The organism is Phormidesmis sp. 146-12 (genome assembly GCF_052939495.1).
This window is the reverse complement of record NZ_JBJPHS010000036.1, coordinates 1-53,690: the sequence shown is the minus strand read 5'-3', so window position 1 is coordinate 53,690 and position 53,690 is coordinate 1. Positions and strand designations below refer to the sequence as shown.

General features: G+C 48.4%; 71 protein-coding genes and 2 pseudogenes (1 of these 73 running past the window's edge). 33 read left to right on the top strand and 40 right to left on the bottom strand.

Features of this window, described 5'->3' with window-relative positions; genetic code table 11:
- From ACKFKF_RS16565 to ACKFKF_RS16455, 23 genes are all read right to left on the bottom strand, one after another.
- Positions 1-202, bottom strand: the 5' portion of a protein-coding gene (locus tag ACKFKF_RS16565; RefSeq protein ID WP_446868686.1) for a CPBP family intramembrane glutamic endopeptidase. It extends 590 nt beyond the left edge of the window; 202 of the gene's 792 nt are visible here — the first part of the coding sequence; the start codon lies at positions 200-202; its stop codon lies off the left edge, out of view.
- A complete protein-coding gene (locus ACKFKF_RS16560; protein WP_446868685.1) occupies positions 202-399 on the bottom strand; it encodes a hypothetical protein in 198 nt (65 codons plus the stop codon). The genes ACKFKF_RS16565 and ACKFKF_RS16560 overlap by 1 nt, the downstream gene beginning before the upstream one ends.
- Positions 400-455: 56 nt before the next feature.
- The gene (locus tag ACKFKF_RS16555) at positions 456-1,319 is read right to left on the bottom strand and encodes an SDR family oxidoreductase (protein WP_446868684.1); all 864 of its coding nucleotides are present in this window, start codon (positions 1,317-1,319) and stop codon (positions 456-458) included.
- A gap of 83 nt (positions 1,320-1,402) precedes the next feature.
- A complete protein-coding gene (locus tag ACKFKF_RS16550) occupies positions 1,403-2,083 on the bottom strand; it encodes a GOLPH3/VPS74 family protein (RefSeq protein ID WP_446868683.1) in 681 nt (226 codons plus the stop codon).
- A 35-nt stretch (positions 2,084-2,118) separates the two neighbouring features.
- The gene (locus ACKFKF_RS16545) at positions 2,119-2,856 is read right to left on the bottom strand and encodes a CPBP family intramembrane glutamic endopeptidase (protein WP_446868682.1); all 738 of its coding nucleotides are present in this window, start codon (positions 2,854-2,856) and stop codon (positions 2,119-2,121) included.
- 64 nt (positions 2,857-2,920) lie between these two features.
- Positions 2,921-3,877, bottom strand: a complete 957-nt coding sequence (locus tag ACKFKF_RS16540; protein ID WP_446868680.1) for a CPBP family intramembrane glutamic endopeptidase — start codon at positions 3,875-3,877, stop codon at positions 2,921-2,923.
- A 256-nt stretch (positions 3,878-4,133) separates the two neighbouring features.
- Entirely contained in the window at positions 4,134-4,520 is a 387-nt protein-coding gene (locus tag ACKFKF_RS16535) for a hypothetical protein (protein WP_446868679.1), read from the bottom strand.
- Positions 4,521-4,726: 206 nt separating this feature from the next.
- Positions 4,727-5,284 carry a DsbA family protein gene (locus tag ACKFKF_RS16530; RefSeq protein WP_446868678.1) on the bottom strand — a complete coding sequence of 186 codons (558 nt, stop codon included), beginning with the start codon at positions 5,282-5,284 and terminating at the stop codon, positions 4,727-4,729.
- A gap of 199 nt (positions 5,285-5,483) precedes the next feature.
- Complete coding sequence (locus ACKFKF_RS16525; protein WP_446868677.1) at positions 5,484-5,921, bottom strand: RDD family protein; 438 nt, start codon at positions 5,919-5,921, stop codon at positions 5,484-5,486.
- Between the two features lie 124 nt (positions 5,922-6,045).
- Positions 6,046-6,420 (bottom strand): peptidoglycan-binding domain-containing protein, encoded by a 375-nt coding sequence (locus tag ACKFKF_RS16520; protein WP_446868676.1) that lies wholly within the window; start codon positions 6,418-6,420, stop codon positions 6,046-6,048.
- A 240-nt stretch (positions 6,421-6,660) separates the two neighbouring features.
- Positions 6,661-7,290, bottom strand: coding sequence for a response regulator (locus ACKFKF_RS16515; protein ID WP_446868675.1), 630 nt, complete (start codon positions 7,288-7,290; stop codon positions 6,661-6,663).
- A gap of 7 nt (positions 7,291-7,297) precedes the next feature.
- Positions 7,298-9,583 (bottom strand): PAS domain S-box protein, encoded by a 2,286-nt coding sequence (locus ACKFKF_RS16510; RefSeq protein ID WP_446868674.1) that lies wholly within the window; start codon positions 9,581-9,583, stop codon positions 7,298-7,300.
- 620 nt (positions 9,584-10,203) lie between these two features.
- A complete protein-coding gene (locus ACKFKF_RS16505) occupies positions 10,204-10,944 on the bottom strand; it encodes a MerR family transcriptional regulator (RefSeq protein WP_446868673.1) in 741 nt (246 codons plus the stop codon).
- A 60-nt stretch (positions 10,945-11,004) separates the two neighbouring features.
- On the bottom strand, positions 11,005-11,559 hold the full coding sequence (locus ACKFKF_RS16500; RefSeq protein WP_446868672.1) for a nucleotidyltransferase domain-containing protein: 555 nt from the start codon (positions 11,557-11,559) through the stop codon (positions 11,005-11,007).
- A gap of 12 nt (positions 11,560-11,571) precedes the next feature.
- On the bottom strand, positions 11,572-12,426 hold the full coding sequence (locus tag ACKFKF_RS16495; RefSeq protein ID WP_446868671.1) for an alpha/beta fold hydrolase: 855 nt from the start codon (positions 12,424-12,426) through the stop codon (positions 11,572-11,574).
- Positions 12,427-12,490: 64 nt separating this feature from the next.
- Positions 12,491-12,877: a VOC family protein gene (locus ACKFKF_RS16490; protein WP_446868670.1), complete on the bottom strand. Its 387-nt coding sequence runs from the start codon at positions 12,875-12,877 to the stop codon at positions 12,491-12,493.
- 303 nt (positions 12,878-13,180) lie between these two features.
- The gene (locus ACKFKF_RS16485; protein WP_446868669.1) at positions 13,181-13,405 is read right to left on the bottom strand and encodes a hypothetical protein; all 225 of its coding nucleotides are present in this window, start codon (positions 13,403-13,405) and stop codon (positions 13,181-13,183) included.
- The gene (locus ACKFKF_RS16480; protein ID WP_446868667.1) at positions 13,405-14,952 is read right to left on the bottom strand and encodes an FAD-dependent monooxygenase; all 1,548 of its coding nucleotides are present in this window, start codon (positions 14,950-14,952) and stop codon (positions 13,405-13,407) included. The genes ACKFKF_RS16485 and ACKFKF_RS16480 overlap by 1 nt, the downstream gene beginning before the upstream one ends.
- Positions 14,953-15,067: 115 nt before the next feature.
- Positions 15,068-15,709 carry a class I SAM-dependent methyltransferase gene (locus ACKFKF_RS16475; RefSeq protein ID WP_446868666.1) on the bottom strand — a complete coding sequence of 214 codons (642 nt, stop codon included), beginning with the start codon at positions 15,707-15,709 and terminating at the stop codon, positions 15,068-15,070.
- Between the two features lie 108 nt (positions 15,710-15,817).
- Positions 15,818-16,426, bottom strand: coding sequence for an adenosine deaminase family protein (locus ACKFKF_RS16470; RefSeq protein WP_446868696.1), 609 nt, complete (start codon positions 16,424-16,426; stop codon positions 15,818-15,820).
- A gap of 4 nt (positions 16,427-16,430) precedes the next feature.
- Positions 16,431-16,913, bottom strand: a complete 483-nt coding sequence (locus tag ACKFKF_RS16465) for a hypothetical protein (RefSeq protein WP_446868665.1) — start codon at positions 16,911-16,913, stop codon at positions 16,431-16,433.
- 92 nt (positions 16,914-17,005) lie between these two features.
- Complete coding sequence (locus ACKFKF_RS16460; protein WP_446868664.1) at positions 17,006-17,518, bottom strand: hypothetical protein; 513 nt, start codon at positions 17,516-17,518, stop codon at positions 17,006-17,008.
- Positions 17,519-17,686: 168 nt separating this feature from the next.
- Positions 17,687-18,079 (bottom strand): DUF6463 family protein, encoded by a 393-nt coding sequence (locus ACKFKF_RS16455; protein WP_446868663.1) that lies wholly within the window; start codon positions 18,077-18,079, stop codon positions 17,687-17,689.
- A gap of 109 nt (positions 18,080-18,188) precedes the next feature.
- On the opposite strand from ACKFKF_RS16455, the gene ACKFKF_RS16450 reads away from it, so the two are divergent.
- Positions 18,189-18,749, top strand: a complete 561-nt coding sequence (locus ACKFKF_RS16450) for a TetR/AcrR family transcriptional regulator (RefSeq protein WP_446868662.1) — start codon at positions 18,189-18,191, stop codon at positions 18,747-18,749.
- Positions 18,750-18,874: 125 nt separating this feature from the next.
- Here ACKFKF_RS16450 and ACKFKF_RS16445 read toward each other — a convergent pair whose 3' ends face one another.
- From ACKFKF_RS16445 to ACKFKF_RS16435, 3 genes are all read right to left on the bottom strand, one after another.
- A complete protein-coding gene (locus ACKFKF_RS16445) occupies positions 18,875-19,369 on the bottom strand; it encodes a helix-turn-helix domain-containing protein (protein ID WP_446868661.1) in 495 nt (164 codons plus the stop codon).
- Positions 19,366-19,935: a dihydrofolate reductase family protein gene (locus ACKFKF_RS16440; RefSeq protein WP_446868660.1), complete on the bottom strand. Its 570-nt coding sequence runs from the start codon at positions 19,933-19,935 to the stop codon at positions 19,366-19,368. Before ACKFKF_RS16440 ends, ACKFKF_RS16445 begins: the two co-directional genes overlap by 4 nt.
- Before the next feature lie 97 nt (positions 19,936-20,032).
- Positions 20,033-20,212, bottom strand: coding sequence for a hypothetical protein (locus ACKFKF_RS16435; RefSeq protein WP_446868659.1), 180 nt, complete (start codon positions 20,210-20,212; stop codon positions 20,033-20,035).
- Positions 20,213-20,467: 255 nt separating this feature from the next.
- On the opposite strand from ACKFKF_RS16435, the gene ACKFKF_RS16430 reads away from it, so the two are divergent.
- Positions 20,468-20,647, top strand: coding sequence for a helix-turn-helix domain-containing protein (locus ACKFKF_RS16430; RefSeq protein ID WP_446868658.1), 180 nt, complete (start codon positions 20,468-20,470; stop codon positions 20,645-20,647).
- A gap of 7 nt (positions 20,648-20,654) precedes the next feature.
- Positions 20,655-21,173, top strand: a complete 519-nt coding sequence (locus tag ACKFKF_RS16425) for a GrpB family protein (protein WP_446868657.1) — start codon at positions 20,655-20,657, stop codon at positions 21,171-21,173.
- 121 nt (positions 21,174-21,294) lie between these two features.
- Here the strand turns inward: ACKFKF_RS16425 and ACKFKF_RS16420 are convergent, their stop codons facing one another.
- The 5 genes from ACKFKF_RS16420 to ACKFKF_RS16400 form a co-directional block, all read right to left on the bottom strand.
- Positions 21,295-21,780, bottom strand: a complete 486-nt coding sequence (locus tag ACKFKF_RS16420; RefSeq protein ID WP_446868656.1) for a GNAT family N-acetyltransferase — start codon at positions 21,778-21,780, stop codon at positions 21,295-21,297.
- Between the two features lie 24 nt (positions 21,781-21,804).
- Entirely contained in the window at positions 21,805-22,287 is a 483-nt protein-coding gene (locus ACKFKF_RS16415) for a cupin domain-containing protein (RefSeq protein WP_446868655.1), read from the bottom strand.
- A gap of 30 nt (positions 22,288-22,317) precedes the next feature.
- Positions 22,318-22,482, bottom strand: coding sequence for a hypothetical protein (locus ACKFKF_RS16410; protein WP_446868654.1), 165 nt, complete (start codon positions 22,480-22,482; stop codon positions 22,318-22,320).
- A gap of 64 nt (positions 22,483-22,546) precedes the next feature.
- Complete coding sequence (locus tag ACKFKF_RS16405; protein ID WP_446868653.1) at positions 22,547-23,677, bottom strand: transposase; 1,131 nt, start codon at positions 23,675-23,677, stop codon at positions 22,547-22,549.
- Positions 23,678-23,770: 93 nt separating this feature from the next.
- Positions 23,771-24,292, bottom strand: a complete 522-nt coding sequence (locus tag ACKFKF_RS16400; RefSeq protein WP_446868652.1) for a glutathione S-transferase family protein — start codon at positions 24,290-24,292, stop codon at positions 23,771-23,773.
- A gap of 624 nt (positions 24,293-24,916) precedes the next feature.
- Here ACKFKF_RS16400 and ACKFKF_RS16395 point away from each other — a divergent pair.
- Positions 24,917-25,600 (top strand): hypothetical protein, encoded by a 684-nt coding sequence (locus ACKFKF_RS16395; protein ID WP_446868651.1) that lies wholly within the window; start codon positions 24,917-24,919, stop codon positions 25,598-25,600.
- A 21-nt stretch (positions 25,601-25,621) separates the two neighbouring features.
- On the opposite strand, the gene ACKFKF_RS16390 is transcribed toward ACKFKF_RS16395, so the two are convergent.
- From ACKFKF_RS16390 to ACKFKF_RS16375, 4 genes are read right to left on the bottom strand one after another with little or no spacing between them, the layout of a single operon-like run.
- Positions 25,622-26,083 carry an N-acetyltransferase family protein gene (locus ACKFKF_RS16390; RefSeq protein ID WP_446868650.1) on the bottom strand — a complete coding sequence of 154 codons (462 nt, stop codon included), beginning with the start codon at positions 26,081-26,083 and terminating at the stop codon, positions 25,622-25,624.
- 11 nt (positions 26,084-26,094) lie between these two features.
- Positions 26,095-26,484 carry a VOC family protein gene (locus tag ACKFKF_RS16385; protein ID WP_446868649.1) on the bottom strand — a complete coding sequence of 130 codons (390 nt, stop codon included), beginning with the start codon at positions 26,482-26,484 and terminating at the stop codon, positions 26,095-26,097.
- Positions 26,485-26,522: 38 nt separating this feature from the next.
- A complete protein-coding gene (locus tag ACKFKF_RS16380; protein ID WP_446868648.1) occupies positions 26,523-26,987 on the bottom strand; it encodes a MarR family winged helix-turn-helix transcriptional regulator in 465 nt (154 codons plus the stop codon).
- A 59-nt stretch (positions 26,988-27,046) separates the two neighbouring features.
- The gene (locus ACKFKF_RS16375) at positions 27,047-27,484 is read right to left on the bottom strand and encodes a GFA family protein (protein WP_446868647.1); all 438 of its coding nucleotides are present in this window, start codon (positions 27,482-27,484) and stop codon (positions 27,047-27,049) included.
- A gap of 356 nt (positions 27,485-27,840) precedes the next feature.
- On the opposite strand from ACKFKF_RS16375, the gene ACKFKF_RS16370 reads away from it, so the two are divergent.
- The 6 genes and pseudogenes from ACKFKF_RS16370 to ACKFKF_RS16345 form a co-directional block, all read left to right on the top strand.
- Positions 27,841-28,413, top strand: coding sequence for a dihydrofolate reductase family protein (locus tag ACKFKF_RS16370; protein WP_446868646.1), 573 nt, complete (start codon positions 27,841-27,843; stop codon positions 28,411-28,413).
- Positions 28,414-28,673: 260 nt separating this feature from the next.
- A complete protein-coding gene (locus tag ACKFKF_RS16365; protein ID WP_446868645.1) occupies positions 28,674-29,981 on the top strand; it encodes an MFS transporter in 1,308 nt (435 codons plus the stop codon).
- Positions 29,978-30,496, top strand: coding sequence for a GNAT family N-acetyltransferase (locus ACKFKF_RS16360; RefSeq protein WP_446868644.1), 519 nt, complete (start codon positions 29,978-29,980; stop codon positions 30,494-30,496). Before ACKFKF_RS16365 ends, ACKFKF_RS16360 begins: the two co-directional genes overlap by 4 nt.
- Entirely contained in the window at positions 30,493-30,660 is a 168-nt protein-coding gene (locus ACKFKF_RS16355; RefSeq protein ID WP_446868643.1) for a PEP/pyruvate-binding domain-containing protein, read from the top strand. Before ACKFKF_RS16360 ends, ACKFKF_RS16355 begins: the two co-directional genes overlap by 4 nt.
- 163 nt (positions 30,661-30,823) lie before the next feature.
- A complete protein-coding gene (ppsA, locus tag ACKFKF_RS16350; RefSeq protein ID WP_446868695.1) occupies positions 30,824-33,283 on the top strand; it encodes a phosphoenolpyruvate synthase in 2,460 nt (819 codons plus the stop codon).
- Positions 33,284-33,369: 86 nt separating this feature from the next.
- Positions 33,370-33,495: pseudogene (locus ACKFKF_RS16345) on the top strand (helix-turn-helix domain-containing protein); the annotation flags it as partial.
- 10 nt (positions 33,496-33,505) lie between these two features.
- Here the strand turns inward: ACKFKF_RS16345 and ACKFKF_RS16340 are convergent.
- A pseudogene (locus ACKFKF_RS16340) lies at positions 33,506-34,318 on the bottom strand (IS1/IS1595 family N-terminal zinc-binding domain-containing protein); the annotation flags it as partial.
- Positions 34,319-34,370: 52 nt separating this feature from the next.
- Between ACKFKF_RS16340 and ACKFKF_RS16335 the strand changes: the two are divergent.
- Entirely contained in the window at positions 34,371-34,898 is a 528-nt protein-coding gene (locus ACKFKF_RS16335; protein ID WP_446868642.1) for a DUF6596 domain-containing protein, read from the top strand.
- A 132-nt stretch (positions 34,899-35,030) separates the two neighbouring features.
- A complete protein-coding gene (locus ACKFKF_RS16330; RefSeq protein ID WP_446868641.1) occupies positions 35,031-35,330 on the top strand; it encodes a hypothetical protein in 300 nt (99 codons plus the stop codon).
- A gap of 26 nt (positions 35,331-35,356) precedes the next feature.
- Here the strand turns inward: ACKFKF_RS16330 and ACKFKF_RS16325 are convergent, their stop codons facing one another.
- Positions 35,357-35,941 (bottom strand): AAA family ATPase, encoded by a 585-nt coding sequence (locus ACKFKF_RS16325; protein ID WP_446868640.1) that lies wholly within the window; start codon positions 35,939-35,941, stop codon positions 35,357-35,359.
- Between the two features lie 194 nt (positions 35,942-36,135).
- Here ACKFKF_RS16325 and ACKFKF_RS16320 point away from each other — a divergent pair, with 194 nt between their 5' ends.
- The 4 genes from ACKFKF_RS16320 (at position 36,136) to ACKFKF_RS16305 (ending at position 39,547) form a co-directional block, all read left to right on the top strand.
- Positions 36,136-36,282, top strand: a complete 147-nt coding sequence (locus ACKFKF_RS16320) for a hypothetical protein (protein WP_446868639.1) — start codon at positions 36,136-36,138, stop codon at positions 36,280-36,282.
- Between the two features lie 290 nt (positions 36,283-36,572).
- Positions 36,573-36,989, top strand: a complete 417-nt coding sequence (locus ACKFKF_RS16315) for a hypothetical protein (protein ID WP_446868638.1) — start codon at positions 36,573-36,575, stop codon at positions 36,987-36,989.
- Positions 36,990-36,991: 2 nt separating this feature from the next.
- The gene (locus ACKFKF_RS16310) at positions 36,992-38,668 is read left to right on the top strand and encodes an NB-ARC domain-containing protein (RefSeq protein WP_446868637.1); all 1,677 of its coding nucleotides are present in this window, start codon (positions 36,992-36,994) and stop codon (positions 38,666-38,668) included.
- 15 nt (positions 38,669-38,683) lie between these two features.
- Positions 38,684-39,547 (top strand): tetratricopeptide repeat protein, encoded by an 864-nt coding sequence (locus ACKFKF_RS16305; RefSeq protein ID WP_446868636.1) that lies wholly within the window; start codon positions 38,684-38,686, stop codon positions 39,545-39,547.
- 238 nt (positions 39,548-39,785) lie between these two features.
- On the opposite strand, the gene ACKFKF_RS16300 is transcribed toward ACKFKF_RS16305, so the two are convergent.
- Positions 39,786-40,331: a class I SAM-dependent methyltransferase gene (locus tag ACKFKF_RS16300; RefSeq protein WP_446868635.1), complete on the bottom strand. Its 546-nt coding sequence runs from the start codon at positions 40,329-40,331 to the stop codon at positions 39,786-39,788.
- Between the two features lie 54 nt (positions 40,332-40,385).
- Entirely contained in the window at positions 40,386-41,225 is an 840-nt protein-coding gene (locus ACKFKF_RS16295) for an aminoglycoside phosphotransferase family protein (protein ID WP_446868634.1), read from the bottom strand.
- Positions 41,226-41,479: 254 nt separating this feature from the next.
- On the opposite strand from ACKFKF_RS16295, the gene ACKFKF_RS16290 reads away from it, so the two are divergent.
- From ACKFKF_RS16290 to ACKFKF_RS16220, 15 genes are all read left to right on the top strand, one after another.
- Positions 41,480-41,788, top strand: a complete 309-nt coding sequence (locus ACKFKF_RS16290) for a hypothetical protein (protein ID WP_446868633.1) — start codon at positions 41,480-41,482, stop codon at positions 41,786-41,788.
- Entirely contained in the window at positions 41,701-42,027 is a 327-nt protein-coding gene (locus tag ACKFKF_RS16285; RefSeq protein ID WP_446868632.1) for a GNAT family N-acetyltransferase, read from the top strand. Before ACKFKF_RS16290 ends, ACKFKF_RS16285 begins: the two co-directional genes overlap by 88 nt.
- Positions 42,028-42,137: 110 nt before the next feature.
- Complete coding sequence (locus ACKFKF_RS16280; protein WP_446868631.1) at positions 42,138-43,418, top strand: AAA family ATPase; 1,281 nt, start codon at positions 42,138-42,140, stop codon at positions 43,416-43,418.
- Entirely contained in the window at positions 43,419-44,024 is a 606-nt protein-coding gene (locus tag ACKFKF_RS16275; RefSeq protein ID WP_446868630.1) for a tetratricopeptide repeat protein, read from the top strand.
- Entirely contained in the window at positions 43,945-44,787 is an 843-nt protein-coding gene (locus tag ACKFKF_RS16270) for a LuxR C-terminal-related transcriptional regulator (RefSeq protein WP_446868629.1), read from the top strand. Before ACKFKF_RS16275 ends, ACKFKF_RS16270 begins: the two co-directional genes overlap by 80 nt.
- Before the next feature lie 118 nt (positions 44,788-44,905).
- Positions 44,906-45,505, top strand: a complete 600-nt coding sequence (locus ACKFKF_RS16265; protein WP_446868628.1) for a class I SAM-dependent methyltransferase — start codon at positions 44,906-44,908, stop codon at positions 45,503-45,505.
- A 148-nt stretch (positions 45,506-45,653) separates the two neighbouring features.
- Positions 45,654-46,340, top strand: a complete 687-nt coding sequence (locus ACKFKF_RS16260; RefSeq protein WP_446868627.1) for a class I SAM-dependent methyltransferase — start codon at positions 45,654-45,656, stop codon at positions 46,338-46,340.
- The gene (locus ACKFKF_RS16255) at positions 46,340-46,840 is read left to right on the top strand and encodes a hypothetical protein (RefSeq protein ID WP_446868626.1); all 501 of its coding nucleotides are present in this window, start codon (positions 46,340-46,342) and stop codon (positions 46,838-46,840) included. The genes ACKFKF_RS16260 and ACKFKF_RS16255 overlap by 1 nt, the downstream gene beginning before the upstream one ends.
- A 477-nt stretch (positions 46,841-47,317) precedes the next feature.
- Positions 47,318-47,857, top strand: coding sequence for a helix-turn-helix domain-containing protein (locus tag ACKFKF_RS16250; protein ID WP_446868625.1), 540 nt, complete (start codon positions 47,318-47,320; stop codon positions 47,855-47,857).
- On the top strand, positions 47,854-48,420 hold the full coding sequence (locus ACKFKF_RS16245; protein ID WP_446868624.1) for an IS630 family transposase: 567 nt from the start codon (positions 47,854-47,856) through the stop codon (positions 48,418-48,420). The genes ACKFKF_RS16250 and ACKFKF_RS16245 overlap by 4 nt, the downstream gene beginning before the upstream one ends.
- A 6-nt stretch (positions 48,421-48,426) precedes the next feature.
- On the top strand, positions 48,427-48,843 hold the full coding sequence (locus ACKFKF_RS16240) for a VOC family protein (protein WP_446868623.1): 417 nt from the start codon (positions 48,427-48,429) through the stop codon (positions 48,841-48,843).
- A gap of 95 nt (positions 48,844-48,938) precedes the next feature.
- On the top strand, positions 48,939-49,298 hold the full coding sequence (locus ACKFKF_RS16235; protein ID WP_446868622.1) for a YciI family protein: 360 nt from the start codon (positions 48,939-48,941) through the stop codon (positions 49,296-49,298).
- Positions 49,299-49,323: 25 nt separating this feature from the next.
- Positions 49,324-50,556 (top strand): RNA polymerase sigma factor, encoded by a 1,233-nt coding sequence (locus ACKFKF_RS16230; RefSeq protein ID WP_446868621.1) that lies wholly within the window; start codon positions 49,324-49,326, stop codon positions 50,554-50,556.
- Between the two features lie 499 nt (positions 50,557-51,055).
- Complete coding sequence (locus ACKFKF_RS16225) at positions 51,056-51,580, top strand: GNAT family N-acetyltransferase (protein ID WP_446868620.1); 525 nt, start codon at positions 51,056-51,058, stop codon at positions 51,578-51,580.
- 180 nt (positions 51,581-51,760) lie between these two features.
- On the top strand, positions 51,761-52,381 hold the full coding sequence (locus ACKFKF_RS16220; RefSeq protein WP_446868619.1) for an antibiotic biosynthesis monooxygenase family protein: 621 nt from the start codon (positions 51,761-51,763) through the stop codon (positions 52,379-52,381).
- A 3-nt stretch (positions 52,382-52,384) separates the two neighbouring features.
- Here ACKFKF_RS16220 and ACKFKF_RS16215 read toward each other — a convergent pair whose 3' ends face one another.
- A complete protein-coding gene (locus ACKFKF_RS16215) occupies positions 52,385-52,519 on the bottom strand; it encodes a hypothetical protein (protein WP_446868618.1) in 135 nt (44 codons plus the stop codon).
- Here ACKFKF_RS16215 and ACKFKF_RS16210 point away from each other — a divergent pair.
- Positions 52,506-53,174 (top strand): glutathione S-transferase family protein, encoded by a 669-nt coding sequence (locus ACKFKF_RS16210; RefSeq protein ID WP_446868617.1) that lies wholly within the window; start codon positions 52,506-52,508, stop codon positions 53,172-53,174. The genes ACKFKF_RS16215 and ACKFKF_RS16210 overlap by 14 nt on opposite strands.
- A gap of 122 nt (positions 53,175-53,296) precedes the next feature.
- The coding region (locus tag ACKFKF_RS16205; RefSeq protein ID WP_446868694.1) for an AAC(3)-I family aminoglycoside N-acetyltransferase at positions 53,297-53,690 on the top strand (394 nt) is incomplete at its 3' end.

Below are 53,690 nucleotides of genomic sequence, written 5' to 3'. Positions count from 1 at the left end.
TCAGAATGCTGATTGCCAGTAGCACTGTAAGCTGTAGTGCTTGCAGCAGCATTAAAACCCACAGTGGCGGAATGTTTGCTAGTCTTTCTGGAGACAGTTTCGCCAACCGTTGCTCAACTAATGAAACCGAGGTAATCGCAAGCATCGCAATTCCCGCAATGCCCAACACAAATAGAATCCCAAATTGTTTCAGAATTGCCATTAGTTTAAACTCCAGAGGATTGCCGTCTCTCGCCAGAATGGGAAGGTACTGAGAATACAGGTGATGTAGGACGCTCCTGCATTGATGAACAGGCTGGTTTGAAGACTCGAAGGCAGATTTGGGTATCCAAGCGCGATCGCCGTCAGACAGGCTCCCAGCGCAAGATACAGGAAAGTAAACAAGGTAAATCGTTTCATTATTCTTCAATGACAACTCAGGTTCGTTTCGGTGCAGCAGGCTTATTGGGCTGCGTCTAGCTAAACTTTGTTGCGTAGTCACCGGCGAATGTCTTAAAACTGCGCGGCTCTTTATCAATTGCGTCCTGTATACCAGACGAAACCGCTGCTGCCTCATTGCGTCGGTAATGCGCGTAATCCTCAATCAGCCCGTCTGCTTGCCAAGCTGGCATCCCAATGTTGAGCAGTTGATCGCGCATTGCTTCAGATGGAATATCGACGAATGCAATCTGACGATTGAGCGCAGCCGAGAGTTGTTCTGCCATCTCAGCATGAGTCAATGCCTGTGGTCCAGTAAGGTTGTAAATCTTTCCCTCATGCCCTGTTTCTGTTAGAGCAACTACTGCAATTTCTGCAATATCGCGGACATCTACTACGCTGACCTTGGCATCACCGATCGCTGCATAAAAGGCGCTTTGGCTTGTGATCGTCGATCTAAAGTTTAATAAGCCCTGCATAAAGAGGTTGGGACGCAGAAACGTGTACGTCATTCCTGATGCTTGAATTGCCGCTTCGACTGCGGCATGGTAACGCAAAAAACGCACGGGTGAATGGGCATCGGCTGCAAATTGCGATAGTTTGACGATATGCTTGACACCACTCTGACGGGCCGCATCAACGAACGCGAGTTGTTGCGCTTCTGCGTGTTCTGTAGAGTTCGTTAAGAGAAATGCACGGTCTACTTCAGTCAGCGCCTCCAACAGCGTCTCAGGGCGATCAAAGTTCCCCTCCACCACTTCAACATTCGGGAGTGCAATTTCCTTTGCTCGATCATGGTTACGAACCATTGCGCGGACTTGCACATTCTGTGCTGAGAGTCGCTTAACAATCTCTGTACCGTTGCTCCCAGTTGCGCCAGTTACTAAAATCTTCCGGTTCATTGGAAATCTCGTGATGGGTGTGTTGTAGTAAGCTTTAAAGTTTTGTGGGCAGTGCCCACCCTACTGGCTGCGATCTAACGTTTTCATCCGCCATTGATTGCACCCAGAGTCGTGGCTGCTTGAATGGTGAAAATTGCCTTTGAAACTGCTTTGCCGACCAACTCCCCTTCTGCGATCGCCTTAATTCGCGATCGCGCTTCAGTCCGTTCTTCAGGTCTGAACACCGCATCGGTCAGGTGAGAGGCTTGCATCAAACTAATCAATGCTGCCATCCGAGAATCCAGTCCAATGCCTTCTAACACGGCTGCACGAACTTGCTGGACAATCTCGCGTTGAATGGATTCATCGGTTAAAAAATATCGCTGCGTTGGGAACAGTCCAAGAATGCGTTGCTCTTGTCGTTCTAAAACACCTAAATCAACTAAGTTCTGCAACACAATCGGCTGAAACCATCTGTATCTTCGTCTCCAACAAGTCACCCAGAACCTTGCAGTTCGAGGACGAGACGATGCCAGAACCTCATTGAGGTGTCGATCTAAGAATTCATCGCCTGTGTTGCCTGCGGTTCCTGCGGAGTTGCGCAAAGCGCTAATCGCACCGATCACACGATTGTTGTTGTCGATCTCAAGTTTGCCTTGCAGGACTAAGTCTAGTAACAAAGAACCGACCAAGCCATATTCGAGCGCCGCGTAGAAAGAGAAGCGAGTTTTCCCAGTTTGGGGATTGAGTGCAAGCAGGATTAAATCCTGTGAAAGATATTGCATGATGAATTCCTGATTGAGGTATGCTGCGGTTTCTTTCAGCCCGTGCCAACGAGCACCATGATCGGGATTGTGGGCAGGTTGAAAACAATATGAACGACGAGACCGGGCCAGATTGAGCCGCTACGACGGAAGACCTCAGCGGTAGCGAGACCGGCCACAATGGCCGCCGGAAAGACAATGTTAATACCGTGCATGAGAGCGAAGATCACGGTGCTACCCACTACCCCAGCGAACGAGCCATAGCGCAGCAGCGCGTTGGTAACGATGCCGCGATAGAGCAGTTCTTCGCCGAAGGGTGAGAAGACGGAGATCAATACTGTGGACAAAACCAGAGACAGTAACCCGCCACGACCACCCTCTGCGTAAACATCCTGGACATTGTCCGTGTCCCCGGTGATCTGGATCCAGGCCATGATCGCCAGACCCTTGAGCACAAAGGCAACCAGCCCTACGCCAACACTGGTCAGAAGCCAGCGACTGGAGGTTCGGCGTACACCGAAGGCGCTCAGGGAACGGATCCGCAGCCGCGCAGCTGCCGTGAACGCGATGAGGGTGGCGACGCCGGTCCATGCAGCCAAGATCAGACCGTGGACCACGGGGTCAAGACCGAGTTGCTTGAACAGCGAGACGCCTCCGAACCCTACGATTAAATAGACGACGAGTCCGACGATAATCTCGGGCCAGCCCGGGCGGGAGGTCTTGTTAGGCCGAGCCGAGGGCGCGGAAGGGGGCTTTCCCGACTCCCGCAGATGATTTGAAGAAACACGAGGCATGATAATTGACTCCTTTTATCGGGTTGCTGACTTCAGTTGCTGATGGGTTTGGGATTTGCCGGGGTCACCAACGACCCTTCTGGTGGCTCTGGGAAACAGATTGGGGCGACTCCTGCTTGAACACCTTGTAGGCGATCGCCAGAAACACGGGTGCTGCAACCAGCACCGCTAGCGCCCCGTAGGTCGCGTGATACTCGCTGATTGTGAACAGAGCGGGTGAGGGCAAAGCACTTCCAGTAATGTCGAACAGGAGTGCCCCGCCGATGTTGTTCGCGAAGTGTACGCCGATGGCGAGTTCAGTGGTGCCGTCAATCAACGAGACCACAGTCCACAACAGACCTGGAACGAGGAAGTAGTTGGAAAAGACCGTGAGCCAACCGCCTGCGATCGCCTCCGGGTTTAAGAGGTGCGGCAGGGTGAATATCACGGCTGGCACGATTGCCAGAAAAACGCGGTTGCTCCAGATGAGGCTCGCGCCCTGCACAATGTATCCGCGAAAGAAAAGCTCCTCGGTGGTCGTCTGGATCGCGGTAAGAACCAGTGCGATCGGGACGAAGAGTGCGAACGTTAAGAGGTCAGAGTTAAAGGAGAAGGTATCCGGGTAAAACAGATACTGCCCCAGCCCACCGATCAGGCAGTACGGCACGAACCACGCTACGAATCCATGACCGACCCGATGCCAGTCTATCCGCTTCCGCGCCGTGACGAGCGTCCGGGGGTGGCGGCGGTGGACGAGGGAGACAGCGATAAGGACTCCCGCGAGGAAGGGCAGGAAACTCACCGTGACAAACAAGTAGTATTCCACAAGCCCGAGACCCGAGGGGTCTGCCTGTCCGCCAAGCGCGAACGCGACGAGTACGCTGGCACCACTACCGACAACCAACCACGCAAAGAGGATGACCACCAGTCCCAGAACATACCGCCACCCCCGATGCTTACCCCACCGGGCAGCCTCCACATAAGTTGAGTCTTTCGCTTCCGTTCCGCTTCCCGGTTTTCCTTTAGTTACTTTGATCCTCATCTTTGTCTCCTTGACTCGTCCGTGTATGTAGCCAAACCCTTGGCTAAGGTTGAGTTGAGCATCGCGAGACCCAACCTACAGAAAAGTTTTTTCAATCAATCAGCGTAATGGTCATGGTTTCTCCTCGTCATGTTGTAAATTGAGCCACCTAGCGGTATTCCAGTTACTTTTTTGTGCCACGGGAACAAAGCATTTGTGATAACTCAGGTAGGGTTCTGGTTCAGAGAAATAGTCCCAATCCACCAGTGCATAAAGTTCAGCTTCTCGTACAAGCTTGTTGCATTAAAAGGCGGTTGTTTTGATAGACCTCTAATGTCCCAGCCTGCGGATCATCCAACGTCCCATCCCAAACCCAATATTCATAGTTGCCACTCCCAAACTTGTACACTCGAACGCCTTCAGTCGCCTGGCTGGTTCCTCCACCCAAACTTAAATTACCGTTAGGACTGATGGCTCGATAAAGCAGTTCACCAGATTGATAGTTTCGCCAAATGTTAATGGTGTAACAGCCTTGGCATTGAGTACTCAAGATGAGGGTGGCTGTAGAATCAGCAGCAGCAGGCAAGGAGAAATAACCTGAAATACAGATAGGCAGAGCGAAGAATAATGCGGCTCTTTTGAGGAGTGTTTTCACTGTTTTCATTGTTTTCCTTGTGTAAAACTCATTGATTAAAATAGTTCAGATCGAATTGCCTCAGGGGTGTGCTTGCTAAAATCAGCTAGCTTGATCGGGAGCACTTATTCCTGAGACTAAAACCGAGCATTTACAAGTTGTTCATTCACGAGGCTTGATTAACTCACTGTATATCCGTCATCAATTACTAACGGTTGACCAGTTATGAACAGAGCTTAGTGACTTGCAGCAACAATGGCTGTGATCAACTCTGTCATTTTCCAGCATGCGGTATATCGAATGTTATTAACAAATAGGGCTGGAGCAGTTGTTACTCCACTGTGTATTCCACCTTCGATATTTTCATTGATGCGATCGATATGCACTTGTTTAGACAACTCTTTGAGAAACGGAGGAATATCAAGCCCTAAATCATTGGCGTACTCGACAAGATAGCCATTCTCCAGGTTTTGTTGATGGGCAAATAAAGTGTCGTGCATTAACCAAAACTGTCCCTGGGCAGCGGCGGCTTCGGCAGCCTGGGCTGCCCGTTGGGCCTGAGGATGAATCTGCGTTTGCGGAAAATGGCGGAAGATAAAGCATAAATAATCTTCTCCCAAAGAAGCACTCAGCTCCCGTTTGATCGCTTTAACCATCTTGTAAACGTCTGCACTTCTAGAGCATTGATAGTCTCCATACATCACCAGCACGACCTTGGCACTCAGCACACCTTGCATCCAATCTTGGGTTGAAGGCGGGACAAGTAAGGAACTGTGGCTGCGATCGTCGTTCATTTTTCTACATCTGCATCAAGCAGAGAACCTGGCAATAAAAGCTGGGAAAAACCTTGTGATTCAGGAAATTTACCAGCGTAAGCAATTTGAACATGAGCTGAATCACTTTGAGTCGGTGATTGCTGCGTTAGCGTAACGCGAGGAATTTTTGTTAGTCAATCAGAGTTTGATAACTCACCCTTATCTCCTGGTTCAACGTTTATCCTTTCAGCACGACCGTATTAAAAATCTTGTCGTGCCAAGTTTGCTGCTGTTCATCGATAAAGAACCAGAGATAACCTAAACAAAAGATTAGACCACTCAGATAGTATCCGATCGAACCGCGCAAACCCGCTCCTACAAAAGACAAAGAACTGCAATCAACTTTAACAACTCGGATGTTCATCATTCCCATCCCAATGGATCGTTCTCGACGACTCCAAAAGTAACCAAAGTACAAAAAATGTTCAAGCCAGAGAACAAGCAAAAATCCGATCAAGCCCAGAGACAGTATTAAACCGGGAATTTGTATTTGACTCCGTTGATATATTCCAGCAGCTAATCCAATCGCAAACATTGCTAGCGAATAGAGAAGTATGAGAATCGCTTGATCAATCAACCAAGCCAACAAACGTTGTAAAAAGCTTGCCTGAGGCACCTTTATACTCCTATTTGAATAATTTCCAAAGTCTATCTAAGGCAAGTTCGAGATAAGAAATCGCCCTAGATAAACTTTGGCGGTTTCCAACCGTCGAGCGTCCAAGAATTATCTCGAACTTACATTAGCTTAGGTTCCGCCAACGGCGAGCAAATTCATCTAGATCTGATCTAGAAATCTGAGATTGCAACCATTCAAACGCCTCTTTTTGATAGGAATATTTCGATGGCTCGTAGTAACTGGCAGCATCAGTCAGTTGAATGGGTGCATTGCCACCTTGACGAAGGGCTTGCCAAGTTCGAGGGCCAACGATGCCATCTGTAGCAATGCCACTCTGCTTTTGAAATTGAACGACTGCGGCGCGAGTCGCATTGCCAAAGTCTCCATCAACTTTAACGTTGATTCCTTTCGCATTCAGCAATTGTTGTAGCCTAGTGACAGCAGCACCAGAATCGCCTTGGCGTAGGATTGGGTCTGTTGCTGTGGAAGTAGATGTCATTGATTTATCTCCAACGGGTTAGGGTTGAAAACTCAATCAGCTTTGGCTCTAGAAGAGCATGATTTGCTTGATTGGATGCATTTCTATTTGCATACATTCAATGTAGAAGATTGGTTTCCAGTCGTCGCCTATAGCGAGTTAACTCTTTTACAGTACAAATTGATAGAGCAACTACTCATCGCAAAGTAGAAGGCTGACTATAACTTAAGTTAGAATCCGAAGTCGATCGAAAGTACAACCCTACAAACTAACAATGCCGCGTTTAACGGCAACAATCACCGCTTGAGTGCGATCGCTCACATCCAATTTATTCAAAATCCGATTGACGTGAGATTTAACCGTGCCTTCACCAATATTCAAAGCATCAGCAATCTCAGCATTACTCATTCCCTGCGCCAGTGAGCCGAGTACTTCTAGTTCTCGTTCGCTCAGTTCTGGATTGCTGAGGCGCTGTGCTAACTTTGCGCCCACATCGGACGGAATATATTGCTGACCCCGATGAACGATACGAATGGCATTCAAAAGCTCGTCCGGTTCAGTTTCTTTTAACAGATATCCTTTTGCGCCTGCCTGCAATCCCCGATAGATATCTTCGTCACTATCGTATGTGGTCAGGACAATGATTCGAGCCGATTTAGCAGTCGCACAAATTGCGCCAATCGCAGCAACTCCCTCTACTTCCGGCATTCGCAGATCCATCAGCGTGACATCCGGTTGGTGCTCCCCAAATAGAGCGATCGCCTGTTCCCCATTTTCAGCTTGTGCAATCACCTGCATCTCTGGATCACGGTTAATAATCGTGGCTAATCCTTGCCGAAAAATGGCATGATCGTCTGCAATCAAAACCCGAATGGTCGTGGCTTGGTTCATCGTGACGCTACTCCCGATTGACAGTGACAATCATCTCTGTTCCTTGTCCGGGTTGACTCCGAATCGTGAGTTGTGCGCCGATGCGCTCTGCCCGTTCGCTCATACCCAGTAAGCCAAATCCCTCAGAGGAGGGAATACTTCCAACTCCAAAGCCCTGTCCATTGTCTTTCACGCGCAAGCAAAATCGATCGCGATCGTATCTTAGCTCCACTCGAATTTCGTCAGCATGGGCGTGTCTAATCGCATTGGTTAAAGCTTCCTGTCCAATCCGCAGTAGGTTACTCTCAACTTCACTGGGTAGAGCGTACACTGCCCCCTCAATCTCATAATACAAAGTGGTATCTAGTGCGGCAGTTCTGAGTTGAGCGACGAGACGATGGAGAGCGCTCTGTAGACTGCCTTCCTCCAAAAGCTGAGGACGGAGCGCGACAACTGATCGCCGCGCTTCAGTCAGTCCAGTTCGCGCCAATTCTTTGATCAGGTCGAGATGTGCCCCAGTTGCTTCGACATCATCCGTTAGCACCTGTTTCGCCGCTCCCACCTGAGCTAGAATGCCTGTAAACGCCTGAGCAAGGGTATCGTGAATTTCGCGTGCCATGCGGTTGCGTTCTTCCAGAATCGAGGTGGCTTCTGCTTGCTTTTGCAAGGTAATATCTCGCGCCAACCAAAGCACCTGCTTATGCCGAATTGGGGCAATGCGAGCCGAAAACCAGATTTCTCGTCCAGCTATCCACTGGCTGTATTCAACAGTGAGGACTTGTTGGGTTCTCAACACCTGCTGAATATAACTCAGGAATTCATCGGCTTGTTCCCTGGAATAGAGTTGATGCAGTGTTTTGCCAATATACTCCTCCCGATATAACTCTCCATAGGACGGATTCCCTTTGATTGCACAGATCAATTGCCCCTTACCATCGAAGATACACATTGGATCGGGAATGGCTGAAAAGAGCGATCGCAGTTCTGCTTCAGAGGCTTGCAACGCAACTTCTGCCTGTTTACGATCGCTAATATCCGCAAGCACCCCTTCGATGTAGTCATCGCCTGCATTCAGATAAGAAGAGAAAAGTCCCCAAAACACTGTCCCATCTCGTTTTCGCATCTGTGCTTCATAGCTTCGCACTTCCCCATCCCGCTTCATCACCTCGATGCCTTGTTGGCGATCGCTGGGATTGACCCAATAGCCTGTAGTGTGTTCAATCCCAATCATCTCTTGGGGTGAATCAAAGCCAAACAGATCGGCAAAGCGTTGATTGGCATCGAGAATTAATCCATCACCGATACGGGTACGGTAGATACCAACCTGCGAGTTTGCAAAGATGTTGCGGAACTTAGCTTCACTACGTTGTAATGCCTCTTCTGCTTGCCTCCGCTGAGTGGTGTCATTGCCCACCGATAAGATTTCAACGACCTTTCCCTGGTCATTGAAGATGGCTTGATTTGACCAAGCCATCCAAACTCGCCGACCGTCTCGACACAGATTTTCACCCTCACCTTGCGGGTACGCTTGAGGATTGCGAAGTAAATCGTGAACCATAGGTTTGACATCGCGCCCAGAGAGTTCGACTTCTGGAATGATGGTTTCAAATAAGGTTCGCCCTAAAATCTGATATTCTTCATAGCCAAGAAGTTTTATCCCATAATCGTTGATGTAGTGAATCCGTCCTTGCGGATCGTAGCGAATGATGGCTGAATTTGCGGTTTGTAGCAAATTGCGATAATTCGCTTCACTTTGTCTTAATGCGTCTTCTGTTCGTTCGCGATCGCTGATCTCCTGCTGTAAGGCTTGAGTTTGCTCTTCTAGTTTCCGTTCCAGTGTTTCGGTATAGTTTGCTAACCGTTCACACAGCCGAGCATTTTCAAGTGAGATCGCTGCCTGATCGATCAACAGTTTAAGGACTTGCAAGCGATCGCGGGTAAACACTCCGGTACTGAGATTGTTCTCTAGATAAAGAATGCCAATCAACTGACTTTGATTGAGAATTGGCATACACAAGAGCGATCGCGTCTGGTGGTGTTGAATGTAAGGATCAGTTGAAAAAGACGGTTCGCTGACTGCATCATCAAGCACTAAAGTTTCTTGAATGCGTTCTACCAAGTGAATGACGGAGACAGGAATCGTTGCACAGTCGGCAACAGCAAATTTTTCCAGGTCACACGGTTTATTTCCGCTGCATTGAGCTACTACAATGAGTTGATTCTCTTGTATGAGAACCAGAGCGCCAGTTTCGGCTCCTGCGCTTTCGGTTACCACCTGCATCAATGTGGCAATCAATTGATCGAGATGGATCATTAAACTCCCCCCGACGAAGGGCGGTCAATCATCTCTCAAAGTATATCGCTTGCCAAAATCCAGAAAATTAAGCTTCTGGGCGAATTTTTTGAAGGTTTTCCAAGGGCTGCATTAAAGCCTTGAATGATGAAATATGGTTTGTCTGATTCTTAAGCCGTTAGCGAACCTACTTGGAGGTCATTCCAGCGAGGCATTTGAACTGTTGTGTCAGATGGCTTTGACTAGAGAAACCAACTTGTAAGGCAATGCCTGCGATCACATCCCTCTAATGGAAGGGATTGTGCCAATCTGTAAGCAGATCATTCATCAAGGGCTGCTGTTGTCTCAATCCGACTAATGTTTTGAGAGAGGCAAATGAGGTAACACCGATGCCAGTAAGCGGGGCGTGAGTTTGCCAGAAATTGCACCTATTCTCGCGCAATTTCCGGCGAGTTCGATACGCTCGATAAAGCAGCAACTTCCAAGACTCAAGCGATCGCTTTCAGGCTCTAAATTTTCAGGATCACAATTAATCGACAACCTCAAATGTGGAGGAATCAGTCAATGGTGAGGAAATGAACTCAGCGTTCTTAATGCCCTATAGTGGGCGATCGCAAGCAACGTAGACTGCCCACTTCTCATTACTCTGTTTGCTCCAGAGCAGCCCTGGCTAGAGCCAGGTATTCCATTATCGCTGCATCGACCATTCCTCTACTGACCGCTTCAGGCTGCTCCTGCTGATACATTCGGTTTAAGGATTGTTCAATTCCAGGATCATCCCCTGTAAATTCTTGGATCAATTGAATCGCTCGTCGAGCGAGAGCTTTGACGGGTTCACTGGCTGGATCAGTGCCCTTCGCCATCTCTGCCCGTACTTGATCAAATAAATCTTGCCATTCGGCTTGAACTTGCTTAATCCGCTCCTCGCCAACCAATTCCTGACGTTGCCTGAGGGATTCCAATTGTTCAGGGGTGTAATATTTTTCCAACATATTCATTGCCTCAATGGTTTGAATGAGTGCTTCCACAGACACGGTTTGCATCGAACTCACGGCTTGAGCGATCGCGTCCAGGCGATTAAGCAATTTTTGAGAAAGTTCAATTTGCTCACGCAAGCGGGCGGCATGGAGTTGAATCACGCGATCGAAGGAAAAGTTGTGTGGCTCCAGGCACTCGCGGATTTCTTCGAGGGAGAAGCCAATTTGCCGCAGCGATATAATTTGCTGCAAGCGAATGATGTCCTCCTTGCCATACAGTCGATACCCTGCTTCAGTGCGATGAGAGGGCGAAAGTAAGCCGATCTCGTCGTAGTAATGCAACGTCCGTACCGAAACCCCTGTTTGTCTCGCCAAATCACCGACCTTGAGTGCAACCGATTGCATCTTCCCCTCCTGATCCTTTGCAAACAACCTTAATCTGTGGATGAATCTATGGTAAAAACCTCACGTAACGTCAGGGTCAAGGGGTGAAGCAAAAAAATGTTTAAATTGTTTGTGTAAGTTTTGTGTTTCAATTTCACCAAAGAATCTTCTGGCGATCGCAAAACTCGAAAAATCTTTGGGTCGCCACTCACTCTGTGGAACTTCTTCGATGTAGTAAAAATAATCCCAGAGAATTGCTTCCCAACTGGTGCAACGAAGTAATTTACCGCTAAGACTTCCTGTAGGTTCGGATGGACAGGTTCCCGGAGGTAAGCCTTCTAGCTCGTAGCCCTCTCCAGCGCGAATATAGGGTTCACAGTCCAGGAGAATGCCTTGTATTTCTGCCAGAAAACCGTAGGAGGTTTGTTCTGTAATGACACCGCCAAGGGAGTGCAGTAACGCCAGAAACTCAGTGGTGCGATCGCCCGGATATGCAATATCAATATCCTCATGCTCACGGGTGATGCGATTTAATTTGGCATCGATTGCCCAACCACCCTGCAACCACAACGGCAAATTGATTTGGTCTGCTGCCGAAAATAACTGATGGATCAACTCAATGTGGCGATCGTTCATACTCACAGTTTCTCATGATGCTGTGTGCTGCTGGATTGCTTCAATGATTACAGACCAATCATCAGGGTGTAGTTCATGTCCTGTTCCATGCAGTGTGAGTAATTCTGCATGGGGAATCTCTGCTTTTAACGCCAGAGCATGGGCATAGGGCAAAACAGGGTCTTCTGTGCCGTGAATGATCAGTGTCGGAACAGTGATTTCGTTAAGCCGACCGAGCCATTCCTTACCTTCCTGGCTTTCTTGAAGTAGTGCATGGTTAAAGGGAGTCATCAAGTTTGGGGTGCGATCGAAGTCAGCCGCCGCCAATTCACGGATCAGGGATTCATCAAAGGGGTGAGCTGAGCCATTCAGCAACCGCCATGCACCCACCTGATATTCAATGACAGCTTGGCGATCGCCCCAATCTAGTTCGCCCGCTTTTGCGTGATACTCCAGAATCGATGGAGCGATACCAGGCATTGTAGAATCAGCCTCGGCTAAAGGCTCGGAGGCGATCAGAGTCAGGCTTTTAATTCGCTGGGGATGCTTGAGCGCCATGAGTTGAGCCAGGTAGCCACCCAGAGACATCCCGACCAGATGAGCGCTCTGAATATGATGCCTATCAAGAACAGCAAAAGCATCATCTGCCAGATCTTCAACGGTATAGCTGATTTGTCCTGGCTCATAGCTGGTTGAACGCCCGGTGTCTCGATGATCGTAACGAATCACATATCGTCCCATATTCGCTAGCTGGCGGCAAAACTCCTCTGGCCACCAAATTCCTGAAGACATTGCGCCCATGATCAATAGAATTGCAGTGTCATCTGGAGAACCAAAAGATTCTGAAAATAGATGCACGACACCATTGTTGATTTGTTGACCTGTCATACTTTAGCCTGTCCTGATAATAGGATGCTTTAGCAGGAGCACAAAGCATGGTTGAAACCTTTGTTTAATCGGGAGTATGACAAACTGCTTCTATGTTGTGCCCATTTGGATCTAAAACAAAAGCACCATAATAATTGGGATGATAGTGAGGTCGAAGACCCGGAGCACCATTATCTTGACCACCTGCTTTTAATGCTGCATTGTAGAATGCCTCGACCATTGCACGAGTTTCAGCTCGGAAAGCGATATGAAGTCTGGGGGTATTGACTTCCCCCTGAAAAATCCAAAAATCTGGCTTCCCATCGACTCCAAAACCCGCGCCCGTCACGGACCCGGCTCCATCCGTATCAAACTCATGCAGCAATTGGTAGCCTAGGGGAGATAACGAATTGATATAAAACTTCCTGCTGCTGCCAAAGTCGCTAACATTGATACCAGTGTGGTCAATCATAAATTTCGCCACCTCTTCAAACTATAAGCTTTTATTCCTGACGGTCTTTCAATTCTAACTGCTTGAATTGCTGCTGAATCTCCAGATCATTGTGGCTGGCGATCGCCTTCAGATTGGCAATGCGTTCCTCCAATCGGCGTATAGTCTGTTCGCCGTCCAGCCATCGTCTGGTATCAGATCCGGTGCGCCAGACCGCAACTGTTCCTGCGCCTGCGCCTAGGAAAAGATGAACAGACCATCAAAACTTCTGAATCTAGTCGGTAGTCCCCGACGCACAGGTAACTCAGTGACACTTGCTGAATATTAGATGAAGATCTTGTTCAAATAGTCCAGCAAATGCTTCTCGTCTGTCGGTTGGCTACGCAATCCGATATAGCCATCTGGGCGAATGAAATAGAGCGATCGCTGATGTATTCCATAGAGCGTGTGAAGTTCTCCCTGCGGATCGAGCAGAATCGAGCCATTCCAGGTAAGTTGTGGCGGTTTGGCGCTACCAACAACGATATGTGCTTTGACGCAACCACTCATCAGAGTTTCAACTGTAGACGCGAGTTTGGCAAGATCGGCATACTCTTTGTCCGCAGGCGCAAGACCTGAAAAGAGCAGCAGATGGCTCTCCGTTCCATGAAACACTCGATTGAGATTTGTGCAAGATCGGCATACTCTTTGTCCGCAGGCGCAAGACCTGAAAAGAGCAGCAGATGGCTCTCCGTTCCATGAAACACTCGATTGAGATTTGTGCAATCGCCCGCAGGACAGTTGAGGCACTTCCCTGGCAGTGCTCGGTCTCCCGCATGAGGTGCTTTGAACCAGTTCAATCGATCGCGCAGATTCCATCTGGTTTGCAAATCAGAGCAGGAGAGCGAAGAGCGGCGGTAGTTCATGTTCAATTCTGAGGCTTCCTGGGCTAGCCTGCGCTGAACGCTGTCTAGTTGAAGCAGCGGAATTACCAGGCGATCGCGGAGCCAACGTAAGACGGGATTTTGCGTCACGATTAAACCCTGCGTTGTGGTTTTTGAACCCTGGAGCACATACCCGGCGATCGGCAACCGTTCTTCCTGGTAAGTATTCAGCAGGCTTTCCCGTGCCTTTCCTTGCAGCACCAGAGCTAATTTCCATGCCAGGTTATAGGTATCCTGAATCCCGATATTCATGCCCTGACCGCCAAAAGGACTGTGAATGTGGGCGGCATCCCCTGCTAGAAAGACTTGCCCCTGACGGTACGTCTTCACCATGCGATAGTTGACTTTGAAGTTCGACATCCAGGTGGGATTGCTAATCGTTGTTCTCGTATCGCCTGTGTACTGCACGAGTAAACGCTGTAATCCTTCCACCGATGCCTGTGAAACGTGCTGTCCATTCCTAGTGTCAGTGGGTGCGAATAGTTGCCAATGTCCATCGGGCAGTGGGAAAGCAGCAAGCAAGCCGTCTTGTGTGAACCAACCATGTGTTGTTTCGCGGGTGCGATCCCAGTCGAGATCGACATCGGCAATCAGCCATTCCTCCGGTGCAGTGGTGCCCTCAAATGGGATTCGCAAAACTTTGCGAACCCGACTGCTGGCTCCATCGCAGCCAATCAGCCATCGGGCGCGGATCTCCTCCAGGTCGCTTGAGTCTGTTTCGGCTGCTTTGACCCGGGCGATCGCTACACCATTTTCTTGCCGGATATCGAATAGTTCTCGCGATCGCTCAACCTTGCCACTGAGTTCATGCAAGCGATCGTTGAGGATAGACTCGGTTTGGCTCTGAGGCAAGATCAGGAGAAAGGGATACTGGCTATCTTTCTCTCGAATGTGTTGCAGACTGATCCGCAAGATGACGCGATCGCGATCGTAGATTGTGACTCCTTTTGCCTTTGTTCCCACTGCTAGAACTTTGTCGATGACACCCATGTTTTCAAACACCTCTAGTGTTCGGGCTTGAATGCCGAGGGCACGCGAGGTTTGGACTGGTTCTGTGGCTTGGTCAATCACGCGACAGCGCACACCATGCCTGATCAGTTCACAAGCCATTGCTAATCCGACAGGACCAGCGCCCACGACCAGGACATCAATATCAACTTCCTTTAAACTCATTGCTTTATGCCTCAGTGCTCGATACGAAGCCATGACAAGAATTGATCGACGCGACAAATTTAAGTGAGGTGTTGTTGAGCGATCGCTTCACTCATAAATGCGCCGGTGTATTCGTTTACAGCTTCTTTGCAAAAAGATAAGCGCGACGAGTCTGAACTTCTATCTCAGGATATGGATCTCTCTCTACTGCTTCTTCTAACTCAAAGCCTGCCATTTGAAGATCAACTTTCATCTGTGCTGTTTCAAAAAAGTGAAAGTCTAGAAAGACTCTCTGATCGAGCCATTCTTCGAGGTGATGGGTTTGCTGACCGATGTGAAATGTGAGTAACAGTGTTCCTCTTGAGCGCAATACCCGATTCATCTCTCGTAAAGCGTCAACGACTAATAAACGAGGAACATGAATAATTGAGTAGAAGGCGGCGATCCCACCGAAAGAGTTGTCAGCAAAATCATCTAAGGAAAGCATATCGCCCTGTTGAAAAGTGATGTTTGGATTTAACTTTTGCGCCTGTTCGACCATTCCCGACGACAAATCAATACCGCACACTTCTAAACCGCGATTATGTAGATAATTTGCAATGTGTCCAGAACCACACCCTAAGTCACAAATTGTTCCAACCCCGTTTACCTTCTCGATGAACCAATCCAACATCTTGCAGTCAAACGGCTTTCGATCTAGCTCATCATAAAATCGCTTGGCGTATTCTGCCGCCACACGGTCGTAACTGGTTTGCAGTTCTGTTTGCGATCGCTCCATTGGTTCACCCTCCACGAGTTCAAGTGAAGTTGCTTAACGATTGCGTTGAGTGGATTTGTGAAGACTTTGATAAACGAGAAAAACTCAACTGACCACTAAACACAATTGCTAGCTGGCTGATCGCGTGAATTGTTCCCACTCAGTACGATACTTGTCCTTTTCGACTTCATCCAGAAACGTTGCTTCCAAAGTATTCAAATTGAGTTGCCAAAGTTCCTCCCAACTAAATCCTTGTGCTGCAAGCGTTAAATACTCGTTTGTCAAACTCATGGAAAACATGGCTGGATCGTCTGAGTTGACGGTGCAATACAGCCCAGCATCAACCATCTTGCGGATGGGGTGAGGCTGACCTCGCTCGACAACACCTAAACAATAGTTGCTTTGGGGAGACACTTCCAGAGGAAGCTGACGTTGGCGGAGTAATTCTACTAATTCAGGATCGTCTAAACACCGAATGCCATGTCCAATTCGCTCAGGTTTCAACGTATTCACTGCGCTCCAGATGCTTTCTGCTCCCACTGCCTCGCCTGCATGAGCCACCAGGTGGAGTCCTTGCCGACGGGCTTGAGCAAACGTTTCTGTGAACAGTTCTGGTGGATACCCAACTTCAAGCCCTCCCACGCCTAAACCCACAAATAACCCGCGCTCTTTCCCTTTCACAACAAATTCCAAAACGCGCTCTTGAGAATCAGGAACCTCACGCGCAATATCGGGAATGAGATTAATCTGGCAATGGTACTTGGCTTCTCCCGCCGATTGTCCTGCGGCGATGATTAATCTGGCAATGGTACTTGGCTTCTCCCGCCGATTGTCCTGCGGCGATCGCGTCTAAAATTTCGTCATCTTGAAACTTTTGCGTCAGAAACGAGGCACTCAAGAAAGCTTCCGTGTAGCGAATGTTTTCCTCCGCTTGTCGTTTGTAGAACCGTTCAATCATCAGGGCATAGTCTTCCGGCGTTTGCAAGCACTGAACTGCTGCTGCGTAAACTTGGATGAAATGCGAAAAATCGCGAAACTCAAAGAATGACTTCCATTCTTCTAATGAACTTGTCGGTAACTCAACGTGATTCTGCTGCGCTATCTGATAAAACGTTTCTGCATCTGTTGCTCCTTCAACGTGAACGTGGATCTCAACTTTGGGCATAGCGCGAAGCCGAGCCGCGAGTTCAGGAGAAATTGAGGTGACTGTGTTGGTTTGTGGCATGAACTCAGCCTCTTACTGATAAAAACAACCTGCTCTGCTGATATGAACGAGTGCAATGAACGAGTGATTTCTCGATCAGAATTCAATTCTGGCTATGTGCGGCAAGAGAGGGTAGTGACAAGCGCAATCAGGCTCACAAGCGCCAATCCCGCTCGCGCTACGTGTGAGTACTCCCAACGATCGCGCAACTCTGTCCATTCCGGCGGACGGGTTTTGTTCTCAAACCGAGATCTAGTTGCCCCAACCGAGAAAAAGCCAGAACTGAAGCGATCAAGGCTTTCATCCTCAACCCAAAACTGATTCACTGGATGCGTGAAGAGCCAATACACTGCTTGCATTCCGAAAAGTCCAATTAATGCTACAAGCGTTAACCAGAAGTCCATGCTTCCGAATGGCATTAAGAACAACAGAATGATTGTCAAAATTATGCCGACTGGCTCACTAATCCCTCCAATCGTGAATCCTGGATAATAAATAGGCTGCATGGCATAATATGTTTCCTTGCTGAGTCGCATCTTGCCCGGTAGTTCAAGGGCGTGTGCGAGAGCCAAAGCCATTGCCACCGCCACAAACACCACGGTCAGAATCTGCAAAATGCTGAACATAATTTGCCTCCTAGCCAACTTAATCTAGAATTTGCCCTTCAGTAGCGAAGCGATACAACAACTCCTTTGCACTCGATCATTTGAGCCTTGGCAGTGCATCCGAAAAATCGCTAGCAGTGGATGAACGGCGATGTTGAGTGGGCGACGACTACCCCATCAGACCCAGTGTTAAAGCAAGTTTTTCAGAGGTTCTTGGTCCCGTTGTCGGTCAACCAGCATGAGCAACGCAGGAGGAATAATCAGCCAAAATCCCGAAAAAGGTTCAAGCGTCACGCCAACAACAGCCGTTAGCAAGAGAATCCAACCTGGAAAACTGGGTAAGCGAATCCCTTTTGTTTGTGCCCAACAACAGAGCCATCCGATGATCAGGAGAAATGGCGTGATCATCATGCACCAAAACGCATCTTCTCGGTCATAAAAAGGATTTGCCGGATTGGGTGCGATCGCGTTAAACCAACCATCTTGCACAATATCCATCAAAGGTTTAGCAAAAAGCCATCCGTGGACAAGGGGATGGAGAATCCCGATCGCAATGAACCAGTACCCACTCACTCGGAGCATCTTTATCTCCTTGGTTCTAAATGATTTTGCCGTATCAAATTGCTCTTGAATACGCTACCGTATGGTTATAGATTAGTGACCTGTCTCGCAAATGTCAATACGCCACCGTATGGTTAAGCAGAATGAGATTTCCAGGCTTGGACAGCAAGACTGGATCAACTTAGGGCTAGAGGTTTTAGCAAAGAACGGAGTTGAAGCCGTGCGAGTTGAGCCACTGGCTAAATTGCTGAATGTCACGAAGGGTAGCTTCTACTGGCACTTTAAAAATCGGGAAGAGCTTTTAGAAGCGATTTTGCAAGCATGGGTTAATCGTGAAACTGAGAGCATTATTGAGCAAGTTGAGGCAGTAGGCGGTAACGCTTCGGCCAAACTGCTTCACTTGTTTGAACTGGCAATTCAAGACGAGGGTCAAGTCGAAAATGCAATTCGAGCCTGGGCAGCAAATGATTCTAGAATTGCAGCAATTCTTGCCCAGGTTGATCAGCGTCGTCTCGACTATACAAAAAATTTGTTTTTAGAAGTTGGCTTCGCACCGTTTGAAGCAACGGTACGCGCCCGCATGGTTTACTACGCTTTGATTGGTGAACTCGTCCTCGGTATTCAGGCGAATCGAGCTGAACGATTAGCTGAGATGCACCTCCAGCATCTGATTCTGACACGCCAGGATTAATGATTGACACAATTTGTACAGAGAATGTAAAGCCAGCTAACGACTCGCTTCACCCAGTGCTAACACTCTTTCGTTCTCAACCAGCCATCTTTATACGATCGGTGTGGTGCTGATCTTGCGCTCCTTTACCGCTGCTGACGAAAGTTTTTGGGTGTTGTCCCGGTGACTTGCCGAAACAACCTGCTGAACGCACTGGGCGTTGCAAAGCCAACTTGGAGGGCAATCTCTGTGATCGGCAACTGACTATGCCAGAGCAATTCTTTCGCCCGCTCAATCCGTCGTCGGGTCACATACTGATGGGGAGCAACGCCCATTACTTGCTTGAACTGGCGGCAGAAATAGTACACGCTCATCCCCAGTTCGTCGGCAAGCTGGTCGAGGGTAAAGGATTGATCCAGGTGGGATTCGATGAATTCCAGGGCGCGATCGCGCAAATAGAGAGGCAATCCGCTACGCATAGAAAAACACTGAACGTTCCAAGCTGAGTGATTTTGCAGGAGCCGAGATGCAAGAGCGATCGCCAATGAATTTCCAAAGAGCCGCCCGGTCGGATGCTCCGTAGTTATATCCGCATGAAGAGACAGCAGAATTTGCTGGATCAGTGGATCAACCAGAATCAACTGCGGAAGAATCTTGTTCGATAACGGAGGAAAATCACGCCACTGCCAAAGCGGCGTTCCTCTAAAAGATCGAGATCCAATCGAACGTTGTCTGGGAGGGATGGTTTGCCGCCTCCTACAATGATCGGTAGGAGGAACAGATGACACTCATCGATCAATCCTGATCGAAAGGCGTGGGCAGCAAGCTCAGCACCACCGATAAGGATATCCTGTTCAACAGCCTCTTTTAATTGTCGAATGGCTTCTGGATCGAAGCTTCGCTCAAGCTGTGTTTTGCGAGTGGATACTCTCTCCAATGTCTTGGAGTACACGATTTTATTGGCTGCTTGCCAGATCTCTGCGAAGTCGCGCCTGAGTGGAGACTCAGCAGCTAAGTTGGGGTCGGTCTCCCAAACCATCATGGTCTCATACATTCGACGCCCGTAGAGATAAGTGCCAGCTTTCCGTACGAGGTTGCTGATAAACCTGAAATATTCATCGTCTGGCGCTGTCCAGTCAAATTTGCCATCCATATCCTCGATGTAGCCGTCGAGTGACGAGTTCGCCGTGTAGATCAAGTGAGCCATACTGACCTCCATTTGTGAGGAGTACCTGTAATTCAAGTTGAGCCAGGTCTGCAATGAGGGGTTCTTTGCTAAACATCTTACTCACCTCAGAGAGAATCTAGTGACCAGGAAATCGTTTCTCTAAACATTGTCGTACTTCCTGCTTAGAGGTAAATCTGAAGGAGCGATCGCGGATAGGTTCATAAATATGCCAATACGTTTTACCAAAGCGTGCAGCGAAGCTGATCCGTACCGGATCGCGTCCCTGCCAGATGCGCGGTTCATCCGAGAGCAGCATAGATGCAAATCCCAAATGCGAGATAAGCTTAACTTCAGAAGGCAGCCGTTTTCAGTTCTTTCTTCATTCTCTTCGTATGATTGAAGTTGGTAACTTGATTAGTCATACACTCCCTCCTCCCAGTTGAATAATGGTAGATGGTTACAAATGATTTTTGCAGACGTGGATATTGGCAGGCTTGGCTGCTAGCTGCGTTTTCAGGTTAATCAACAATTCAGTCTCCCGCTGTCTGATTCTTGTGCTACTGTCAAAATCTTGGGATTAATTTTCAGGGATGTATATCGTAAGATTGGACGAACAAAACGATTGTTGAAACAAAGCGCTCGCTCGATCGCGGATATTGCTTTACTATGTAGTTTCAAGAGTCACAGTCATCTCAGTAAAAAATTCCGCCAGATGAAAGGCACGACTCCAAAAGCTTATCGGATAAATTAACGAGACTATGAAAGTAGAAGTTGTCCCCCCTGATCCCGTATGGCAGGAAGAGTTTCAAAAAGAGTCTCAGCAACTCGCATGGGTGATGGGAGAAAATATCGTTGCCATCCACCATATTGGCAGTACTGCAATTCCAGGCATTTATGCTAAACCTGTGATTGATTTTTTGATTGAAGTAAAAAGCATTGCCAAAACGGATGAACAGAATGGGGCAATGACAACCATTGGATACGAAGCAATGGGTGAATTTGGGCTTCCCGGTCGGCGTTACTTTCGTAAGAGTTGTTCTCCTGAGATTAGAACCCACAACGTACATACCTACGAAGGCGGTTCACCTGAAATCACTCGTCATTTAGCATTTCGTGACTACATGATTGCCCATCCTGATGATGCTCAACAATATAGTGAATTAAAACGGCAGTTAGCAAAACAGTATCCTCACGACATTAAAGGTTATATGGATGGTAAAGACGAATTTGTCAAAATGATGGAGAAAAAAGCAATGATTTGGCAAGCAATGATTTGACCTAACACTTGGAGCTGATAATCGAGGGATGTTTTCAACTGAGAGCAGTCAAAGCTTCATTGTGTTGTCTACGGTGTGGCTGATAAAGCGATTCAAGACCAATCCTGATCAATCCTGTGTCCTAGAGCTTCTTGAAATATCGGGCGATCGGTAATAGTCCAAAACCAAGTTTTTCATAGGTGCGTCGGGCTGGAGCATGACCCGGATCACCACCCGTTTCGACCATTGCAACGGACATTCCTGCTTCTTTCATCCAATCCAGTGCAAATTCTATTAAAGCGCTACCAATGCCACGATCTTGAAAATCTGGATCAACAGCGACCATGTAGATTTCACCCATGCGAGACTCCGCATCAAGTTTTACAGCCACAAAGCCTGTAATTGAACCAGCATCCATCGCCACCCATACATCGGTGTCCTTAGCAGTACAAACCGATTCCACTGCCTTTTGCTGACTCACACGCCAATCTTCGGGATAGAGTTCCTGGTAAACATCAAAATCCATCGCGTTCTGAATCGATTCAAAGACCGGAGTCCAAGCTCGAAGCGAAAGACGAATAATGGCATCAAGTTGATCAGCTTTGTAAGGTTCAATCTGTATCTCCATTGAAACTCCAGTGAGTGTTTATCATCATGGATCTAACGGTTCAAAGGGCTTGGCATCGGATAAGTCATAGATTTCGATCGCGCCGTCACGCCGAATCATTCGTTTGCCTAAACGCGGAAACTCAGCAATTTCGACATCTAAGTTTTCTCCTCCGGTTAGATATACCAGATCTTCATTACCTGTATTCCTCAGATGATGAGCTATCGAAGGCGTAGGAAATCCCATAAAATCTCCAGCGCCGACTGCAACTTCTGATCCATCAATTTCTGCCACGCCATGACCCGATAGAATATAAATCCATTCCTCTTCTCGACAATGAGAATGATAAATAAATGATTCTTTGCCGGGGGGGACTTGGATAAAGTTAACCCCTGTGCGCTGTAGCCCAACCATCTTACCTAACTGAGTTCCTGCCAGTTCAGAGTTTGGATTCCAGGGATGCGAAAAGCTGTGCAAATTTGCCGTAATTTGTTCGGCTCGAAGAAGCAAAGGATGTTGGTCTGTCATAGAGTTATCCTTCTAGAATAAATGATTGAACTAGCTTACAAGCTGATAGGCACCACCCCGCTCTAAGGCTCGTTGGTACGCTGGACGGGAGTGGATGCGATCGCAAAATTCCATCAACCGTGGACGACTAGCATTCAACCCACCTCGCGCTACCGCTGCTTCAACGGGAACGCTCATCTGAATATCAGCCGCCATAAATTCATTTCCCGTAAACCAGAGCGTTTTCTCCAATTCTGATTCAACAATGGTTCGGACAGAATCAGGCGGCGATGATGCCGTAGTTGCAGAGGGTTGAGTAGTTGGGATGGGATTTAATTTGGCTTGGCTCCAGGTCTAAGTTGCAAATAAATCGGTCGAGGAGATGCTGATTGAGCATTCGTCGCTTGACGCTTGCCATTGAGAAGACGAACGGGTGCTGTCCTGAATGCTGTTGCAGCGCGTCGAACTTCGCCAAATTGAGTGCTGTCAAACTGGCATTGAAATGGAACGCGAGCTTTTGGGCATCGCGAGCTTGGCAATCCTCCAGTCCGGTAAACTGCTTGGCATCGCGGAAGATGAATTCAATTTGAAAGCGCAGTTTGTAGTACTGGTAAATCTGCATCGGGTCTTGCTCAATATTAGTGCTGAATAATAGGCAGGTGCGAGTGCGGGTCGGGTGACGACGATCTACGAGATAGACGACTCGAATCGAGCGTTTGAGCGATACATGAAAGACAACAGCCGTGTACAGAGCCACATCGGGCTGTACCGTTTCGACAAACGTGAAGCGGCTCAAGTCAGCGAGGTCAACTTTGCCCGCATACTGGCGCGGTCTGCCTCGTCGCTTCTGTTCGCCCGTGTAGAAAAACTGGAGATTCGCATCACAGCGCAATTTACTGATCACCTGCAACTTGAGATCCACCGCCCCGGAGACAAAACTCTGTTTTGCATAGGCACCATCGACCGCAAGATATTCCACTTCGGGCGGCAAATGAGGGCGTACACCATCGAGATGGTAGAGGTATTGATCCATGCGAGTAAACTCTGGCAAAGTCGATTGGGCATACGTTTGCTCTGCCGATAAGGCATAACCCTGCTCAGTCTCCACATCGACCACCCCAATCACCGAAATCTCTAATCCCGTTTCGACTCGACTGGCACACCCATTCCAAAACCTATCCAGCCCAAACGTTGCCTTCCCGCTCTTCGCAACAAACGAGCAGTCCATGACGGCTAACAAAGCTGCACCCGTTTGACTGGAGCGACCCACCAACGCTCGGTTAAACGCTGCAAATTCAAACTCTTGTTTGTACTGTCGGCGGTAGGTGCGTTCGCTTAAATCACTGTATCGACTCAGGTTACTAAAGTTGACTTTGCCGCACACCATCAACATCGTGGCGAATAAGGTCATGAAGAATTTCGTTTGAGGTTTGCGAAATTGCCCACTTCGGTCAGTAGGCTTTGTACAATGGCTTCCATCGCTATCCATCTCGTGCTTTTGTGATTATTTGCACCCTATGCGATGGGTAGCTTTCTTGTCAAAATCTGTCCGGACTATTGATTCAAGATAATTCAAGTGCTGTGTAATTTGAGGAGTGATGAATGCCTCTTTGGTTCGACTGGTGATCCTGTGCGCGATCGGTTTGACAAAGAACGGCATCGGCTGTTGTTCAATGCGATCGAAAACCAGCTTGAGTAACAAAGGTGGCATGGCGGAACCTTCGGCATAATGCAGCCAGTAGGTATAGCGCAGCCGCTCTGGTGTGCCAGGTGGAGGTATTAATCGTCCTTCCCCGTATTGCCCTACCAAATACTCAATGATAGCTCCCGACTCTGCTAACGTCAGCGTTCCATCAGTAATGACAGGCGACTTACCTAAAGGATGCACCTGTCGCAACGATTCAGGGGCTAACAGCGTTTTGGGGTCACGTTCGTAGTACTTGATGTCATACTCCAAACCCAGTTCTTCCAGCAGCCACAGGATGCGCTGGGAGCGAGAGTTATTTAAGTGATGGACAGTAATCATGTGATGTCTCCATCTGTTTTGTAAATGTCAGAATTATTGTTATGAGCATTGCAAACGGTTAGACTGGCTAAACAAAAAGTGGTTAAAAATGCTCCTTGCGAAAAAGAATTAAACATTATTTCAAATACTCTCGACGAGTCAATTAAGGCGATCGCCTTTCAAATCATGAATTTCACGTTCAGTCACCAGCAAGAATAGTTTCTGTAGAAAAATTTGTTGAACGTTGTTTCTCCATAAAACCCTCACTCTACAATTTCTTCTAGAGTAGAGAGATCATTTGCACCTGACTATCTGATTCTTGCGACACTATCACAATCTTGTGGTTGGTTTTCAAAATTTGAAGTGAACGAAGCGAAAATGACTACAATCGGAACTAGGCGCGTTGGTTTTATGTCATGGAGATTTACACTAACTCTGACGCTGAAGCAGATAGTTCACTCATCCTATCGAGTCAGCATCAGGGATGGAAAAACCTTCTGGTGGAGCAATTTCGTGAGCCTCCCGGAGAGGGAACCTGTCATCACAACAGCGTATCGGTTGAATTAGTTATTTGTCGTTCGTCATTTGTCACTTGCCGCTAGTGATCAGTAACCAATGACCAATAATCAACAATAGAGAAATCGTATGACTTGGCAAAAAGTACTTGAAAATAGCAACGTATGGGTCTATGAGTATGTTGCCAATGGATATAAAGCCAATGCATTTGCCTTTGTGCTGGACGGCAATCATCTAGCCGTCATTAGTCCACCCATTGGACTCTCCGAAGCAGATTTTGCAGCGATCGATGCAAAGGGACAAGTTGTAGCCTTAATTGCCCCTCATTCGGGTCACGATTTAGGTCACGCTGAGTGGCAAACTCGTTATCCTACTGCCGTTTCTTATGCTCCAGACATTGCCCTAGAGCAAATTAATCAGGATGGAGTCAGACCATTCCTGCCGCTGGCAAAACTCACAGCTTCTCAGGTGGAACTTCGAGAAGTTCCCGGCACGAAAAAAGGAGGCACAATCGCGATCGCACGACGGGGAGAACGTCCAGTTGTATATCTTGATGAAATTGTGAGTCATTGGACATCCTTACCGGACAACTGGCTGGCAAAGTTTTTGTTTTGGTCAACGGGTAGTGCGCCCGGACTCAAGGTGAATCGGGTGTATCTGAAGGTGCTTTGCTCAAATGTCCAGGCAGTGGCGCAAACGGTCATGGGGGCTTTAGCGGATAATCCAGTCATCGTGCCCGCCCACGGTATGCCCCTTGTTAGCCTAGATGATACAGAGCGAGTGCGATCGCTGGTGGAACCATTCATAAAATGAATTGATAGCTGAGGTGCTCAATTACACACGCCACTCGTACAAAATATCAGGACAGTTTTCTTCATTTTCAGAACCATCACGATACTGAACCGCTTTGAATCCGTGTCGTTCGTAAAATCGAATTGCCCCCTGATTCTCCTGGAACGTATAAAGCCGGATCGGAGAACCCAGTTCTGCTTTTGCGCGTTCAATCAGCTTGGTTCCAATTTTCTGCCCAACGACATCAGGATGTAAATAAAGCTGATCAATCCATCCTGTTCCTTCGGTCGTTGACAATGCCATCATGCCTATAATCTTATTGTCTCGCTCTACTACTGTTACCTGGCTTCCAGGAATCAAGATGTCACGAATCCATTCATAAACAGCTGCCTCAGAATGGGCGATCGGAGCAAATGGAACAAACGCTTTTCGAGAACTGAGATAAACCTGTGCTACAGCATCAGCATCAGATGGAGTAGCAGAACGAAAATTGAATGAGTTCATGCAACTCTCTCCTAGTCAGATTGAGTCATCCACTGAACCAGTTGAATCACTACCCCATTCGGGTCTGTCACTTGAAAGAATCGTTCACCCCAGGGTTCAGTTTCAATTGGAGTTGTGATTGGTACACCTTCCGCTTGTAGTCGTGCATATTCCGTGTCGATGTCATCTACCACAAATGCAATCAGCAATCCATCTGCCCGATGTTCACGCATGTGGATGGGTTTAAAGCTTTCCAAGCCAGTTTTTAGAAAGACCAGGTTGAAGCCAGCATCTTCTCTGACAAGGGAGACGAAGCCATCGGCTGACATTTGCTCGTTGAAACCAAAATGTTGTTTGGCAAAGGTAGCCGATGCAGTGACATCATCCACGTTCAACGAAATGGCAGAAGCGGTAATTTTCATTGTGTTTCCTTAATAGTAATGATGGAGGGCGATCGCCATTATTCATCCAGTCCATCAGTTTCGTGGCTTTCGAGACGTTCTCTGAGTTGTTGCAAGACTGTAACAGCAGTCTCTAATGCTTCTAATGAAAGCGTTTCACTGACTTGATTTGCCCAATCAGTCTGGCACTGCTGGACGTAATCGAGGGCTTTACGACCTTTGGATGTAATGGTCATTAATTTGGCACGACGATGGTGAGGATTGTCTGTATAGGTAATAAATCCATCGTTTGCCAGGGCATCAGCGGTTTGCTGAACACTTTGTCGAGTTAGCCCCATGATTCGAGCAACATGAGCAACGGGTGTTGATTGATGTTCCACAACGCCAAGCACCTGCCAACGGGCACTACTTAACCCAACGGGATGGGTCAACCGATCGCCCGCTTCCAACAAAAGCCCATTTAGCCGAAAGACCTCAAGGATGAGTTCGGTAAAGGCACTGCCATTGGCACTCGGTTCACTCATATGACAGCACTTTACCAAATTGACAGGCTTCTGTCAATTTAATCACCCTCTACCCGTTGTTATGGTTCGGTGCGTGCCGTCCCTTCGCGATCATGCTCATATCGACGTGCAACGTTGAACGGGGGTAGCCAATCCTCTCGACGACACATCCAGAGTTCATAGGTGGGTGTCACTTGATTCGGCCTATCGAAGGTGCCAGCAGGGATTTCGATTTCGTCGCCAGATCGTCCGAAGACCGAGGAGCCGCAAACTGGGCAGAAATAGCGATCGCGATAGTTGGACACCGTGCCAGTGATGCTGACCGCATCGGCAGGAAACACTGCAACAGTATTGAATACCGCCCCGTGGTGCTTGCGACAGTCTAGACAATGGCAAATGCCCACCCGAAAAGGCTCAGCAGAAATTTCCAGGCGAACTGCTCCACAAAGGCATCCCCCGCGATTTTGTACAGCTTTACCCTGTTCAAAATTAATTTCCGGTAGTCTGGTATCATTCATTGCTTCTAGTTTAGATAAAGTTCTCGTACTGAACTATCAAATTGTTGTACCACTATCAAAATCTTGTGATGGATTTCGATCAGGCACGTTGGAGTCCCATCAAAATAAATACAATCGAAACAGGACGAGCTAGAGTAAAACCACTCGCAAAACCAGGTGTTCAGAGTTCAACTTTGTGATAATCCAGCAGATTGGAATCTCCTCCTTTAGATGTAGAGAATAGTCTTGCTACATGGCTATACTACAAAGATACTACAGAATGTGGGTTGTACCATGTGCAATTTTGGCGATCGCATCGAAACAGCCCAGGAGATTTAATCGCTGCAGTCCGTCCATAATTTGCAGGGAAGTTAAGTATGCGTCAATTGAAATACTACATTGCTTGCACAGTCGATAAATTTATTGCCCGTAAAGACGGCTCATTTGACTTCTTCTTGATGGAAGGAGATCACGTTGCTGATTTGCTTCAACTCTTTCCGGAGACAATTCCAGCCCATTTTCGGGACAAGTTGGGCATTACTGCCGAGAATCAGGTTTTTGATGCAGTTGTGATGGGGCGCGGAACCTATGAGGTTGAACTCCATGAGGGGATTACCAACTCCTATCCACAGATGGAGCAGTACATTGTTTCTCGCACAGTAGAAAAAAGCCCTGATCCAACTATTGCAGTGGTTTCAACCGATCCTGTGGCACTGGTTAGAAAATTGAAGCAACAACCAGGTAAAGACATTTGGCTATGCGGTGGCGGAAATTTAGCAACAGCCCTTTTCCCAGAAATTGACGAAATGATTCTCAAAGTACATCCGATTCTACTCGGTTCGGGTATTGCACTGTTTTCAGATGTAGTTGAGTTAACTTCGCTGGAACTCGCCAATAGCAAGATTTACAACAATGGGTTCATGTTGCTGCACTATCGATTAAAGCGTTAAATTTTGAGCTACGATCGCGCCAAGAAAGAATGTGAAGCATACTCATCCACCAAAAGATGGAGAAATATTAGCTTCACCTCGTTGGATGAAGTGAAAAGCAGCCGCGACCGCTATTCTAAGAAAACTCTATCCAATAGAGAAACTATGGTTTTCTACATTCTGAGTCAATGTAGCGATGGGCGCAACAATCACTGGGAGTCAGCCCCTGCCGTAACTAGCCACCTCCAACCCCCTCTTAATGGATGAATTAAGGGTATTCAATGACCAAAACGTTTTACGCCATCATAGCCAACTCGCTGGTGGCTGCACTGACCAACACGTTTGTCTGGTTTGCCGTCACCTTCTGGGTTTTTCTGCAAACTCAATCCGTACTGGCAACCTCAGTGATGGCGGGTGTGTATGTTGGAACGGTTGCCCTCTCTGGGTTCTTTCTCGGCTCGCTGGTCGATCGCTACCGTAAGAAAACGGTGATGTTACTGTCCAGCGCTTGCTCGCTTATTTTATATCTGCTGGCTCAGATCATTTTTAGCTCTACGTCACCCTCTGTTTTTACCGATGTGTCCAGCATTCCGCTGTGGATTTTTATTGTGCTAACTTTGATGGGAGCGATCGCAGGGAATATCCGCACCATCGCCCTACCAACCCTCGTCACCCTGCTGATTCCTGAAGCTGAGCGAGACAAAGCCAATGGTCTGGTGGGTACCGCCAATGGGGTGTCATTTCTCATCGCTTCTATCTTTAGCGGATTGGCGATCGGTTTTCTGGGTGTCTATTGGGTGATGGTGTTTGCGATCGCCCTGACGGTTGCCGTCATCCTGCATCTGAGTACTCTCCCCATTCCCGAACAAACGATTATCCATCCGGAACATCACACCCAACACATCGACATTCGCGGGACGATTCGGGCCATCGCGCTCGTCCCCGGCTTATTTGGACTGATTTTCTTTAATTGCTTCAATAATTTTCTGGGTGGTGTCTTCATGTCCCTGATGGATGCCTACGGTCTATCCCTGGTTTCAGTACAAGTGTGGGGAATTTTGTGGGGACTTTTAAGCCTGGGATTTATTGTGGGTGGCTTGGTTGTTGCTAAACGAGGGTTAGGAAAGAGTCCATTACAAACCCTATTTCTGGCAAATATTGTTATGTGGGTGATTGCCACTGGCTTTACGATTCAAGCCTCGGTTGCATCGTTAGCTATTGGGATGTTCATTTATCTCTGTCTAATTCCAGTCGTTGAAGCAGCAGAACAAACGATTCTGCAAACCGTCATTCCATTGGAACGGCAAGGGCGTGTTTTCGGCTTTGCCCAGAGTATTGAGCAAGCGGCATCACCCCTCACCGCCTTTATGATTGGACCGATCGCCCAGTTCATTTTCATCCCATTTATGACTACAGGGTCAGGCGTAGATCTAATTGGTGACTGGTTTGGCACTGGAGCCAATCGCGGCATTGCCCTTTTATTTACCCTAACCGGACTCATTGGGTTAATGGTGACGTTACTGGCAATGCGATCGCACGCCTACCAGAAGCTATCTGCAAATTATCAAAAAATGCTGGTTAGCGAATGATAAACTTGCGCCCTGCTACTTCCGCTGATTTAGACCTCCTGCAACACTGGGATGAACAACCGCATGTGATCGCCTCTGATCCAAACGATGATTGGCATTGGGAGATAGAACTCGATCGCACCCCTGATTGGCGAGAACAACTGATTGCAGAGATCGACGGTCGGGCGCTCGGATTCATTCAAATTATCGATCCGGCACGGGAGGAAAGCCACTACTGGAGGGATGTAGCAGAAAATCTTCGGGCGATCGACATCTGGATTGGAGCGGAGACAGATTTAGGCAAAGGTTATGGGACTCAAATGATGCACCTTGCCCTTACCCGCTGTTTTTCTGACTCATTGGTAACGGCAGTCCTCGTCGATCCGCTGATCAGCAATACTCGCGTTCATCGCTTTTATGAACGCTTGGGATTCCAATGTGTAGAGCGTCGTCAGTTTGGAGACGATGATTGCTTTGTCTATCGCCTAAATCGAGAGAATTGGCATCCTTTAGAAGAAAAAGAGGTCAATCTATGAGTTTCTATGTGCTTGGTTTTCCGGACATTGATGAAACCAGAATTGGAGTCGTTGGAGGTAAAGGGGCGAACCTGGGAGAACTTTCCAGGATTGAAGGAATACTCGTACCCAATGGCTTTTGTATTTCGACGATCGCCTATAACAATACTTCGGACAAAATTTGAGCAGATTTTCCGGCTCAAACCCTGACTCGCTCGCGGAACAGGATCTTATTTTCAAAGTTAGGAATAGAGCCAACTTTGAAAAAATAGCTCAATGCTGGAACCGTAAGCCCTGAAAGCTTTTTAGAAGCGTTCAAAAAACTGTCCGAAGTATTGCTATAAAAGAATCATTGAGAAAACACCGTCGATTAACGAATTACTGGAGCAGTTATCGCGTTTGAAGGTGAATGAGCGGGATAAAATCCGTGAAGTTAGCAGTGAGATTCGCAGGATTATCGAAGGGATAGCCATTCCTGAAGATATGAGTGAAGTGATCGCCCACTTTTTTTCCAGGCTTGGAAAAAAAGCTGCCTACGCCGTCCGATCAAGCGCAACAGCAGAGGATTTACCCACAGCCTCCTTTGCAGGTCAGCAGGATACTTATTTAAATATTATTGGGAAAGAAGCAATCCTCAAGCACATCAGCAAGTGCTGGGCATCGCTATTTACCGAGAGGGCAATCATTTACCGCCTGCAAAACGGCTTCGACCACCGTAAAGTTTACCTGTCTGTGGTGGTTCAAAAGATGGTCTTTCCACAGATGTCAGGGATTTTGTTTACGGCAGATCCGGTTACTGGTAATCGAAAGGTGGTCTCCATTGATGCCAGTTTTGGACTGGGGGAAGCGATCGTCTCTGGAGTGGTGAATGCCGATAACTACAAAGTGCGGAACGGTAAGGTGATCGATAAGAAAATATCCACCAAGAAACTAGCAATTGGTGCTCTAAAAGATGGTGGTACAAAAGCACAGGAGATTGAGACTGAGCGGCAGAATCAACAAGTGCTGACAGATGAGCAGATTGTGCAGCTTGAGCGCATCGGTCGAACAATCGAAGCTCATTTCGGCAGTCCCCAAGACATTGAATGGTGTTTGGTTGATGATACGTTTTACATTGTCCAGAGTAGACCAATCACGACGTTATTCCCGATTCCTGAAATGAATGATCAGGAAAATCGCGTCTTTGTTTCTGTCGGTCACAACCAAATGATGACCGATGCCATGAAACCCTTGGGATTGTCTTTTTTTCTGTTAATGACCCCTGCACCCATGCACACGGCTGGTGGACGGTTATTCGTTGATGTGACAGCGACGCTGGCTTCACCTGTCGGCAGAGAAACGATATTAAACGTCACCTTGGGAAAATCTGATCCGCTGATGAAAGATGCGCTGACAACCATCTTGGAGCGGGGGGATTTTATCAAATTGTTACCTGATGATCAGAGTCCCGGCAAAAGCAGTAAAAGGCGATCGCTTGCGGATTTTCAAACCCTAAACGATTACGATCCGGCGATTGTGGCTGATTTAATTCAACAGAGCCAAGCCTCGATCGCAGCGTTAAAACAAACCATCCAAACGAAATCAGGAGCGGATCTATTTGATTTTATCCTGGAAGATATTCAGCAATTAAAGCAGACCAACTTTGATTCCCAGAGTTTTGGTGTGCTGATTACGGGGATGAATGCTGCCTCCTGGATCAATGAAAAAATGAACGAGTGGTTAGGCGAAAAAAATGTAGCGGACACGCTTGCTCAATCAGCACCCAACAATATTACGTCACAAATGGGTCTGGCACTATTGGATGTTGCGGATGCGATTCGTCCTTACCCGAAAGTCATTGAGTATTTGCAACAGGTCGAAGAGGATAATTTTCTGGGTGAATTAGTGCAGATTGAGGGTGGACAGGAAGCGCAGAGCGCGATCGCGACTTTTCTTGACCAATACGGGATGCGATGCGCTGGAGAAATCGATATTACGAGACCTCGTTGGAGCGAAAAACCACCCACACTGATTCCGATGATTTTGAGTAACATCAAGAACTTAGAGTCGGGTGAACGCGATCGCAAATTTGAGCAAGGGCAACAGTCAGCTTTAAGAAAAGAACAAGAGCTATTAGAGCGATTGCAGCAATTACCGGATGGTGAACAAAAGGTCAATGAAACAAAACGCATGATCAAGCTGCTTCGGAGTTTCATTGGCTATCGTGAATATCCCAAATACGGCATCGTGAGTCGTTACTTTGTTTATAAGCAGGCATTGCTGAAAGAAGTCGAACAACTCATCCAAGCAGGTGTGATTCAGGAAAAGGAAGATGCCTACTATCTCACCTTTGAAGAACTTCGCAACGTTGTATGCACAAATCAAATGGATTACTCAATCATCAGCAAACGAAAAGGTGAGTACAAACGCTATGAAAAACTAATGCCGCCGCGTGTAATCACGTCTGAGGGTGAAATCATTGCAGGTGAGTACAAACGAGAGAATTTGCCAGCTGATGCGATCGTCGGTCTACCCGTTTCCGCCGGAGTGATAGAAGGACGCGCACGGGTCATTCTCAACATGGAAGAAGCTGATCTGGAAGATGGCGATATATTAGTCACCACATTTACGGACCCTAGCTGGACACCCTTGTTTGTATCTATCAAAGGTTTAGTCACCGAAGTGGGTGGACTGATGACGCATGGAGCCGTGATCGCACGGGAATATGGTTTACCAGCGGTGGTTGGAGTAGATCATGCGACCCAACGGATCAAAGACGGGCAACGAATTCGCGTGCATGGAACAGAAGGGTATGTAGAAATTCTATAATGGGTAAGATGTTGTCTCTTTACGTGTAATAAACGAGACTTAATCTGACACTTCGTGTAAACTTGATACCGAATGGGAGTGTCACAATGAATACACAGGACAAGATTATCCAAAACAAACTGGGTATGTTCAATCTCGCCAAAATGCTGGGTAACGTCTCTCAGGCGTGCAAAGTCATGGGCGTTTCCCGCGATAGCTTCTACCGCTTTAAGCCTGTACACACTTGGCGTAGAGGTTCTGTCGTCTACGGTGAGCACTACAGCGTCGTCTAAGTGCGCTGTTTTGGTCCTCGTTATGATTGGCATGCACCTCAGATCCGGCACTGATAGCCGTAAATGGATGCTCAGGGTAAACCCACTCAATCCGCCTGTTGCCTTGAGAACCTTTGATTTTCATGGCGACTTCTAGCCCTTCGCGCCAAACCTTGCAGCGCTGGTAATCTGGGTAGGCTTCTCCTAATTTGAGATAGACACAGGCAAGTTTCCACAATGCTTTACCATAGCGCCGGTCACCATCAGTAAACCAACGAATGAACTGGGCTGGTTTTGCCCAATTCCAGGCTCTTTGAATGCCTTGCTCAAACAATTGAGTCTGCTTTTTGCCTGCCTGGGCGGTAGTCCAATAGCGACTCTGGCGTTCGATGAAATGGATTGTTCAACCTTTACTGGCTTCCGGGGGGAAGGTTCTCGCCGACACGAGTGTACAGTTCATCCCCTTCGAGCATGACATCAGACCCTTCCGGTGCCGGCGGTGATCACTGAGGAGTTTGCTGGGCAAGCCTTTGCTCCTAACGCATGATGGTTGAGTGAGACTTGCCAAACGACCGGTCGCACGAATGCCCAATCCTTTGCGGACATTCAAAGTCGCACCCACAATTACTGATGAGGTTCGTAGCTTTGACATCGGAGTGCCTGTTCGCTCGTTGAATTGTCGCTTGCAAGCCTTGCACCGATATTTCTGAACAACACTGTTATCTTGACGCCTGGTTGTCCCATTTTTCTCTACATTTTGGCTTTGGCAAGTTGGACAGTTCATTGATGCATCCTCAACGCTGACTTTATTTTAACTACCATCCTTTAGCAAACCAGTGCCTGAAATTCCAGACGATCAACTCAGGCTAATCTTTACCTGCGCTTACCTGGCACTGGCAATTGAGACTCAGGTGGCTCACACACTGCGAATGCTTGGCGGACTCGAAACCGATGAAATTGCCCGTGCCTTTCTTGTGCCAAAGGCGACGATGGCGCAACGGCTGATGCATGCCAAGCGCAAAATTCGGGATGCAGGCATTCCCTACAAAGTGCCAGACACAACCGACGTACCCGCCCGAATAGATGCCGTGTTGAGCGTCATCTATCTCATTTTCAACGAAGGCTATGCGGCGACCCGTGGTCAAACAATCATCAGAGCCGATCCGTGTGCCGAAGCGATCTGGCTCGGTCGCCTCGTGAGGGCGTTGATGTCCCCACAACCCCCCTCAGAAGTCACGGCACTGGTGGCACTGATGTTGCTGCACGATGCACGTCGGGATGCCCGTTTAGATGAGCAGGGCGATTTATTTGGTGCTGCTCGAAGATCAAGACCGTCGTCGTTGGAATCAGCCGCAAATTGCTGAGGCACTGCCACTGGTGGAAGAGGCACTACGAGACGGCACAGGATCGTTTGCCCTGCAAGCGGCGAAAGCTTCGCTCCACGAGTGTTTGCAGCCCTTCGGCGTCAGGCAGCACGAGCAGAAGACACCGATTAGGTGCAGATTGTTCAGCTTTATGCAGTGATGGAACGCTTGCACCCATCCCCGATCGTCTCACTAAATCGGGCAGTGGCGATTGCAATGGTCGAGGGATATGAGGTAGCACTCACCCTTCTGGATGAACTTGCTACCGAACTCGACAGCTATCACCTGTTTTACGCCGCTCGTGCTAATCTGTGGCGACGAGGCGGAAACGCTGTCGCTGCTGCCCAAAGTTACGATCGTGCGCTGAAGCTCGTAACTAATAACAGTGAACGCCGCTTCCTGGAACGTCGGCTGCGCGAAGTTCAGCTTTAGCTAGACTGAGACCGTGACGTTGATCGCTACCAGCGAATATGGCGGATTTGTATTGCTATCCGTTTTAGGGGGCGTAAGATTCTGATGCCAGGAGGTTTGAGCGCAAGACCTGTAGAATGAGCAATTTCCTCTGCAACAGTCGCGATCGTTTTTCTCTCGGTATTGAGATGGACTGCGAACTTTTCGTCTGATAAAGCGTTCAAGCATCGATCCAGGTGACGCGCACCCCAAGAGTTGCTGCCATCCCCGCGCCATCGCAACCGACGCAGAATCGTCTCGCGAGAAGCCAGTAAAGTAAAGTGATACACCTGTAATCCCTCTCGATGCAATGCACCGATGATTTGCTCGTGATAGAGCGGATTGACAACCGTCATTGGAACAATGATGACACCTGAAAAGTTCTCAGCAACGTATCGCAACGTTTGGTAAGTGAACTCACGCCAGACGGGATGGTCTTGAAAGTCTCGATGCATCTGAGGTGGCAGCACTTTACGCAGTGCAAAGCCAATTTGCTCAGGATCAAACACAAAACTACCCGGAATGCGGCGATGCAGCTCGAAGGCAGTCTGAGTTTTGCCAACTCCAAATGCTCCGTTTAACCAAATAATCATCAGCAATAGCAATTCTCTCAGATCGGCTACAACATAGCACTGGCTTGATATTGAGTCACGCAAACCAACGCTTTGGGAACATTGCCTCGATCTCCAAGAGTCTCTCGAAACGAACCACTGCCTGTAAACTGAGAAATTTTGAGTCTCTGTTATGCGGCACTACGGCACTGGTCTGTTAATGAGTGATGTGTAAAATGGTTGCATCGCGTGGATCAGAGCTGATGCACTGCCCAGAATGTGAAAGTCAGCAGGTCGTCAAGAACGGCAAGGTTACCCTCCAAGACGGTTACGACTCCAGCAATGGCAATGGGATACTGTGGTCGCCCAGTCTCGATGCTTGAATTGCTGACACAGCGAGGCTTCGCCTCCCTCATCCCTTAAAAGACCAGTGCCCCGATTTGCGGCATTGGATGGAGAAGAGGAAGAAGCGATCGTATTAATCGATATCGGCAACCACGACGAGGTGTATTAGGCATTCAACGCCCCCAAAATGCCTGTTGTCATCTCTACTGCGTTTGGCATCCGCACAAATTGTCACCATTGCTGAAATTAATTCTGTAATCTTACGGAAACTGCCGACAGAAGTAGAAGAATTAACTACAACTAAAATGTAGTCGTTTGGCGGTGGCTTATGGATGCTTTGACTGGAGCGACGATCGCAAAAATTGCCTTTGATGAGTTTGTGAAGTCTGGAGCCGGAGAAATCGCGAAGAAAGCGGTCGGCGGCGCGATCGAGCAGTTGCGATCAACGATTAAGGCACGATTTAAGGGGAATCAGAAGGCGGAGGATGCGATTGAGAAGATCGAGAAAGAGCGATCGCCCGAAGCGCTCGAAACACTTTCGGGGTATCTAGATTACGAAATGGGTAATCCTCAATTTGCTCAAACGTTACAACAGTTGGCGCAGCAGGTGACCAATGTTGGTGATCAGACTATCAATGGTGATCAGACTATAGAAGGGAGTCGAACGTATACTCAGACTGCTGGACGAGACATCTTCACTATCGAGAAAATTGAGGGCAGAGTAAATAAGCTGGGTGGTTCGTGAGCATGATGCACTCAGACGGGCAGTACTCTAGACGAGATATTTTTAACATCAACAGGCTTCAAGGCAATTTGTTTGTCTTGAACGGGGAATCGTCTGCTCAGACTCAGCCTGACAGGACAAATCTCTTTGATTCCCATAGATCGACACCTAACTTTGTTGGGCGAGATACAGAACTTGCTCGGTTGCACAAGATTTTGCAACGAAAGGATGCAGTCGTTTGGGTAGCTGTCTATGGGATGGGTGGTGTAGGAAAAACTCAGCTAGCGATCGAATATGCCAAGAGCTATCAGGAGAGTTACTTTCCGGGGGGAGTATGTTGGCTGAATGCACGGGAGGATCTAGCTTCTCAAATCATCCAGATTGCTGAATTGGATTTGCAACTTCCAGGAGTTCGTGATGAGTGGGTAAGATCCTTGCCAACAGAGGAATTGGTGCGATGGTGTTGGCGGCATTGGCAGCCTTGTGGTCAAGTTTTAGTGGTGTTAGATGATGTTCCAGATGCCGAACACTGGGCGATATGTCAACGTTTTCTGCCGAATCTGAGTCAATTCCGGTTGCTGTTAACAACACGGATGAGGGGACTGGATGCCAACTTTGTTGAAATTGAGCTAGACGTGTTGCAGTCTGAAGCAGCACGGGGGCTATTAGGGCATTTAGAGAAACTGGAGCGAGTATCACAAGACCCTAATACTGCTGATGAGTTATGCGAAGCATTAGGATGGTTGCCTCTTGGAATTGAATTGGTGGGGCGGTATTTAGCGTCAGATCGTTTTTTGACATTAAAAGAGATGTTAGGTCTGTTGCAGGCTGAAAAACTGAGATGTGAGGCTTTAGAGCGATTGCCGCAGTATCAAATGACGGCACAGCTTGGAGTTAGAGCCGCTTTTGAGTTGACGTGGAAGCAGTTGGATGAAGATAGCCAGGTAGTAGCAAGGCTCTTGAGTCTATTTGCACCAGATGCAATCCCTTGGTGGTTGGTGGAATGGATAATGCAGCGAGTGAAGGGAGAAGAGTATTTGATCCGAAAAGCGCGGAAGCGCTTAGATAATGCTTCGGTGGTGCAGATTAGTAAAGAAAATTTAGAAGTTTGCCGATTGCATACATTAATTCAGAACTTTTTAGCTGAGAAGCACCGAATTGCAGCTGGGACAACCGGAGATCAATCATTATTGAATGCATTCACGTCTATACTGGTCGATATTGCCGCACAGATCCCTTGCAATCCAACTAGTCAGCAAATTCTGATTTTTATACCAATTCATTCTCACTTGCAAGAGGTAGCACAGCACCACACACAAGAATTGCAGGGCGAAGATCTTTTATATCTATTTAGTGGTCTTGCACAATTCTATGAAGGGAAAGGACTCTATGCTGAGGCAAAGATTTGGTATGAGAAGTGTCTGGAAGTAATACATTCTCACTATGAGAGTGGTCATGCTGATGTTGCAATGACGCTCATGGCTGTAGCACGCTTCTATCAAAAGCGAGGGATTTTAGGCAAGGTTGAGTCACTTTACATACAGTCTTTAGAAATGTGGCAGCGATTGCATGAAGATGATCATTCTGATGTGGCAAATACTCTCTGTGATTTAGCAGGTTTTTACCTAGACCAAGCACGCTTAGAGGAAGCTGAGTCTTTTTGCATACAGTCATTAGAAATGAGGAAACGGCTGCATTAGGATGATCATCCTAATGTGAAAGGGAGTCTCAATCAGTTGGGGGTATTACGCCTTTCTCAAGGGCGGCTGAGTGAGGCTGAATCGCTTCTTTCACAATCTCTAGAAATGGGTGAACGATTGTTCGCAGGTGACAATCTTAGTATGGCAAGTAGTCTTTCCAATTTAGCATTGCTCTATCTGATACAGGGGCGATTGAGTGAGGCTAAAACATTCCGGGTTAGATTACTGAATCTGGCACAACAACATCTTGAAGGTAATTATTCTCATCTAGGAGCTAGTCTCGCACAGTTGGGAGCACAATACTCGGTGCAAGGATACTCAAACGAAGCTGAAAAACTTTGTGTACGAGCATTGGAAATACAGCAAAAACTGTACGAAGGTGATCATCCGAACGTAGCCGATAGCTTCAATTCTCTAGCGTTCTTCTACCTGACAGAAAAGCGTTTAGATAGAACTGAGTCTCTTTTTTTAGAAGCACTAGAAATGCAGCGGCGGTTGTTTGAAAATGACCATCCCGATATTGCAAGCAGTCTCATGGATATTGCAGGACTCTACCTAGTACAGGGGCGATTGGGTGAAGCTGAGTCTTTCTGTTTGCAAGGACTAGAGATGTATCAACAATTGTTTGGGGCTAATCATCCCAACATGGCAACTGCTCTTTTCAGAATTGCCATGATTTATAGACTTCAAGAACGATTGAGTGAGGCAAAACAGGCTTTTCAACAAGCTTCTGAACTTTTAAAGCTGAGCGAAGCAGGATACAGTACCCAACAGATTTTGGAGCTTATGGTTAGTGTGATTGCTAGTACTCATTCAAACTTTCAAGATCTTCCACAGTCTTTAGACGAAGTGTTTTCAATGCTTTTCGATGAACCCTAGAGAAAAAGTAGGGTATGTCAAACAGTTTGTGTCAAAGATAGAAATCTAAATTTGGCTTCTAGATTTTGAATTGAGAGATTACCTCAATCGCTAAATGTAAATCACGATCGCGAAAGCTTGGATTATCGTGTAACTGCAACAAAATCCTGATCAGCCTCCCAGCGCCAAATCAACTGGGTTCTCTGGTTCTGCGTTGGGCTGGCGACCCTTGCGGTATCTGCAAAGCAGCCCGTCCTTCTCATCGCATGGCTCCAGAAATAAGTGCAAAGTAGCGATCGCTGCCGTCATAACGGAACCCATAAGACCACATTTGTGGGGAAGATCGATCTTCATCCGCCCGATAATCGCGCAGGCTCACGATCGCCACGCCATTTTGCCTCAAGCACCTGTAGAACCCTTGGAGCGCAACTTGGATCTCATCTTCGCCAGGGAGATGGGGCAAGGAGTTGTCAGCACTTAGCACGACATCAAATCCAGAACCATGAATTTCGGCACAGTGACGCATATCTGCCACTTTGAACGTAACGTCAAGTCCGCGCGTCACCGCTTCTTGGCGCGCCCGATTCACTGCTGCTGCTGATAAATCAGATGCCGTTACCCAATGTCCGAGGGCAGCGAGTCCTAATGCCTGCGTCCCAATGCCATAGGAAACATCCAGAATGGATAGAGGTGCTGAACCAATGAAGTCGCTGACAACACCATTGAGTGCCTCCCCCTGCCGTTCGATGGCTTCGTTCCAATTTGGGTAGACAAGGTGATAAAGATTGGCAATTTCGTCGTACATCCCAAAATTGACTCCAACTGGGCTAAGAACCGTGGCACTTTGTCTCTGAGGATCTTATGCAAGCGTTGTGTATCCCAGGTCAGTCAGTACTTCTTTGATCGTGCGTTCCGCGAGTGCTACCAATCCAGGGTTCGTCTCAGCGTAATACGGCATAATTAGAACGGCTTGGTGAAGGGCATAGCCTCTCGCTCGATTCCACGTATCGTCGTCCACATCGAGAGCAGCACGAAATACCGATCGTCCAATAGGGTTGAAGACACTCCAGGCAGCAATGACATCCGCAGCCGGATCACCCACACCAATGCCACCAAAATCGATCACCGCCCGCAGCCGTCCGCCTTTCACAAGCAGGTTCGATCGCAGCAAGTCTGTGTGTATCCAAACCGGTGTTCCGTCCCAAGCGGCTGCTTCGAGTGCGTTGCTCCAAGCCAGTGCGATCGCATCCCTGTCGATCGTGCTTTGCAACGCCTCGATTGCCGCGCGCGTCGCCGTGTCCAGTTCGCGGAGTGGCTTACGTCCAGTGGGGGGTGGGCCAACGGGATCAACGCGGCGTAGTTTGGTGAGGAATTGCGCTAAATCGGCAGCAGCCTGACGTTCATCTTGGATCAGGTCATCTTGATACGGATGACCCTCAATCCATCGGTAGATCGCCCAGGGAAAGGGATACTCCCTTGTCGGCTGCCCCTTTGCAACTGGCTCAGGAATATGCAGCGACAGATGTGGAGCAAGCTTCGGTAGCCAGTCCCACTCTTTCTCGATGTCTCGCGCCCATGAATCCAGGAGCGGAAATCGCGCACAGAAGTGATCACCGAGCCGATAAATCACGTTTACCGTTCCTGTGGACTGCATTGCATGAATTGGCAGATTAGCAAACTGAGGGAATTGTGCAGTCATTAACCGTTCAACGAGGAACTCGTCGATGTCAATTTCCCCTTCATGCATCTTTATACGGGGTCTGAATTCCGCATCTGGTCGTCTTGACATAACTCCATGCTTTATCTTGACCAACGTTCAGACAGATCAAATCTCACGCGCATCGTAGCACGGATGAGAGTTAGTTGTATTATATTTGTAGTATTAAACTACAATCTGTGGTATAAAACTACATCTCCAACCTTGGTATGGGTTGGTTTGTTTGCGCGTAACCAATGCGATGTGCTGGATTATTGGCATTAACCGGAGTGGATATGGAAGTGCGGATTGAACCTTACAATGCTGACAATCTCGATGCTGTCATTCAGCTTTCGCTGCGAGCCTGGACTCCGGTTTTTGAGTCGATTCAGAACGCGATGGACGTTGAAGTGTATCGATCGTTTTATCCCAATGGTTGGCGGATGAGCCAGCAAAAGGCGTTGCCTTTGGCACAGCTTTGCTGCTCGAGGAGGTCTGCGCTGCCGAAGACACCAATGTCTGGGTTGCTATCGATGCAGGTTCTCCTGTGGGCTTTATCGCTGTGAAACTCCACTTAGAGGACAAAATGGGTGAAATCTATATGGTCGCGGTTGACCCCAATTTTCAAGGTCAGGGCATTGGTACGGCTCTGATGGAATTTGCGCTTGAGTGGATGGAAGCGGCTGGAATGTCGATTGCAATGGTCGAGACCGGAGGCGATCCGGGTCATGCCCCAGCCCGTCGTGCCTATGAAAAGATGGGATTCGGGCTATGGACGGTCGCCCGATACTTCAAGAAGCTTTAGCAGTCGATCGCGCTAAATTTCCATTACTCATTCAGTTTTGCTGTACAGAACTTGCATCCTTCTCGATTCGTTACCCTAAAGATCAAGTTTGCATGGACGCTTAACTCGGCATGGTTAATCCTCTGCTGATCACCAAGTTGTATCTCCCATCGCCACCTTTACCGGGGCAGTTGCCCTTAGTGCAGCGAAAACGTTTGCTGGAGAAATTAAATCAGGGATTAACCAGCAAACTGATCCTGATTTCGGCGGCGGCGGGTTTTGGGAAGACGACCCTGTTGAGTGAATGGGCACATGAACTCAAACTCCCCGTCAGTTGGCTTTCTCTTGATGAGCGCGATAATGATCTCACTCGCTTCTGGACGTATGTTGTGACCGCTTTACAGCAACGTCATCCAAACATCGGCGAAGCGACGCTAGCGATGCTGCAATTCGCTTCGCGAAGCTCCGAAGGATCGACGGAACCGACTTCTGCTAAAGCATTTTTAACACCGCTGATCAATGAACTCGCGCAACTCCAAACCGACGTAGTTCTGGTTCTAGATGACTATCATCTGATTAACACTTCTGCGATCCACGACGCACTTATTTTCCTGCTGGAACATTTGCCGCTTCAGGTGCATCTCGCGATCGCCACTCGGATTGATCCACCGCTATCGATCGCGAGATTGCGCGTCCGCGCTCAATTAACAGAACTCCACGCCAACGACTTGCGCTTTACCCATGAAGAAGCAGCGGCATTCCTGCATCAGTCCCTCGCTCAACCCTTAACCGAGGCACAGATCGCGACGCTGCAAACCCAAACTGAAGGCTGGATTGCCGGATTACAACTCGCGATGCTTTCGCTGCGGGAAGCGGCAGATTCCGAGGCATTGATTGAGTCGTTTAGCGGTAACCAACGCAATGTGCTGGATTATCTGGTGGAGGAAATTCTAGAACGGCAATCTCAGCTCGTGAGGAAGTTTCTGCTGCGGACTTCGATTTTAGAGCAGATGTGTCAATCTCTCTGCAAAGTCGTAGTCGGAGAGGATGTCGTTCATGAAGCCGACACGCTTGAACAGTTGGAGCGCCAGAATCTATTTGTCGTTCCATTAGATCACAATCGCATCTGGTATCGCTATCATCACTTGTTTGCAGCCGCATTGCGGTACATTTTGCAGCGAACAGAACCTGATTGCATTTTGATCTATCACGATCGCGCGGCTCAATGGTATCAACAGCAGGGGTACATTGTAGAAGCCATTCAACACGCCATTTCAGCCCGATCGTTTGAATATGCAACCCGTTTAATCGAGCAGGAAATTCAGACGAGTGAAAATCCTCGTTTAGATGCAGTTGTTCTCCGTCAGGCTTTCGCAGCATTACCCGCAGAACTAATCGACACTCGCCCCTAGTTGCTGGTCGCCAAAGCCTGGGTTGGATTTACCTCCTCGCAATTTGCAGAGGGAATTGCAGCGATTCAACGCCTTGAACAGTGTCTCAACCAGAACCCGCCTGAGACTGAGCATGTGGATCGGCTTTGGGGAGTCGTGATCGCCTTAAAAGGAGCGCACGCTCGTCAGCAAGGCAACACGGTAGAGGCGATCGCCTGTATGGAAAAAGCCTTGCAGTTGTTGCCCCAAGATCAGTCCTGGCTGCGATCGCTGATTCTGCTCAATCTTGGAGTCACCTATTTTGCCACAGACAACTACGAGGCGGCAAAGCAGTTACTGCTAGAAGTCAGTCGCATTGGCAAGGCACAGGGCATGGCTGATCCGGCGATCGCGGGACTTTACTTACAGGCACAGTTTCTTGCCCTGCGGGGTCGCCTTGACGAAGCCGTTTCACTTTGCCAACAAGGTTTAGAGTTAGCGACTGAACAGCACTGGCTGGCAACTTACGCAGGCGTGTTAGTACAGGTCGCGCTAGCCTGGATTGATGATGGGTTACATTACTCTGGCACGAGTGCGTCAGGCGCAGGGAGACTTTCCATCAGCCTGGACTGCCATTCGTGCGGCTGAACGCTGTCAACCCTGGCTCTGGTCTACAATTCTTTCAGTCGAAGCTTGCAAAGTCAGATTACATCTAGCAGAAGGAAATGTAGATGCAGCAAGGGCTTGGGTGGAAAGGAGCGGTTTGAGCAGCGAAGGCGAACTGCATTACAGCCCGACTCAACAATCTCCTCAAGGTTCTGAACTTGATTATTTCACCTTTGCCAGAGTGTTACTCGCTTATGGGCGGCAGCATTCATCACCTGGTCATCTGCAAGATGCAATGAGATTGCTGACTCGATTGCAGGACTTTACTCATGCGGGGGGACGAACGATTCGGGTCATGGAAACATTGCTTTTACAGGCGTTGGTTTTACAGGCTCAAGGCGATCGAGCGCGATCCTTAGATGCCCTCAATCAAGCTCTGAACGTTCCTCGTCAAGGAAACTACATTCGTCTGTTTCTCGATGAAGGCAAATCGATGGCAGAATTATTGCAACTGGCTGTCTCTCAAAACATTCATGCTGATGAAGCTAAACGGTTGTTAACGATGTTTATCTCAGTTGAAGAAAAAGTAACCATCATTCAATCGTTCATTGAGCCATTAAGCGCACGTGAACTCGAAGTACTCGGCTATCTAGCAACGGGACTGTCGAATCAGGCGATCGCTGACCAGCTATTCGTCAGTCTCGCCGCCGTCAAATGGCACGCCCGCAATATCTACGGCAAGTTGGAGGTGAATAATCGGACTCAGGCAGTCGCGAGAGCTAGAGATTTGGGGCTTTTATCGTAGCAGAGTCTATCGTTTCAAGACCTATCCTTTCGGCTAGTGAAGCCATAACCCGATATCGCCACAATTAGTTGAATCACAAGGAGAACATGAGGTCATGGACAAGAAGCAGACGCTAGCGATGGCGATCCGGTCTCAGTTCATGCAGCCCCGTGGGTTCGCGGGCTGGCTCGTCGGATGGGCGATGGCACTGCGATCGTCGAACCGTCAGCGCAATTTGTGGGCAGTCGAACTCCTCGGCGTGGAGCCAACCGATCGCGTCCTTGAGATTGGCTTCGGACCGGGGATTGCAATCCGGGAGCTAAGCCGTCGAGCAACACAGGGTCTTGTGTGTGGCATCGATCACTCAGAAGTCATGGTTCGGCAGGCAACCCAGCGTAACTTGGATGCTGTACAGGCGGGTCGCGTGGATCTGCGTTGTGGTTTGATCGAGCACCTTCCGGCGTTCGAGGAGCCGTTTGACAGGGTCTTGGCTGTAAACAACATGGGCATGTGGCGCGAACCAGTCGAGCGGCTGAAAGAAATCCATCGCCTCATGCGACCTGGAGGACGGATCGCGATCGTCTCCCAGCCCCGGTGTCCCGGTGCTACGGCAGAGACAACAGTGGCTGCGGGACACGAGATTGTGACACGTCTCACAGAGGCAGGCTTCACGCGCATCCAGTCGGACACGCTTGCACTCAAGCCCCCGGTCGTTTGCGTGATCGGCGAGGTTCCATAAAGACTGCTGTATCATTTCCGCTACCGAGTACTGGCGTTGCGCCTTCCACCATTTCAAAACTATCCTTTGAACTATCCATTTGGTCAGGGATGAAATCGAACTTGAGAGCGACTTTGAAGATACAGTCGCACATCAATGAGGTTTCACAATGGAATGGACGATCGGCTGGTGGCAGGTCTCAGTTCAGCGAGTGTATCCCACCCCAATACAGCTTGCTCAAACCTATAATCGTGCTGCTTTTGGCTGGCATCAACAGCTTCGTCTTCTAGGGTATCGCGATGCGTATCAGAAGTTGTGGCAGTTGCTCAAAACCACCAATATTCTGCCTGACTGGAAAGACAATGCGACCCTTTGTGATTGCGGGATTGGGACCGGAGCATTCAGCCTAGCATTTGCTCAAACGATGAATCCAACCGTCCGTATTACGGGAGTTGATCTGTCTGATGAAATGCTAAACCAGTCACATCAACAACTGAGTCAAGCGAATGTTCTGCATCAACTTTGCCAAGGTGACGTGAATGCTTTACCATTCGCCGATCGTACCTTTGATGGGGTGATTAGTGCTCACATGCTGGAACACTTGAGCAATCCAATACAAGGGTTACGGGAAATGGTTAGAATACTTCGCCCAGGCGCACCGTTAGTTTTGGTTGTGACCCGATCGGGATTACCTGGATCACTGATTGAGTGGCACTGGGGCAATCGCTGCTTCAAACTAGAAGAACTGTCAGCACTCATGCATGAAACAGGGTTGTCTCACGTTCAGTTTTTCTCGTTTCCGGTTGGGCTGGCTCGCCTGACTAGCATCGCTTGTATTGGATTCAGGAGGACATAATGTTTCTAAAAACTTGGCGTTTCATCACACTCATTTTTGTTGCATTATTCATGGGATTGGAGTTTGCCCACACGCTAGAACTACCCGCCAAGATGCAGTACGATGGCGCGCTTTACGTAACGATTCAGAATAGTCTGTACCGATACTTTGGCGCACCCGGTCCCGGTGCATTGATTACGGTGGGTGCCGTTCTTTGTGCGATCGTACTTACTGTTCTAGTCCGAAAACGCCGACCTGCGTTTTGGTGGACGCTAGCAGGGACGATTTGTTTGGCAATAGCATTCCCTCTGATCTATTTTTTGCGGATCGAACCTGTCAATGTCGTGATCGAGCAGGCAACTGCAATCTCCGTACCATCCAATTGGGTGCAATTAAGAACCCAGTGGGAATATGCCCACGCTACTAACTTTATTTTTGGTTTGGCAGGCTTCGTCGCAGTGGTGATATCTGTACTGGTGGATGCGCCTCAGCTTGAAAAAGCAGGAGTTAAAAAGAATTGACCACATTACTGGTATGGAAGGTGGGTATGACATGATGAAGTCCGCGATGATTGAGGCTGTCAGTGACACTTAATCGACCACATCCACATAGAAAAAGATCATGCCATACAGATTTCCAAGATCATATCGGCTGAAAGCTTTACCGCGCCGGTTCATCAACTTTGCTTATAGCCATTTACCCAGGAGAACCGATCCGCGTGTTGTCTCTGCTGCTGAGCAAGTATTATCGACTGCAATGGGCAGTCAGGTTCAATTTACGCGAGTTGAGCGACTTTCTGAGGGAGGGAGAAGAAATTTGCTGCTGCGATGCCACACTCCACCCGTTAGCGGTCTACCCCCAAGCGTGATGATCAAGAAAGTTGAACCAAAGTCTTACAGCCCAGAGCATACCGATCGAGATACACTGCGTTTCTTCAGCGACTGGATAGGATCTCATACCAAATTAAACTAGAGCGATTACAGATTGGATAAAATGAAATGTGTAAAGTTGAGGGGCTAACAATGGCTGGAGTCAGCGCGATCGCAATTAAAGAAAGTCTCGACGAGTTAGGTGAGCGGTTGCGACAAACTGACCAGCCAATCCTCAAAGAGCGATTGCAAGTGTTGTACTGGCTCAAGCAAGCGCAAGCACCGAGTATCTGCCAAATTGCAGTGGCAATCGGCAGGCATCGAGGCACGGTGCAAAAGTGGTTAGCTTTATATCGAGCGCAAGGACTCGAAGCATTGCTAGTGGTTAAACCAACGCCAGGAGGAGGCAATCGGGTGATTCCAATGTGGGCAGAGGTTGCTTTAGCCCAGCGGTTGCACGACCCCGACAATGGGTTTGACAGCTATGGGAAGGTGCAGCAGTGGCTCTTGGAGAGTTTAGGGGTAGAAGCCGAGTATCATGCGGTGTACCAGATGACGCGCTACCGACTCAAAGCCAAGCTCAAGGTCGCTCGCCCTCAAAACAGCCAGCAGAACCCAGAGCAGCGGGAGGCATTTAAGCAAACCTGGCAGATGACCTTAAGTTGTTGAGTCAGTACCATCGGCAAGTGCGCCACGCTGAGCGACCCATTCGCTACTTCGCGCAAGATGAGAGCCGCTTTGGACTTCACACACTTATCGGACGCTTGATTACGGCAGTTGGGGTTAAACCAATTGGCTCGTGGCAATGGATGTTCAAGGCATTCTGGCTTTATGGTGCGGTGGAACCTGCCACAGGCGAATCCTTTTTCTTGCAGTTCTCCCATGTCGATACCGACTGCTACCAATGGTTCTTGGATGAGTTCTCCAGGGCTTACCCCGACAGCCTCAACCTGCTGCAAGTCGATAACGGACGGTTCCACAAAGGTAAAGACCTAATTGTGCCAGAGAATGTCATTTTAGTGTTTCAACCGCCTTACTGTCCTGAGCTAAATCCCATTGAGCGGCTATGGGAATATCTCAAGGCAGACCTCAAGTGGGCTTCGTTCAAAACGCTAGAGCAACTGCAAACTGAGGTAGACCAACTCCTGTCCCAGTTGACTCCTCAAGTGGTTGCTTCTCTTACGGGTTATCCCTTTATCCTCAACGCTCTATCTGTCGTTAACACCATTTAAATTGGTATGATTATGATCTATCTCGATCACCTGATTTTACGGGTTCGTCATCCAGTCGAATCCGTCCGTTTTTATCAGCAAGTATTGGCATTCCAGTATGAAGGCAGGGCTGAACCATTCGAGATTCTGAGAGTGAATGAGGGATTGACGCTTGACCTGTTGGAGCAAGCCCCACAAGACCAAAGCCATCTGGCGTTTTGCCTGGAGCGCACTTTATTTGAAGCCGTTCATGGTCGTCTTCAGCAGCTCAACATTCCGTTTGGCAATGAGCCGTTCGATCGAAGTGGTGGCGCTGCGGCTCGATCGCTGGGTTCTAGAGGCTTGGCGGATGCCTTGTATTTCTATGACCCTGATCGACACAACATCGAAATCCGCACTTACGAGTTCGAGCCATCACCCGATTTCAAAATCGTTCAAGAATAAATTTTAGTTTCTGTCGAAATGTCAGTGTCTTGCTCGTCATAGTCATAGGAAGCGTCGAAAAATGCTTCAATTCGCTCCAAAAGAGGTAAACACAAATGAGATACAGCATTCTAAATTACGCAAATGAGCAAGATTACGCGACGGGTAAAATCCATCCTCCGGCATTCGCTGCCTACGCCCAAGCTCTCTCTGAAGCCGGAGTGTTGATTGCTGCCACAGGACTCCAACCCAGTCGGACTGCCACGACCGTCCGCGTTCAAGACGGACAGCGAAGCGTGCAAGATGGTCCTTTCGCTGATACCAAAGAGCAATTGGGTGGTATTTATATCATCGACGTGCCTGATTTGGATACTGCTCTCGAATGGGCAGCCCGGAATCCTGCTGCCAGTCTCGCGGGTGTCGAAGTTCGTCCAATTACTGGTATTGAAGTTCGTCCGACCGTCAACCAAACCTAACCATTAGAAGAATCGAGACCTGAAGATGGATGCACGTCGAGCAGTAGAATTGGCAGCCCGTAACGCTTATGGACGGTTGGTTGCTTATTTGACAGCCCAAACCAGAGATGTGATAGCTGCCGAAGATGCGCTCGGCGATGCCTTCCTAGCCGCCCTAAAAACATGGTCAGAAAGTGGAATTCCTAAAAATCCTGAAGCGTGGCTACTCGTCACGGCGCGACATCGCCTGATTGATATCGCGCGACGCACCAAAGTTCAGGATCAAGTCCTCAACACGTTCAAATTGAACACACTAGAATTGCAAACGGAATCCTCTTTTGATACGGTGAACTTTCCAGACGATCGTTTAAAACTGCTGTTTATTTGTGCCCATCCTGCGATCGATGCAGCGATTCATACGCCACTAATGTTACAAACCGTACTCGGTCTAAATGCTGCTCAGATTGCTTCCGCATTCTTAGTTGCACCCAGCACCATGAGTCAGCGATTAGTTCGGGCAAAGGCAAAAATCCGAGATGCTGGCATCGCCTTTGAGCTACCAGAGGCGAAAGAATTGCCAATCCGGTTAGCCGCCGTACTCGAAGCAATCTATGCAGCTTACACGACTGCTTGGGAAACCCTTGATGGGGGTGATTCTCGACATTCAGGATTAACAGAAGCAGCAATCTGGCTGGCACGTCTGTGTGTTCAGTTCATGCCGCAAGAACCAGAAGCACGCGGTTTGCTTGCCCTGATGCTTTACTGTGAGTCCCGACGCAATGCTCGTCGTACCGCCAACGGTTCTTACATTCCCCTATTCCAGCAGGATACTCGGCTTTGGGTACAGTCGATGCTCGATGAAGCAGAACAGGAACTAACGCAGGCAGCGACATTCAAGCAGATGGGACGGTTTCAGCTTGAAGCTGCCATTCAATCGGTTCACACCCACCGCGCCATCACTGGACAGGTTGATTGGGAAGCACTGGTATTGTTATATGCGGGATTAGTTCAGCTTTCGCCGACTCTGGGGGCATTGGTGAACCAGGCGGCGGCGATCGCCCAAACCAAAGGATCAAACCAGGGTTTAGTCCATCTCAATGCACTTCCAAGCGAAGCCGTGAAAAACTACCAACCCTATTGGGCACTAAAAGCTCACTTACTCAAACAGTTAGGATGTCAATCGGAAGCTCAACAAGCATATTCACGAGCGATCGGGTTAACTGAAGATGCTGCTATCCGTGAGTTTCTTCTCCAACAGTCACTTCTACCAGGTGAATAGAATGGACGAAGCTAATAACAGGCTAGTAACCGCACCACCCCAGAATATATCAAGGCAATCTATCAAGACAATTAGTTGAGTTCAAAAGCTATTTTCGCCCGTAAGGGACTAGCGAGAAAATAAAATACCAGCCAAGCAACGAAGCTTCAAGGTCTTGAATAACTCGATTGGTACATTATTAACCTGCAAGTCCCTAAGCTCATTGAGTTCGATTTTTTCTTATTGTCTTCATGGTCAGGCAAGGCTGAACAGGGGTGGAAGGGGGCTGGCGATCATTCTAGCGGGGTGTAATATACAGAAAGATTCTCGCGATCTAGCTAGTTTGGGGAGATAGGCAGAAACATTCTCTCTAAAAAGAAGTTATACGACTCAAGTCATCGGTAAGTGCCTATTTGGGAGGCAAATCTTTTGGTAACGTGTCTCCAAAATTCTTCTGATTTACAATTTCATCAGGGGAGAATCAGATTTGTAGTATTGTTGACTACATGTTTGTTGAGTTATGCAAGTTGAATTGATCGAGACAAACAGATTGCGAGGTGAGAGAATCCGGGAATCTCATTGGCAGTTCTGGCAAAGTATTGGTGCTAATCCAACCGTTATGGCGACTTTGGGAGGTGTTTGGAGCGAGAAAGAATCTCGGAAGAAATTGCAGTGGAATTGCGATCAATGGAATAATTACGGGCATGGGCAATGGATGTTTTTTGATAAAGCGACAGGAGAATTTGTAGGACGTGGTGGCATCAGGAAAGTAATTCTGACTGATCGAGAAGAGGTTGAACTTGGCTATTCTCTAATGCCTGCGTTTTGGGGGCAAGGATTAGCAACAGAAATCGGGGAAAAGGCTGTTTTGATCGCGTTCAAGGAATTTTCTTATTCAAGCGTAGTGGGCTACACATTAGTTAATAACAAGAAATCTGAAAGGGTGTTGCAGAGGTTAGGGTTTTCGTTGGAGAGTAACATCATGCATGCTCATCAATCTCATATCTTGTATAGAGTGCGAAACCCCAATAGCACCGCCTTATAACAATCCGCCTGCACGCCGACCGTATAAAGTTTGTTGGTCGAGTCCGAGAGCTTGCTAGCGGCGGGTGAGGCGGAACGTTATCCTGCTTTGTCTAGTCGTGTTGGCAGTAGTTGTCAGGTTATCGGTTGGCGTTTAACATCAAGTCAGAACAAGCAAACCGACAAAGATTGAGGAGTGCTTATGGTTCAGATTGATCGGTCGAATACCGCGATCGTTGGACTGGATTTGTATACAGTTGCAGAGCGGCATCAATCAGGATTAGTGGATGCGGTCAAAGAGCAAATCAAATTCTGGCAGTCTAATCCCTATTTTGTATCAGTCAGCGTGCATCAAAGCTTAGATGGGGTTCGAGTCTTTACTTACAGCCAATGGCAACCCAAGTTTGACCATCGCAGTTTGCCACGTCCGGCGGTGTTCAGTGAGTTTTTTCCGCCAGACTCGTTACAGCTAGAAGTGTCAGCGAGCAAAGCGATATCAGCAGAAGTTGAGATCGTCGCAGGCGATCGCATTACTCATCTTGCTGAGTTTCGCATGATGCCTTCTAATCAGCCAGAAATGGTAAGGCGAACTACAACAGAATTGGATCGAGCGATGAACAATTCACCCGGACTCATCTCAGCAAGCTTTCATCGCAGCTTGGACGGAGCGCGGATGTTCAATTATGGGCAGTGGGAGAGTAAAGAGGCATTTGAGGCGATTTTGAAGCAACCGGGCTTTAATCCAGACAAGCCATATTGGGAAGGATTAGCGCGAAATGAGTTTCATTTGTACAATGTCATACACGTAGAGACAGCACGATAACATTCACTTGGAGCGGAGTGCCGAAAGCTGATGGTGATGCAAAGGCGCTTGCAGCCGCTGAAGCGCACCGTTGGGTGTCACACTATGACAGAGCGGCGAGTTTGCAATCCCCTGGAGTCTGCCAATGATCCCCACCATCACTGCATTTGAACAGTCGCCCGATCGCGGACAGGGGCTGGCGCGTGATATGCCCGTGCGCTGGGCGCTTGAAGAAGTGGGTCAGCCTTATGAGGTTCGGCTTGTGTCGTTCAGTGCGATGAAGGAAGCCGCGCATCGTGCGCTTCATCCGTTCGGGCAGATTCCGACCTATGAAGAAGGCGATCTTGCCTTGTTCGAGTCGGGGGCGATCGTGTTCCATATCGCCGAGTGCCATGTGGGACTCCTGCCCCAAGATGCCAATGCCCGTGCACGCGCAATCATGTGGATGTTCGCCGCGCTCAGCACAGTGGAGCCTGTGATCGTTCAGAGCGAAGTCGCTGAGTACCTGGAGCGCGACCAGAGCTGGTATGAGCAGCGGCAACCTCTTGTCGAGGATCGCATCCGTAGCCGCTTGGCGGAGTTGTCTAATCGGCTTGGGGACAGCGACTGGCTCGACGATGCGTTCAGTGCTGGCGACCTCCTGATGGTGCAGGTGCTGCGCAGGCTGAACGGATCGAGTTTGATTAAGGAATATCCGAACCTCTGCGCCTATGTCGCTCGCGGTGAAGCGAGACCAGCCTTCAAGCGTGCTTTCGAGGCTCAGTTGGCGGTTTTCACTGGCAAGCTGCCCGATCGGTTGGAAGGAGCGTCCTAACACTTTATTCAAGCCAACGCTTGACGGCACGGCTTTTCAGGCGTTACGCAGTCTAGGAGGTGCGTTTGTCTTTATCATCCCGCTTCAGCATTCACCAAATTGCGCCCAACGAAATCGCGTTGATGGAAGCCCTGTTGACAATCTTCGGCGAAGCCTTCGATGACGTAGAGACTTATAGCGGGAATCGACCGAGTGCAGCTTATCTTGAACGGTTGCTTGGTAGCGACTCCTTCATTGTGATCGCTGCATTGCAAGACAGCGAAGTCGTCGGTGGCATTGCAGCCTATGAACTGATCAAGTTTGAGCAAGCGCGCAGCGAAATCTACATCTATGATTTGGCGGTTACCGCAACCCATCGTCGTCAGGGCATCGCGACCGCATTGATTCAGGAAGTGAAGAAGATTGCTAAAGTCAGAGGAGCTTATGTTGTTTACGTGCAGGCGGATATTGATGATGAACATGCGATCGCGTTGTACACAAAGCTGGGTATCCGCAAAGAGGTGCTTCATTTCGATG

Excerpts from the sequence above, each read along its gene's own strand:
- ACKFKF_RS16355 (WP_446868643.1), top strand. The coding sequence starts at position 30,493 with ATGAGTTTCTATGTGCTTGGTTTTCCGGACATTGATGAAACCAGAATT.
- ACKFKF_RS16220 (WP_446868619.1), top strand. The coding sequence starts at position 51,761 with ATGGTTCAGATTGATCGGTCGAATACCGCGATCGTTGGACTGGATTTG.
- ACKFKF_RS16405 (WP_446868653.1), bottom strand. The coding sequence starts at position 23,677 with ATGACCTTATTCGCCACGATGTTGATGGTGTGCGGCAAAGTCAACTTT.
- ACKFKF_RS16320 (WP_446868639.1), top strand. The coding sequence starts at position 36,136 with ATGGTTGCATCGCGTGGATCAGAGCTGATGCACTGCCCAGAATGTGAA.
- ACKFKF_RS16555 (WP_446868684.1), bottom strand. The coding sequence starts at position 1,319 with ATGAACCGGAAGATTTTAGTAACTGGCGCAACTGGGAGCAACGGTACA.
- ACKFKF_RS16280 (WP_446868631.1), top strand. The coding sequence starts at position 42,138 with ATGGTTAATCCTCTGCTGATCACCAAGTTGTATCTCCCATCGCCACCT.
- ACKFKF_RS16265 (WP_446868628.1), top strand. The coding sequence starts at position 44,906 with ATGGCGATCCGGTCTCAGTTCATGCAGCCCCGTGGGTTCGCGGGCTGG.
- ACKFKF_RS16325 (WP_446868640.1), bottom strand. The coding sequence starts at position 35,941 with ATGATTATTTGGTTAAACGGAGCATTTGGAGTTGGCAAAACTCAGACT.
- ACKFKF_RS16450 (WP_446868662.1), top strand. The coding sequence starts at position 18,189 with ATGGTTAAGCAGAATGAGATTTCCAGGCTTGGACAGCAAGACTGGATC.
- ACKFKF_RS16365 (WP_446868645.1), top strand. The coding sequence starts at position 28,674 with ATGACCAAAACGTTTTACGCCATCATAGCCAACTCGCTGGTGGCTGCA.
- ACKFKF_RS16385 (WP_446868649.1), bottom strand. The coding sequence starts at position 26,484 with ATGAAAATTACCGCTTCTGCCATTTCGTTGAACGTGGATGATGTCACT.
- ACKFKF_RS16400 (WP_446868652.1), bottom strand. The coding sequence starts at position 24,292 with ATGATTACTGTCCATCACTTAAATAACTCTCGCTCCCAGCGCATCCTG.
- ACKFKF_RS16440 (WP_446868660.1), bottom strand. The coding sequence starts at position 19,935 with ATGGCTCACTTGATCTACACGGCGAACTCGTCACTCGACGGCTACATC.
- ACKFKF_RS16370 (WP_446868646.1), top strand. The coding sequence starts at position 27,841 with ATGCGTCAATTGAAATACTACATTGCTTGCACAGTCGATAAATTTATT.
- ACKFKF_RS16315 (WP_446868638.1), top strand. The coding sequence starts at position 36,573 with ATGGATGCTTTGACTGGAGCGACGATCGCAAAAATTGCCTTTGATGAG.
- ACKFKF_RS16420 (WP_446868656.1), bottom strand. The coding sequence starts at position 21,780 with ATGGAGATACAGATTGAACCTTACAAAGCTGATCAACTTGATGCCATT.
- ACKFKF_RS16540 (WP_446868680.1), bottom strand. The coding sequence starts at position 3,877 with ATGAGGATCAAAGTAACTAAAGGAAAACCGGGAAGCGGAACGGAAGCG.
- ACKFKF_RS16395 (WP_446868651.1), top strand. The coding sequence starts at position 24,917 with ATGACTTGGCAAAAAGTACTTGAAAATAGCAACGTATGGGTCTATGAG.
- ACKFKF_RS16410 (WP_446868654.1), bottom strand. The coding sequence starts at position 22,482 with ATGGCGGCTGATATTCAGATGAGCGTTCCCGTTGAAGCAGCGGTAGCG.
- ACKFKF_RS16300 (WP_446868635.1), bottom strand. The coding sequence starts at position 40,331 with ATGTACGACGAAATTGCCAATCTTTATCACCTTGTCTACCCAAATTGG.
- ACKFKF_RS16255 (WP_446868626.1), top strand. The coding sequence starts at position 46,340 with ATGTTTCTAAAAACTTGGCGTTTCATCACACTCATTTTTGTTGCATTA.
- ACKFKF_RS16260 (WP_446868627.1), top strand. The coding sequence starts at position 45,654 with ATGGAATGGACGATCGGCTGGTGGCAGGTCTCAGTTCAGCGAGTGTAT.
- ACKFKF_RS16435 (WP_446868659.1), bottom strand. The coding sequence starts at position 20,212 with ATGCTGCTCTCGGATGAACCGCGCATCTGGCAGGGACGCGATCCGGTA.
- ACKFKF_RS16550 (WP_446868683.1), bottom strand. The coding sequence starts at position 2,083 with ATGCAATATCTTTCACAGGATTTAATCCTGCTTGCACTCAATCCCCAA.
- ACKFKF_RS16545 (WP_446868682.1), bottom strand. The coding sequence starts at position 2,856 with ATGCCTCGTGTTTCTTCAAATCATCTGCGGGAGTCGGGAAAGCCCCCT.
- ACKFKF_RS16505 (WP_446868673.1), bottom strand. The coding sequence starts at position 10,944 with ATGCAATCGGTTGCACTCAAGGTCGGTGATTTGGCGAGACAAACAGGG.
- ACKFKF_RS16535 (WP_446868679.1), bottom strand. The coding sequence starts at position 4,520 with ATGAAAACAGTGAAAACACTCCTCAAAAGAGCCGCATTATTCTTCGCT.
- ACKFKF_RS16500 (WP_446868672.1), bottom strand. The coding sequence starts at position 11,559 with ATGAACGATCGCCACATTGAGTTGATCCATCAGTTATTTTCGGCAGCA.
- ACKFKF_RS16455 (WP_446868663.1), bottom strand. The coding sequence starts at position 18,079 with ATGCTCCGAGTGAGTGGGTACTGGTTCATTGCGATCGGGATTCTCCAT.
- ACKFKF_RS16485 (WP_446868669.1), bottom strand. The coding sequence starts at position 13,405 with ATGAGTGGTTGCGTCAAAGCACATATCGTTGTTGGTAGCGCCAAACCG.
- ACKFKF_RS16250 (WP_446868625.1), top strand. The coding sequence starts at position 47,318 with ATGTGTAAAGTTGAGGGGCTAACAATGGCTGGAGTCAGCGCGATCGCA.
- ACKFKF_RS16295 (WP_446868634.1), bottom strand. The coding sequence starts at position 41,225 with ATGACTGCACAATTCCCTCAGTTTGCTAATCTGCCAATTCATGCAATG.
- ACKFKF_RS16235 (WP_446868622.1), top strand. The coding sequence starts at position 48,939 with ATGAGATACAGCATTCTAAATTACGCAAATGAGCAAGATTACGCGACG.
- ACKFKF_RS16465 (WP_446868665.1), bottom strand. The coding sequence starts at position 16,913 with ATGCCACAAACCAACACAGTCACCTCAATTTCTCCTGAACTCGCGGCT.
- ACKFKF_RS16390 (WP_446868650.1), bottom strand. The coding sequence starts at position 26,083 with ATGAACTCATTCAATTTTCGTTCTGCTACTCCATCTGATGCTGATGCT.
- ACKFKF_RS16425 (WP_446868657.1), top strand. The coding sequence starts at position 20,655 with ATGAAAGTAGAAGTTGTCCCCCCTGATCCCGTATGGCAGGAAGAGTTT.
- ACKFKF_RS16225 (WP_446868620.1), top strand. The coding sequence starts at position 51,056 with ATGCAAGTTGAATTGATCGAGACAAACAGATTGCGAGGTGAGAGAATC.
- ACKFKF_RS16230 (WP_446868621.1), top strand. The coding sequence starts at position 49,324 with ATGGATGCACGTCGAGCAGTAGAATTGGCAGCCCGTAACGCTTATGGA.
- ACKFKF_RS16530 (WP_446868678.1), bottom strand. The coding sequence starts at position 5,284 with ATGAACGACGATCGCAGCCACAGTTCCTTACTTGTCCCGCCTTCAACC.
- ACKFKF_RS16240 (WP_446868623.1), top strand. The coding sequence starts at position 48,427 with ATGATTATGATCTATCTCGATCACCTGATTTTACGGGTTCGTCATCCA.
- ACKFKF_RS16475 (WP_446868666.1), bottom strand. The coding sequence starts at position 15,709 with ATGGAGCGATCGCAAACAGAACTGCAAACCAGTTACGACCGTGTGGCG.
- ACKFKF_RS16375 (WP_446868647.1), bottom strand. The coding sequence starts at position 27,484 with ATGAATGATACCAGACTACCGGAAATTAATTTTGAACAGGGTAAAGCT.
- ACKFKF_RS16495 (WP_446868671.1), bottom strand. The coding sequence starts at position 12,426 with ATGACAGGTCAACAAATCAACAATGGTGTCGTGCATCTATTTTCAGAA.
- ACKFKF_RS16290 (WP_446868633.1), top strand. The coding sequence starts at position 41,480 with ATGCGATGTGCTGGATTATTGGCATTAACCGGAGTGGATATGGAAGTG.
- ACKFKF_RS16480 (WP_446868667.1), bottom strand. The coding sequence starts at position 14,952 with ATGAGTTTAAAGGAAGTTGATATTGATGTCCTGGTCGTGGGCGCTGGT.
- ACKFKF_RS16215 (WP_446868618.1), bottom strand. The coding sequence starts at position 52,519 with ATGGTGGGGATCATTGGCAGACTCCAGGGGATTGCAAACTCGCCGCTC.
- ACKFKF_RS16560 (WP_446868685.1), bottom strand. The coding sequence starts at position 399 with ATGAAACGATTTACCTTGTTTACTTTCCTGTATCTTGCGCTGGGAGCC.
- ACKFKF_RS16460 (WP_446868664.1), bottom strand. The coding sequence starts at position 17,518 with ATGTTCAGCATTTTGCAGATTCTGACCGTGGTGTTTGTGGCGGTGGCA.
- ACKFKF_RS16520 (WP_446868676.1), bottom strand. The coding sequence starts at position 6,420 with ATGACATCTACTTCCACAGCAACAGACCCAATCCTACGCCAAGGCGAT.
- ACKFKF_RS16210 (WP_446868617.1), top strand. The coding sequence starts at position 52,506 with ATGATCCCCACCATCACTGCATTTGAACAGTCGCCCGATCGCGGACAG.
- ACKFKF_RS16310 (WP_446868637.1), top strand. The coding sequence starts at position 36,992 with ATGATGCACTCAGACGGGCAGTACTCTAGACGAGATATTTTTAACATC.
- ACKFKF_RS16415 (WP_446868655.1), bottom strand. The coding sequence starts at position 22,287 with ATGACAGACCAACATCCTTTGCTTCTTCGAGCCGAACAAATTACGGCA.
- ACKFKF_RS16515 (WP_446868675.1), bottom strand. The coding sequence starts at position 7,290 with ATGAACCAAGCCACGACCATTCGGGTTTTGATTGCAGACGATCATGCC.
- ACKFKF_RS16380 (WP_446868648.1), bottom strand. The coding sequence starts at position 26,987 with ATGAGTGAACCGAGTGCCAATGGCAGTGCCTTTACCGAACTCATCCTT.
- ACKFKF_RS16270 (WP_446868629.1), top strand. The coding sequence starts at position 43,945 with ATGGGTTACATTACTCTGGCACGAGTGCGTCAGGCGCAGGGAGACTTT.
- ACKFKF_RS16510 (WP_446868674.1), bottom strand. The coding sequence starts at position 9,583 with ATGATCCATCTCGATCAATTGATTGCCACATTGATGCAGGTGGTAACC.
- ACKFKF_RS16360 (WP_446868644.1), top strand. The coding sequence starts at position 29,978 with ATGATAAACTTGCGCCCTGCTACTTCCGCTGATTTAGACCTCCTGCAA.
- ACKFKF_RS16490 (WP_446868670.1), bottom strand. The coding sequence starts at position 12,877 with ATGATTGACCACACTGGTATCAATGTTAGCGACTTTGGCAGCAGCAGG.